Source organism: Paraburkholderia solitsugae, from assembly GCF_013177695.1.
GTDB classification, from domain to species: domain Bacteria; phylum Pseudomonadota; class Gammaproteobacteria; order Burkholderiales; family Burkholderiaceae; genus Paraburkholderia; species Paraburkholderia solitsugae.
Genome location: NZ_WOEY01000023.1, coordinates 1 through 56,222, shown reverse-complemented (window position 1 = coordinate 56,222; position 56,222 = coordinate 1). Strand labels below are relative to the sequence as shown.

Annotated in this window: 48 protein-coding genes; 39 read left to right on the top strand and 9 right to left on the bottom strand. The window is 60.8% G+C overall.

The genetic code is table 11. The annotated features are described in order from the left end of the window. Positions 1–961: secretin N-terminal domain-containing protein (locus GNZ12_RS06050; RefSeq protein ID WP_328805957.1), on the bottom strand; the 961-nt coding region annotated here is incomplete at its 3' end. Between the two features lie 515 nt (positions 962–1,476). On the opposite strand from GNZ12_RS06050, the gene GNZ12_RS06045 reads away from it, so the two are divergent. Then, positions 1,477–1,926 (top strand): lytic transglycosylase domain-containing protein, encoded by a 450-nt coding sequence (locus GNZ12_RS06045; RefSeq protein WP_172309487.1) that lies wholly within the window; start codon positions 1,477–1,479, stop codon positions 1,924–1,926. A gap of 147 nt (positions 1,927–2,073) precedes the next feature. Then, positions 2,074–3,378: a GTP-binding protein gene (locus tag GNZ12_RS06040; RefSeq protein WP_172309486.1), complete on the top strand. Its 1,305-nt coding sequence runs from the start codon at positions 2,074–2,076 to the stop codon at positions 3,376–3,378. Between the two features lie 116 nt (positions 3,379–3,494). On the opposite strand, the gene GNZ12_RS06035 is transcribed toward GNZ12_RS06040, so the two are convergent. Further along, the gene (locus tag GNZ12_RS06035; protein ID WP_006050811.1) at positions 3,495–3,773 is read right to left on the bottom strand and encodes an HU family DNA-binding protein; all 279 of its coding nucleotides are present in this window, start codon (positions 3,771–3,773) and stop codon (positions 3,495–3,497) included. 414 nt (positions 3,774–4,187) lie between these two features. On the opposite strand from GNZ12_RS06035, the gene mnmC reads away from it, so the two are divergent. The 7 genes from mnmC (at position 4,188) to GNZ12_RS06000 (ending at position 13,398) form a co-directional block, all read left to right on the top strand. Then, positions 4,188–6,155, top strand: coding sequence for a bifunctional tRNA (5-methylaminomethyl-2-thiouridine)(34)-methyltransferase MnmD/FAD-dependent 5-carboxymethylaminomethyl-2-thiouridine(34) oxidoreductase MnmC (gene mnmC / locus GNZ12_RS06030; protein WP_172309485.1), 1,968 nt, complete (start codon positions 4,188–4,190; stop codon positions 6,153–6,155). An 843-nt stretch (positions 6,156–6,998) separates the two neighbouring features. Further along, entirely contained in the window at positions 6,999–8,204 is a 1,206-nt protein-coding gene (locus GNZ12_RS06025) for a cation:proton antiporter (RefSeq protein ID WP_172309484.1), read from the top strand. Between the two features lie 128 nt (positions 8,205–8,332). Further along, positions 8,333–9,448, top strand: coding sequence for a YbdK family carboxylate-amine ligase (locus tag GNZ12_RS06020; protein ID WP_172309483.1), 1,116 nt, complete (start codon positions 8,333–8,335; stop codon positions 9,446–9,448). A 538-nt stretch (positions 9,449–9,986) separates the two neighbouring features. Next, positions 9,987–10,625 (top strand): MarR family winged helix-turn-helix transcriptional regulator, encoded by a 639-nt coding sequence (locus GNZ12_RS06015; protein ID WP_172309482.1) that lies wholly within the window; start codon positions 9,987–9,989, stop codon positions 10,623–10,625. A gap of 128 nt (positions 10,626–10,753) precedes the next feature. Then, positions 10,754–11,467, top strand: a complete 714-nt coding sequence (locus tag GNZ12_RS06010) for a glutamine amidotransferase (RefSeq protein ID WP_172309481.1) — start codon at positions 10,754–10,756, stop codon at positions 11,465–11,467. Between the two features lie 73 nt (positions 11,468–11,540). Beyond that, on the top strand, positions 11,541–12,653 hold the full coding sequence (locus tag GNZ12_RS06005) for an NADH:flavin oxidoreductase/NADH oxidase (RefSeq protein WP_172309480.1): 1,113 nt from the start codon (positions 11,541–11,543) through the stop codon (positions 12,651–12,653). Positions 12,654–12,873: 220 nt separating this feature from the next. After that, on the top strand, positions 12,874–13,398 hold the full coding sequence (locus GNZ12_RS06000; protein WP_172309479.1) for an SET domain-containing protein: 525 nt from the start codon (positions 12,874–12,876) through the stop codon (positions 13,396–13,398). Between the two features lie 62 nt (positions 13,399–13,460). Here the strand turns inward: GNZ12_RS06000 and GNZ12_RS05995 are convergent, their stop codons facing one another. Beyond that, positions 13,461–14,963, bottom strand: coding sequence for a sensor histidine kinase (locus GNZ12_RS05995; RefSeq protein ID WP_172309478.1), 1,503 nt, complete (start codon positions 14,961–14,963; stop codon positions 13,461–13,463). A gap of 143 nt (positions 14,964–15,106) precedes the next feature. Then, positions 15,107–15,793: a response regulator transcription factor gene (locus GNZ12_RS05990; protein ID WP_028197606.1), complete on the bottom strand. Its 687-nt coding sequence runs from the start codon at positions 15,791–15,793 to the stop codon at positions 15,107–15,109. A 160-nt stretch (positions 15,794–15,953) separates the two neighbouring features. Between GNZ12_RS05990 and GNZ12_RS05985 the strand changes: the two genes are divergently transcribed. Further along, the gene (locus tag GNZ12_RS05985) at positions 15,954–16,178 is read left to right on the top strand and encodes a DUF3717 domain-containing protein (protein ID WP_172309477.1); all 225 of its coding nucleotides are present in this window, start codon (positions 15,954–15,956) and stop codon (positions 16,176–16,178) included. A gap of 95 nt (positions 16,179–16,273) precedes the next feature. Here GNZ12_RS05985 and GNZ12_RS05980 read toward each other — a convergent pair whose 3' ends face one another. Then, positions 16,274–16,594, bottom strand: a complete 321-nt coding sequence (locus GNZ12_RS05980; protein WP_172309476.1) for a 4a-hydroxytetrahydrobiopterin dehydratase — start codon at positions 16,592–16,594, stop codon at positions 16,274–16,276. A gap of 74 nt (positions 16,595–16,668) precedes the next feature. After that, a complete protein-coding gene (gene phhA / locus GNZ12_RS05975; protein ID WP_216673106.1) occupies positions 16,669–17,559 on the bottom strand; it encodes a phenylalanine 4-monooxygenase in 891 nt (296 codons plus the stop codon). Between the two features lie 148 nt (positions 17,560–17,707). Here phhA and GNZ12_RS05970 point away from each other — a divergent pair, with 148 nt between their 5' ends. Continuing rightward, entirely contained in the window at positions 17,708–18,199 is a 492-nt protein-coding gene (locus tag GNZ12_RS05970) for an Lrp/AsnC family transcriptional regulator (protein ID WP_074281788.1), read from the top strand. 90 nt (positions 18,200–18,289) lie between these two features. Here GNZ12_RS05970 and GNZ12_RS05965 read toward each other — a convergent pair whose 3' ends face one another. Beyond that, positions 18,290–18,826: a class IV adenylate cyclase gene (locus GNZ12_RS05965; RefSeq protein WP_172309475.1), complete on the bottom strand. Its 537-nt coding sequence runs from the start codon at positions 18,824–18,826 to the stop codon at positions 18,290–18,292. Between the two features lie 349 nt (positions 18,827–19,175). Then, a complete protein-coding gene (locus GNZ12_RS05960) occupies positions 19,176–20,075 on the bottom strand; it encodes a LysR family transcriptional regulator (RefSeq protein WP_172309474.1) in 900 nt (299 codons plus the stop codon). Between the two features lie 133 nt (positions 20,076–20,208). Here GNZ12_RS05960 and GNZ12_RS05955 point away from each other — a divergent pair, with 133 nt between their 5' ends. From GNZ12_RS05955 to GNZ12_RS05830, 26 genes are all read left to right on the top strand, one after another. Beyond that, positions 20,209–21,747: a CoA-acylating methylmalonate-semialdehyde dehydrogenase gene (locus GNZ12_RS05955; RefSeq protein WP_172309473.1), complete on the top strand. Its 1,539-nt coding sequence runs from the start codon at positions 20,209–20,211 to the stop codon at positions 21,745–21,747. A 1,103-nt stretch (positions 21,748–22,850) separates the two neighbouring features. Next, positions 22,851–24,566 carry a GMC family oxidoreductase gene (locus GNZ12_RS05950; RefSeq protein ID WP_172309472.1) on the top strand — a complete coding sequence of 572 codons (1,716 nt, stop codon included), beginning with the start codon at positions 22,851–22,853 and terminating at the stop codon, positions 24,564–24,566. Positions 24,567–24,931: 365 nt separating this feature from the next. Next, the gene (locus tag GNZ12_RS05945) at positions 24,932–25,711 is read left to right on the top strand and encodes an ABC transporter ATP-binding protein (protein ID WP_097390772.1); all 780 of its coding nucleotides are present in this window, start codon (positions 24,932–24,934) and stop codon (positions 25,709–25,711) included. Next, positions 25,708–26,466, top strand: a complete 759-nt coding sequence (locus GNZ12_RS05940; protein WP_172309471.1) for an ABC transporter ATP-binding protein — start codon at positions 25,708–25,710, stop codon at positions 26,464–26,466. The genes GNZ12_RS05945 and GNZ12_RS05940 overlap by 4 nt, the downstream gene beginning before the upstream one ends. Positions 26,467–26,517: 51 nt before the next feature. Beyond that, entirely contained in the window at positions 26,518–27,732 is a 1,215-nt protein-coding gene (locus tag GNZ12_RS05935; protein WP_172309470.1) for an ABC transporter substrate-binding protein, read from the top strand. Between the two features lie 191 nt (positions 27,733–27,923). Then, a complete protein-coding gene (locus GNZ12_RS05930; RefSeq protein WP_074281797.1) occupies positions 27,924–28,808 on the top strand; it encodes a branched-chain amino acid ABC transporter permease in 885 nt (294 codons plus the stop codon). Next, positions 28,808–29,779, top strand: a complete 972-nt coding sequence (locus tag GNZ12_RS05925) for a branched-chain amino acid ABC transporter permease (RefSeq protein ID WP_172309469.1) — start codon at positions 28,808–28,810, stop codon at positions 29,777–29,779. The genes GNZ12_RS05930 and GNZ12_RS05925 overlap by 1 nt, the downstream gene beginning before the upstream one ends. Positions 29,780–30,300: 521 nt before the next feature. Beyond that, positions 30,301–31,467, top strand: a complete 1,167-nt coding sequence (locus GNZ12_RS05920) for an ABC transporter substrate-binding protein (RefSeq protein WP_172309468.1) — start codon at positions 30,301–30,303, stop codon at positions 31,465–31,467. Positions 31,468–31,882: 415 nt separating this feature from the next. Beyond that, the gene (locus tag GNZ12_RS05915; protein WP_172309467.1) at positions 31,883–33,043 is read left to right on the top strand and encodes an ABC transporter substrate-binding protein; all 1,161 of its coding nucleotides are present in this window, start codon (positions 31,883–31,885) and stop codon (positions 33,041–33,043) included. A 205-nt stretch (positions 33,044–33,248) separates the two neighbouring features. Further along, complete coding sequence (locus tag GNZ12_RS05910; RefSeq protein WP_172309466.1) at positions 33,249–34,304, top strand: branched-chain amino acid ABC transporter permease; 1,056 nt, start codon at positions 33,249–33,251, stop codon at positions 34,302–34,304. Positions 34,305–34,308: 4 nt separating this feature from the next. Continuing rightward, entirely contained in the window at positions 34,309–36,093 is a 1,785-nt protein-coding gene (locus tag GNZ12_RS05905; protein ID WP_074281802.1) for a branched-chain amino acid ABC transporter ATP-binding protein/permease, read from the top strand. A gap of 11 nt (positions 36,094–36,104) precedes the next feature. Continuing rightward, entirely contained in the window at positions 36,105–36,857 is a 753-nt protein-coding gene (locus GNZ12_RS05900) for an ABC transporter ATP-binding protein (protein WP_172309465.1), read from the top strand. Between the two features lie 175 nt (positions 36,858–37,032). Beyond that, positions 37,033–38,991, top strand: coding sequence for a tRNA uridine-5-carboxymethylaminomethyl(34) synthesis enzyme MnmG (gene mnmG, locus GNZ12_RS05895; protein WP_172309464.1), 1,959 nt, complete (start codon positions 37,033–37,035; stop codon positions 38,989–38,991). Continuing rightward, positions 38,988–39,671 (top strand): 16S rRNA (guanine(527)-N(7))-methyltransferase RsmG, encoded by a 684-nt coding sequence (gene rsmG / locus GNZ12_RS05890; protein WP_172309463.1) that lies wholly within the window; start codon positions 38,988–38,990, stop codon positions 39,669–39,671. The genes mnmG and rsmG overlap by 4 nt, the downstream gene beginning before the upstream one ends. 86 nt (positions 39,672–39,757) lie before the next feature. Further along, entirely contained in the window at positions 39,758–40,549 is a 792-nt protein-coding gene (locus GNZ12_RS05885) for a ParA family protein (RefSeq protein WP_074281806.1), read from the top strand. An 18-nt stretch (positions 40,550–40,567) separates the two neighbouring features. Then, positions 40,568–41,455, top strand: a complete 888-nt coding sequence (locus GNZ12_RS05880) for a ParB/RepB/Spo0J family partition protein (protein WP_172309462.1) — start codon at positions 40,568–40,570, stop codon at positions 41,453–41,455. An 878-nt stretch (positions 41,456–42,333) separates the two neighbouring features. Further along, a complete protein-coding gene (locus tag GNZ12_RS05875) occupies positions 42,334–42,879 on the top strand; it encodes an ATP synthase subunit I (protein WP_153137997.1) in 546 nt (181 codons plus the stop codon). A gap of 175 nt (positions 42,880–43,054) precedes the next feature. Continuing rightward, on the top strand, positions 43,055–43,906 hold the full coding sequence (atpB, locus tag GNZ12_RS05870) for a F0F1 ATP synthase subunit A (RefSeq protein ID WP_172309461.1): 852 nt from the start codon (positions 43,055–43,057) through the stop codon (positions 43,904–43,906). 93 nt (positions 43,907–43,999) lie between these two features. Continuing rightward, positions 44,000–44,269 (top strand): F0F1 ATP synthase subunit C, encoded by a 270-nt coding sequence (gene atpE / locus GNZ12_RS05865; protein WP_007180033.1) that lies wholly within the window; start codon positions 44,000–44,002, stop codon positions 44,267–44,269. Positions 44,270–44,407: 138 nt separating this feature from the next. Next, positions 44,408–44,878, top strand: coding sequence for a F0F1 ATP synthase subunit B (locus tag GNZ12_RS05860; protein WP_074281809.1), 471 nt, complete (start codon positions 44,408–44,410; stop codon positions 44,876–44,878). A gap of 2 nt (positions 44,879–44,880) precedes the next feature. Beyond that, complete coding sequence (locus GNZ12_RS05855; RefSeq protein ID WP_172309460.1) at positions 44,881–45,420, top strand: F0F1 ATP synthase subunit delta; 540 nt, start codon at positions 44,881–44,883, stop codon at positions 45,418–45,420. Positions 45,421–45,478: 58 nt separating this feature from the next. Next, positions 45,479–47,020, top strand: a complete 1,542-nt coding sequence (atpA, locus tag GNZ12_RS05850; protein WP_063497708.1) for a F0F1 ATP synthase subunit alpha — start codon at positions 45,479–45,481, stop codon at positions 47,018–47,020. 91 nt (positions 47,021–47,111) lie between these two features. After that, positions 47,112–47,996: a F0F1 ATP synthase subunit gamma gene (gene atpG / locus GNZ12_RS05845; RefSeq protein WP_172161964.1), complete on the top strand. Its 885-nt coding sequence runs from the start codon at positions 47,112–47,114 to the stop codon at positions 47,994–47,996. 102 nt (positions 47,997–48,098) lie between these two features. Further along, positions 48,099–49,493: a F0F1 ATP synthase subunit beta gene (atpD, locus tag GNZ12_RS05840; protein WP_074281813.1), complete on the top strand. Its 1,395-nt coding sequence runs from the start codon at positions 48,099–48,101 to the stop codon at positions 49,491–49,493. Between the two features lie 202 nt (positions 49,494–49,695). Continuing rightward, positions 49,696–50,121 carry a F0F1 ATP synthase subunit epsilon gene (locus GNZ12_RS05835; protein ID WP_169490579.1) on the top strand — a complete coding sequence of 142 codons (426 nt, stop codon included), beginning with the start codon at positions 49,696–49,698 and terminating at the stop codon, positions 50,119–50,121. Between the two features lie 333 nt (positions 50,122–50,454). Continuing rightward, positions 50,455–52,185 (top strand): AMP-binding protein, encoded by a 1,731-nt coding sequence (locus tag GNZ12_RS05830; protein WP_172309459.1) that lies wholly within the window; start codon positions 50,455–50,457, stop codon positions 52,183–52,185. 732 nt (positions 52,186–52,917) lie between these two features. Here the strand turns inward: GNZ12_RS05830 and GNZ12_RS05825 are convergent. After that, positions 52,918–53,715 carry a transporter substrate-binding domain-containing protein gene (locus tag GNZ12_RS05825; protein ID WP_172309458.1) on the bottom strand — a complete coding sequence of 266 codons (798 nt, stop codon included), beginning with the start codon at positions 53,713–53,715 and terminating at the stop codon, positions 52,918–52,920. A gap of 218 nt (positions 53,716–53,933) precedes the next feature. Here GNZ12_RS05825 and hemE point away from each other — a divergent pair, with 218 nt between their 5' ends. Together hemE and GNZ12_RS05815 are read left to right on the top strand one after the other, a co-directional pair. Continuing rightward, positions 53,934–55,034: a uroporphyrinogen decarboxylase gene (gene hemE, locus GNZ12_RS05820; protein ID WP_172309457.1), complete on the top strand. Its 1,101-nt coding sequence runs from the start codon at positions 53,934–53,936 to the stop codon at positions 55,032–55,034. Between the two features lie 464 nt (positions 55,035–55,498). Beyond that, on the top strand, positions 55,499–56,222 hold a 724-nt coding region (locus GNZ12_RS05815; protein WP_456238558.1), incomplete at its 3' end, for a primosomal protein N' family DNA-binding protein.

Here is a 56,222-nt window from a genome sequence, read left to right as displayed (position 1 = left end):
TACCCGACGTGCCCGTCGAATTGCTGCCCAACCCACCTCCACCGCCGTTCTGGTTGAACGAATTTGCTTCGTTCGAGCCACCCGACGAGCCCGTGTCGCCGCCTTTGCCGAGCATCCCGCGCAAGGTCTTCGCGAGCTTCGTCGCGTCCGCGTTGCGCAGCGCCACGACGTGCATGTTGCCGGGCATGGCGGTCGGCGCGTCGAGTTCCTTTGCCAGTTGTTTCGCCGCCGCAAGCCGCCCGGCGTTCGACGCACGAATTAGCAGCGAGTTGGTGCGCGGATCCGCGGTGATCGACACCTTCAGCGTCGCGTCGGTACTGCCGATTGCGCCCGGGTCGAGCATCTTGCTCAGTTGCGTGGCGATATCGATCGCGTTCGCGTTCCTCAGCGGCACCACCGACACCGCCTGGCCCGCAGCCGTATCGACACCCGCGATGATCTGCGCGATACGCCGCACGTTGTCGGCGTAATCGGTCACGACAATGGTGTTGTTGGCCGGGTAGGCCGCCACGGTATTGTTCGGCGAGATCAGCGGACGCAAGACCGGCAGCAGGTTGTTGGCCGATTCGTTCTTCAGCACGAATACCTGCGTGACCACCTGATCGCCGCGCGCAACAGGCGTATTGCCGACGTAGGTCGGCACGCCTTGCAGCTTGGCATCGGCCTCGGGCACGACCTTCAGCACGCCGTGGTCCTGCACCAGCGCGAAACCCTGCATCCGCAAGGCGGATTGCAAGGTCTTGAGTGCCTGATCTTCAGGCACTGCATTTTCCGACACGAGGTTCAGTTGCCCCTTCACGCGCGGGTCGACGATGATCGTTTTGCCGGTTGCCGCGCCGATCGCCTTAGCCACCTGGTCGATGTCGGCGTTCACGAAGTTGAGTGTCACCTGGGCCTGTGCTGTCTGCGCGGTGATCAATCCAGCCACCAGCAGCGCCGTTGCGACGCGACGCAATGCCATACGATTTCTTCTCATGGAATAGGGTATCGATGCCGGCGGCCTCAGCCGTCGACGGTCACGCAGTGCGAACATTTAAGCAAGCCGCCGCCCTGTCGGCCTGCCAGCCGGCCTCACAGGCGATCAGTGCCCCGGAAGCCGGACGTCCAATGTCCGAAAAAAATGAACAGTAACAGTTTTTCATGTCGGATTTGTCACAAAACAAACGACCCGGTGCGATTACTCTAAAGACCGTCACAAACTGTCAAGCAATTGAAAGCAAACGGCTTCTGTGCGCCGGACCGCAGAAACGCTTCGTTTTCCGCCTGATTATGACGGTTAGCCAACTTGACGCGTGTAGGCCTGCCGGTATGATACGAGCCGTTCGGGGTGCTGGAAGCAGCTTACGGACGCGGGTTTTCCCCGATGCCCGACAAAGGCCCAGCCAGCGAGCCTTACCGGCTTCCAGCGGCTGAAGTATGGCCGATGCATTGCCTTACCAAACATTACTCTTGCGATTTGTTTAGTCGTCTTGACCGATGAAACGAACCCTCGTCACCGTCGCCGCAGGACTTGCCGTGCTGATCGCAGCAGGGTCCGCGCGCGCCGATTGCTTTGACGCGGCGGCGAGCTATCAGAAGGTCAACCCCTTGATTCTGCGCGCAATTGCGTGGCAGGAGTCACACAATCGGCCAGACGCGCTGCATAAGAACGCCAACGGCTCGACCGACTACGGCGTCATGCAGATCAACTCGGTTCATCTGCCGATACTCGCCCAGTACGGCATCTCGCAAGGCACGCTGATGGAGCCTTGCAAGAACGTCTACATAGCGGCATGGCATCTGCGCCGCCAGATGAACAAGTACGGCAACACCTGGCAGGCGGTCGGCGCGTATCACTCCGAGACGCCGGCGCTGCGCGATAAATACGCGCAGCAGATCGCCGCGATCCTGCGCCAGTGGCATCTGATGCCGACGGCTGCCCGCTAAGCGGATCCTGCCCGCCACGCGGCCGTTCCCTGTTTGATGCACAATGCGGCTTCGTGCTGCCGTCGGTGTTCGGCCATCTTCAGGCCCCGGAGTCATGCGACCCCAAGCCCGGCACGCCTTCCAATCCTCTTGTCTTTCCGTACTGCGATGAACCAGCCGCTATTGCCCGTCACCGTGCTCTCCGGTTTTCTGGGCGCTGGCAAGACCACGCTCCTGAACCACATCCTCGCGAATCGCTCCGGTTTACGCGTCGCCGTGATCGTCAACGATCTGGCCGCCGTCAATATCGATGCAACCCTTGTGCGCGATGCCGCCGCGCTCTCGCATGTCGAGGAGCAGCTCGTCGAACTGTCGAATGGCTGCATCTGCTGCACGTTGCGTGATGACTTGCTGGTCGAGATCAAGCGGCTTGCGGGTGAAAAGCGCTTCGATGCGATCCTGATCGAGTCGACCGGGGTGGCCGAGCCGATGCCGATCGCCGAAACCTTCACCTTCGTCGATGACCACGGCGTGTCGCTGTCAGACGTCGCCCAGCTCGATACGATGGTGACGGTGGTCGACGCGTTCAACTTCCTGCGCGACTACGGTTCAGCCGACGCGCTCTCCGAACGGGGCATCGCCGCGACCGAAGAGGACGATCGGACGCTGGTCGAATTGCTGATCGAGCAGATTGAATTCTGCGACGTACTGGTGGTGAACAAGGCCGATCTGGTGAGCGCCGATGAACTCACGCGTTTGCAGCGCATCCTCGCCCGCATCAATCCGCGTGCCGTGCAGGTGGTGAGCCGTTTCGGTGAAGTGCCGCTTGCCGAGGTGCTGAATACCGGGCGTTTCGATTTCGACGAGGCATCGAGCGCACCGGGCTGGCTAGCGTGGCTTAACCACGAAAATGAGCACGGCCATGCCCATCACGGTGAAGCGGACGAATTTGGCATCGGTAATTTCATTTACCGCGCGCGGCGGCCATTTCACCCGGAACGCCTGTGGGCGCTGCTGCATCAGGAGTGGAAGGGCGTCTTGCGTAGCAAGGGTTTCTTCTGGCTCGCCACGCGCAGCGACATCGCCGGTTCGCTGTCGCAGGCGGGTGGCGCTTGCCGCCATGGTCCGGCGGGGATGTGGTGGGCCGCACAGGATCGCAGCGAATGGCCGGACGGCGATGATGAGCTGGCCGCCGAAATTGCCGCCGACTGGTACGGCGATCCGGACGATCTGAGTATCGGCGATCGTCGCCAGGAACTGGTGATGATCGGCGTCGGCATCGACCCGGCTGTCTGGCAAGCGAAGTTCGACGCGTGCCTCGTGACCGAAGAGGAATACGCAGCGGGACCGCAAGCGTGGCAACAATTCGCCGATCCGTTCCCGGCATGGGACTTCGACGAAGACGACCATGATCATGATGGTCACGATCACGACGGCCATGGCCACGGCGAAATCGTGCATCGCCACGACTGATCGACCCTTTCGCATGGTGCGGATGGTTTAGCCGCGACGCCCGTCGCGGCTAAAACAAAATCGCAGACGAAAAAAACCCGCCGTTGGCGGGTGTCAACTGCCATGCAGTAATCTGCTTAGCGCTTGTTGACAGCGTCCTTGAACGCCTTGCCAGCCGTGAACTTGACGGTCTTGGCTGCCGGGATCTTGATAGTTTCGCCGGTCTTGGGGTTACGACCCGTACGTGCTGCGCGCTTGCCCGAACCGAAGCTGCCGAAGCCGATCAATTGGACCGCGTCACCCTTCGACACAGACTTCTTGATCACTTCAAGCAACGTGTCCAGCGTCTCACCGGTTTGAGCCTTGCTGGCGCCCGTCTGTCCTGCGACGGCGTCGATCAGTTCCTGTTTGTTCATTAAGGTTCCTTTCTGAGTTTAGGTTGACACGAACAGCGCGAACGCGCCGATTATACGTGCGCGGGCCGCGCCGTCGAGCAGCTGCGGCGCCGGATCCCCTCCGGACATAGCGCCGGGCAGTTGACTGCCCGTCGGCCGTGCTGCCGCTCCCTTCGCGGCGCTTGCTATGATAGCGCAGCGCAAACCCAATCAGGACAAGGGTTTCGAAGAATTAAGCGGTTCCAAGGGCAGATATAGAGGGAAACCCTTCTTTTTCCTCTTTCCGGACCTCAATCGAAGGCTGAAACCCAGTATGGACGGGGCTTAGCGTTGGTTTTTGCCAACGTTGCAGCACGTCTTTTTCGCCGCCCGGCGAGCTGCGCGCGCTGGCGGTAACGTCTGATCCGCTCTTTCGAGCGTCATTTTCCGCCCCGCATGACCGATCCGCTGATCCCCGCCGTCCTCGCGTTTCGCGACAACGGCACGCCTTTTTCGCCGCACTACGACGACATCTATCACAGTGCCGTCGGCGGTCTCGAACAGGCTGAATACGTCTTCCTTCGGGGTAATGCGCTGCCGGAGCGGTGGCAGGGCCGGCGCGTCTTCACCGTGCTCGAAACCGGCTTCGGCATTGGCATCAACTTCCTGACGACCTGGGCCGCCTGGCGCGCCGATCCGGCGCGCTGCGAGCGCTTGCACTTCGTCTCGACCGAGAAGCATCCCTTTACTCAAGCCGATCTGCAGCGCGCCTATGCCGCGACGATTTCCGATCCGGCAATGGCCGCGCTCGCGCAAACGCTGGCCGGCGCATGGCCGATGCTCGTCCCCGGCACCCATCGGCTGGAATTCGAAGACGGGCGGGTCGTTCTGACGCTCGTCTTCGGCGACGCCGTGGAAACCTTGCCCGCCTTAAGGCTGCGCGCCGATGCGTTCTACCTGGACGGCTTCGCGCCGGCAAAAAACCCCGAGTTCTGGACCCCGGCAATCTTCAAGGCGCTCGCGCGGATGGCTGGCGAGGGCGCCACGTTCGCCACCTACAGCAGCGCCGGCGAGATCAAACGTGCGTTGACGCAATGTGGTTTCGAGTATCGCAAGGTCGACGGCTTCGGTTGGAAACGGGCGATGCTCGTCGGCCACTTCGCACCGCGCTGGCGCGTGCGCCGCTATGAGCCGCCGGCACCGCTCGAGGTCGACGAGCGGCACGCCGTCGTGATCGGCGCCGGTCTTGCCGGCTGCGCAGTCGTAGAGCGCCTCGCTGCACGCGGCTGGCGCGTCACGTCGCTGGAGCGCCATGCGTCGGTGGCGCAGGACGCTTCGGGTAATCCGGCCGGCGTGTTTCATCCCATGATCTCGCGCGACGACAGCGTCGCTTCGCGCGTCACACGTGCGGGCTTTCTTTACACGCTGAGACGCTGGGCAGCGCTCGAACAGCTGGGTCACCATCCAGTGCGCGGCGCGCCAGGGCTGTTGCAGATCGCCGCGGACGACGAAGAAGCCCGCTCGATGAGCGAGGCCATCGCGGCGTTCGGTTACCCCTCGGAATACGTCACGCCCGTATCGCTCGGCGAAGCACAACGGTTTGCCGGTATGCCGCTCGCGCGAAGCGGCTGGCTTTTCCCCCATGGCGGCTGGATCGACCCGGCGTCGCTTTGCGCCGCGCAGTGCGCGGCGGCGGGCGGACTGCTCGAACGCCACTTCGGTGTGGACGTCGCGCGCCTCGAACGCGCCGGCAATCAATGGACCGTCTTCGACGCAGCAGGGCAGGCGATCGCGCGCGCACCGGTGGTCATCGTCGCGAGCGCACACGACGCCGCACGCATTGCCGGTTTGCAGCATGCGCCGACTCGCAGCATCCGCGGCCAGTTGACTGTACTGCCGCCGGGCGCTGTCTCTCCGCTCGGGATGCCGGTGATCGGCGAAGGCTACGCAGTCCCACTCGCCGACGGCGCCACGCTGACCGGCGCGACCTACGAACTCGACGACCCCGACACGTCGCTGCGGCCGGATGGCCATCTGGAGAACCTCGAACGTGTCGCCCAGATGCTGCCGGCCTTCGACGGCATCGTCGACCCGGCAAGGGCGGCGACCCTCGCCGGGCGCGTCGCGTTTCGCTGCGTCACGAGTGACCGGATGCCGATGATCGGCAACTTCGCCGACGAAGCCGCATCGACGCGCGACGCCCAGCGCCTGCGTGGCGCATGGCCGCTCGATCTGCCGCGCGTCGACGGCTTGTACGGCGCATTCGCTTACGGGTCGCGCGGTCTGGTATGGGCGGGGCTAGGTGCCGAGTTGATCGCCTCGCAGATTGAAGGTGAGCCATGGCCGCTCGAACGGGAATTGGCCGAAGACATCGACCCCGCTCGCTTCCTCTTACGCGCGTTGCGCCAAGGCACGGCGCGTTAACCGCACGCGCTGAACATTGGTGACGAAAAAAGTTATCCACTGAAACATGTGGATAACCACGCCGTTTACCGGCGCAACGCATGTGGAACCGTTGTGGACGTAAACGGGGTAACTTTGCCGCCGCCGAAAATCCCGAAAAGTTACCCTTGTATACCCGCCGCTGCCGCACACGCTGTGCATCCTGTTATGCGAGCTGCAACCTCATGAATTGATTCAGTAAACCGGGGTTATCCACAGAAAACGAGGCACCTTGTTAACTGTTACTACGTATACATACAGTAAACCTGTAAACAGAAGAGCCATCCCGAGATCGACCGCTATCGGCGGATTCCAAGCGCCGAAAATCGGTGAAAAACGCGTCCGTTAGTGCCCCAGAAAACACATCTGCCGCGTCGAATCTGTACCCTATGAGAGCCAGACCCGCTTTTAAAACGGTCGCTTTTTCCTCATCTCACGAAGATAACGTACGTTTTTACCGTTTTGCCTGCATGTTCCTGTGCTTTCGGTCAAGTTCGAAAAAGCTATGGCACAATCGCCGTTCTTTTCCGCGTCGTGCTTCGCCCCTGGCGGCACACGCTGCAACGGAACGGTGCCGCTCAATCAGAATCTGATTCAAAGTCGACGGCATTCTTTCACCGTGCCGGGCCGGTTGCTACGGCCGCACCCCAGAATGCGCCGCCCTCCCAGCGGCTGCGGCGTGTTCAGATCATCCGATCGTTGAAAACTCGCAACGCGGGTCACGCGAAGCGATCGCGACAGTGAGCGCCTCAGGCGCCCATCCGCTCGCCGGTGTTTGCGCCGGTTCGTGTTGTCTGCCGTTGCTGCAAAGGAGAACCCATCACGATGAAGTCGGCGTTTTCATTTTTCCCAGCCTGGCCACTCACACCCGACGCCATTTTTTGGGCTGGTCTTGCCTTGCTCGCCGCGGGCCTGTGCGGCGAACTTTGCTATCGCGCATGGCGTTTGCCACGCATTTCCGGGTATGCGGTCATCGGTCTGGTCGCAGGCGCAGCCGGTTTCGGCGTGATTGACGCGGATTCCGCGAGCGCCGCGCGGCCCTTGCTCGATGTCGCGCTCGGTTTGTTGTTATTCGAACTGGGCAGCCGGCTCGATCTACGCTGGATTCGCCGCAATCCCTGGCTGATTCTGTCGAGCATCGCCGAAGCCACGCTGACATTTGCGCTGGTTTTGCCGGTTTTGTTGTTCCTGAAGGTGCCGCTGATCGTCGCAACGGTGCTCGCCGCGATTGCCATGGCGACTTCGCCGGCAATGGTGATCCAGCTCAAAACCGAGTTGCGCGCGGAAGGTCAGGTGACCCAACGGTTGTTGACCCTTACCGCGCTGAACAGCATGTATGCGGTGGTGATCGAAAAGCTTGTCTCGAGCTGGTTGCATCAGGAGGTTTACGGCAACGTATACGCCACGATTCTGCAACCGCTGTATCTGCTGGCCGGCTCGCTCGTGCTGGCCTATCTGCTGGCGCGCACCTGCACGTTTTTTTATCGCCGCCTGAACATGCAGGACGAGCATTCGTTCGTCGCGCTGTTCGGCCTCGTGCTGCTGGCCATTGCGGTGGCGCATGTGTTCAAGCTTTCCACGATTCTTGCCTTGCTGGCCGCAGGCATCATCGTGAAGAATCTTGAAGCGCGTCCGCAGTTGTGGCCGGAACATTTCGGCACGGCCGGCTGGTTGTTGACCGTGATTCTGTTCGTGTTGACGCTGACTTCATTCGAATGGAAAGACATCGCGCTCGGCGGTGTGGCGGCGCTGGGTCTGATTGTTGCGCGTCTGGTGGCGAAACTGGTGGGCGTGATGGCCTTCGCCAAGCCGAGCGGCTTGAACTGGAAGCAGGGGATGGCGCTCGGTTTGTCGCTATCGCCCATGTCGGCGCTCGCGTACCTGCTCGTCGACGATACGTACAACCTTTATCCGAATTTCGATCCGCAATTGCGGGCCATCGTGATGTGTTCGATCTTCGTGCTGCAGATTCTCGGCCCGTGGCTCGTGTACCGCAGCCTGGCGCTGGTGGCCGAACGGCGCGAAGAGTAAGCACGCACCGCTACTCGATTCTTCAGGCGCTTGATTTGCGCGCTTTATCCAGCTTATTCGCTTAAAAAACGGCCGGCGTGTGACACACCCATGTGACACACACCGGCCGACCTGACTCAGGGGACGCCATGTCACTCGAACCCTTCATCGATTCGAAACCGTTCACTTTCGGTGTCGAACTCGAAATGCAGATCGTGAATACGCACGACTATGATCTGACCAAAGCCGGCTCGGATCTGATGCGCCTCATCAAGGACGAAAAAATTCCGGGCAACATCACGCCGGAAATCACCGAAAGCATGATCGAGTTGTCGACCGGTATCTGCACGACGCATGAACAGGCCGTCACCGATTTGCGCAAGATCCGCGACACGCTGGTTTCCGCAGCCGACCACCTGAACGTCGGCTTATGCGGCGGCGGCACGCATGCGTTCCAGCAATGGAGCGAACGGCAGATCGTCGATACGCCGCGCTTTCAGTATCTTTCAGAGTTGTACGGCTACCTGGCCAAGCAATTTACGGTGTTCGGCCAGCACGTGCACATCGGCTGTCCGAATCCGAACAGCGCGCTGTATCTGCTGCATTCCATGTCGCGCTTCATTCCGCATTTCATTGCGTTGTCCGCTTCGTCGCCGTTCGTACAGGGTGTCGACACCGGTTTTCATTCGGCACGCCTGAATTCCGTGTTCGCGTTTCCGCTGTCGGGGCGTGCGCCGTTCGTTTTGACGTGGGACAGCTTCGAGGAATATTTCTCGAAGATGGTTCACACCGGCGTGGTCAACAGCATGAAGGATTTTTACTGGGACATCCGGCCAAAGCCGGGTTTCGGCACGATTGAAGTGCGCGTGATGGATACGCCGTTTTCAGTGGATCGCGCCGCAGCGATCGCCTGCTACATCCAGACGCTGGCACGGCATCTGTTGCTCGACAAGCCGATTACGCCGAAGGAAGACGATTACCTCGTCTATACATTCAACCGTTTTGAGGCATGCCGCTTCGGTCTGGCCGGCAACTGCATCAATCCGCAAACGAGCGAGCGCAAGACGATTTCCGAAGACATCCTCGAAACGCTGGATCTGATTGCGCCGCACGCCGAAGCATTGGGTTCGGGCAAAGCCCTCGCCGAAATCGGTGCGATCGCGCGTGGCCAGGTCAATGACGCGACGTGGCTGCGCGGCGTCTTCGAGCAGGAAAAGTCCTTGCATGAGGCTGTCAGGCAGCAGTGTCTGCAGTGGCGAGCCTAGCCAGATGCAGGATTGCATACGTTAAACCGTAAGGAAGACCCGCTTCGTGCGGGTTTTTTTTCGTAAATAAATTTCCAGCTCGCGGGCCTTTAGGTTTTTCTAAAGTTTACGTATACAAACATAGTAGTAGTTAACAAGCATTGCATCTGCCTGTGGACAACTGAATAATTCCCTGAAAAGTCAAAGCGCTACGTAAACCATAACTGGGCTGATCCGAGGCACATCGGTGCCGGTAAACGAGGACAACTTCGGGAGTGGCAGAGGCGGCAAGTTGCTTATCAAGAATCGGCACACATGCCATCCCCTGTGTTTTCCCATGGTTATCCACAGGTTATGTTGGATAACTTAGCTGTACGATTGGCCGGTCTCGCATAGAATGTCGCTTTAGCTGCCTTTGGCTTCCAAGGCGGTAGATTTTTGAGATAGTAGAAACCGTCTCGCCTGCTGTTGGGCGAGGCTACCCCACACAGGCTACGGGCGTGTTCGGCGGCGGATTGCTGGCATCGCACCAAGGCTTTAAATAAACCAATCGAAGATTATGAGCGAAGGCGTATACGGAGAACAGGCAGCCGGGCGAGTGACCCACAGCCTATTGCGATTGAGCACGGCCATGAGGAGCCAGGCTTGGGAATGGGCGGAAGGCGCAGGCCTCACGCCAACCCAAGGCGAAATCCTGGTCTTGCTGATGCAGCGCAAGGGCCCGATGCGTCTTGGCGAAATCGCCCGTGAAACGGCGCTGACCGCCGCGACCACCAGCGATGCCGTGAGCACGCTCGAGACCAAGGGTCTGGTCGAAAAGCGCCGTGCCCTCGATGACGGCCGCGCCCTCGCGGTCCGTCTGACGGCGCGTGGCCGCACCGCCGCCAAGCGCGCTGCGCAATGGCCGGACTTCCTGGCCAAAGCGGTCGGCACGCTGCGCGAGGAAGAGCAGACGCTGTTCTATCGCACGCTGCTGAAGACCATTCACCAGCTGGAAGCGCAGGGCACGATTCCGCCGCACCGCATGTGCCTGAGCTGCACGCACTTCGAGCCGAGCAAGAATCCGAAGAAGACGCCGCATCACTGCGCGCTGCTCGACATGAATATGTCGGACACGGATCTGCGTCTCGATTGCTCGGTGTACGAAGCGGCCGACGTCGCCACCCAGAAGAAGACCTGGAAGATCTTCGCCCAATAAGGCGGCGTCTTCCGGGACAATCCGCTACACTGCCAAGCCGTGTTCCGGCGGGCGGCGCTTGCCGTCCGTCGGCCGGTTCGCGCCGTGTAGCGGCAAGTCTTTGGTCAACCTGAAGGTGGGGCAGGCTGATGAATCGCGAAGTTCTGGCCATTCGCCATGTGCACTTCGAGGATCTGGGCAGTTTTGAACTGGAGCTCGGCGAGCGTGGTCGGCCGGTGCGTTATCTTGATGTCGGCCTTGGCCGTATCGAAGCGCCGGACCCGGTTGCCGCATCGCTCATGGTGGTCCTCGGCGGTCCGATCAGTGCAACCGACGACGCGCTTTACCCGACGCTCGTCCCGTTGCTCTCCATGGTCGAAAAGCGCATTGCCGCTGGGTTGCCGACGCTCGGCATCTGCCTCGGCGCGCAATTGATCGCCCGTGCGCTCGGTGCGCGGGTCTATCCCGCAGGCCATACCGAAATCGGCTGGACACCGCTTACGCTCACCGATGCGGGCCGTGCTTCGCCGGTGCGTCATCTGGACGGCGCGCACACGTCGATGCTGCATTGGCACGGCGACACCTTCGATTTGCCCGACAACGCCACGCGGCTCGCCTCGACGCCAGCGTGCGAAAACCAGGCTTTCGGCTGGGGTGGTCACGTGCTGGGTCTGCAATGCCATCCGGAGATTCGCGCTGACCGGTTCGAACCCTGGCTGATCGGCAACGCCGGTGAGATTGCCGGCCACGGTATCGATGCGCGTCAGTTGCGGGCTGAGACCGCGCAGTTCGGTCCGGCGCTGGAAGCCGCCGCGCGCCGGATGTTTGGCGAGTGGCTCGATCAGGTTGAGCCGAAACCCTGATCTGAGCGAAGCTGCAGACAATCACCCGCGGTGCTATGCTCGTTCGCTCTTGGGTTTTTTCTGGGCGTAATCCATGAGCGCGCTTTTTTCTCCGCTCACGCTGCGTAGCGTGACGCTTCCCAATCGTATAGTCGTCTCCCCGATGTGCCAGTATTCCGCCGAACGTGGCGAGGCGACGGCGTGGCACATGATCCATCTCGGCAGTCTGGCGTTATCGGGCGCCGGCATGTTGTGCATCGAGGCGACCGCCGTTGAACCGGATGGCCGCATCACGCCGGGCGATCTGGGATTGTGGGACGACGCCACCGAAGCCGCGCTTGAGCCGGTTCTGGCCGCGATCCGCAAACATTCGCCGATTCGCGTCGCGATGCAGTTGGCGCATGCGGGGCGCAAGGCGTCGAGTCAGGTGCCCTGGGAAGGTGGGCAACTGATTCCGGTGTCGCAAGGCGGCTGGCTGCCGCATGCGCCGTCGTCGTTGCCGCACAAAGCGGGTGAAGAGCCGCCGCTCGCCCTCGATACACCTGCACTGAACCGGATTCGTGAAGCGTTCGCGGCTTCCGCGCGCCGCGCCGCGCGCCTCGGCGTCGATGCGTTGGAATTGCACGCGGCGCACGGCTATCTGCTGCATCAGTTCCTGTCGCCGATCGCCAATCAACGCAGCGATGACTACGGCGGTTCGCTCGAAAACCGTATGCGTTTTCCACTCGAAATTTTCGACATCGTGCGCGCGGCGTTTCCGGCCGACAAACCGGTTGGCGTACGTGTCTCGGCAACCGACTGGGTCGACGGCGGCTGGACGCTCGCGGACACGATCGCGTTCGCGCAGGAGTTGAAAAAGCGCGGCTGCGACTGGATCGATGTGTCGTCAGGCGGCGTCTCGCCATTGCAGAAGATTCCGCTCGAGCCGGGCTACCAGATCCCGTTCGCGAGCGCGGTCAAGCATGCAACTGACCTCACGACCATTGGCGTGGGCCTGATTACCGATCCGCTGCATGCCGAACAACTGATCGAAGCGGGCGATGCTGATCTGATCGCGCTGGCCCGCGCGTTGCTGTACAACCCGCGTTGGCCGTGGCACGCGGCGGCGCAACTCGGCGCGACGGTCGTAGCGCCGCCGCAGTACTGGCGTTCGCAACCGCGCGAGCAAAAAGCACTGTTCGGCGACATTTCTTTCGGACAACGGTGAACTTGCCCATGCGCGTTGAACGCGTACGTCTTATTGACGGTTGAACGAAGCCGTCTTGAACGTGTAGGATGCCGGATGTGGCGCATGAGCGTCGCAGGTCGACGCGGCGCTCGCAAGGCGCCGCGTTTGCTATCCGCGTCAGAAAGAGCAGCGCGTTAGACGCGGGCAATTCTGGCGGCTGCCGGATCTTCACCCCCAGTTCTTCACAAGGATTCATTCAATGAGTTCACGCAGGATCGCCGTGCGCCGTTCGGGTGTGCACGGCAAAGGCGTGTTTGCCATCGAGCCAATTGCGGCCGGCGAGCGGCTGATCGAATACAAGGGTGAGCGGATCTCCTGGAAGGAAGCATTGCGCCGTCATCCGCATAATCCGGCCGAACCGAATCACACGTTCTACTTCGCGCTCGATAGCGGCAAGGTGATCGACGGCAAAGTGGACGGTAACAGCGCGCGCTGGATCAACCACTCATGCGCGCCGAACTGCGAAGCCGAAGAGATCGACGGTCACGTGTACGTGACCGCGCTGCGAGATATCGCCGAGGGTGAGGAAGTCTTTTACGACTACGGCCTCGTCATCGACGCGCGTCAGACCAAGAAGCTCAAGAAGGAATACGAATGCCGTTGCGGCGCGCGCAAGTGCCGCGGCACGATGCTGGCGCCGCCGGAGAAAGAGAAGGGCGCGTCCGGGTCCGACAAGACGGTGAAGAAGGCGAAGACGTCGGCGAAAAAAGCGAAGAAGAAATGAAACGCGGGCTGCCTGAGTTGAACGTCAGTTAACTCAATGCAGCCCGTTGATCCACTGCAGAGTCACATATCGATCGGCGCCGAGTGCGCCGATTTTTTTGCTGGGCGCCGTGTCTCGGGATCGACGTCGCGCTGAACGCTGGTGGGCATAAGCGGAATACGCACGATAAAGCGCGCCCCGCCTTCCGGCGCATCTTCGTAATGCACGCTGCCGTGATGCAGCACCATGATGTCGTGGACGATCGCGAGACCGAGACCGGCGCCGCTATCCACGCCAGCCTCACTCTGACCGTCACCACGGAAGAACCGCTTGAACAGATCGGCTTGCTGCGCGAGCGGCACGCCTGGCCCATTGTCCTCCACGATGATCTCGGCCATGCGCACCTCGTCGATCACGGTTTGCGACACCGTCACGGTAATGCGGCCGCCATCGAAGCGCGACGGCGGTACGTACTTGAGCGCGTTATCCAGCAGATTGGCGATCACTTCGTGCAGGAGCACCGGATTGCCGCGCGCCATCAGCGGGTGATCGTTGGCCGGATCGTCGAGGCGCTGGAAGCCGAGGTCGACGTGGAAAGTCAACGCGCGCGGCACCCATTCCGCACCCGTATCGAAAGCGAGTGCGGCCATATCCACGTTGACGAAACGTGCCGCCTGTTCGCCCGGCTCCGCGCGCGCAAGCGAAAGCAACTGATTCGACAGCCGCACGGCGCGATCGGCCGCTGCGCGCAGTTCACGGACCGCGTTGAGCGTCTGCTGCGGGTCGCGTGCGGTTGCAGCCTGTTCCGCATGCAGCTTGACGGCGGTGAGCGGCGTGCGCAGCTGATGCGCGGCGTCGGCGATAAATTTGCGCTGGCCGTCGAGGGCGGTTTTCAGGCGGTCGAGCAGCGCGTTCAACGCGCCGGTGAGCGGCCGGATCTCAACCGGAACATAGGTTTCGTCGACCGGTTCGAGCGACGTATGCGTTTGCCGGTTCAATGAGTCCGCGAGATCGGTCAGTGGATTGAGCTGTTGATTGACAACCCGCCACACGATCACCCAACCCGCCAGCAGCAGCAACAGCAGCGGCATCATGATCGCGACCAGAAACTCGGCGGCGATGCGAAAACGGTGATGCACCGGTTGTCCCACTTCGACGACGATCGGATTGCCGCTCGGCTGATCGACACGCACCTGCGCCACGCGCACGGTCACGCCTTCGTGTTGCGTTTCGAATACGTACGCATAATGCATACGCCGAACGCTGGTGCCCTGCAGCGGCAGATTGTGGTCGCCGGCGATTTCGGTTTCGCCGTTGCTGATCCGATAAACGAGTTGTTCGACCGGATCGGAGAACATGGCCTGCGCGAGCGGCGGCACCGTCACCTTGGCGTCAGGGCCGGCTATCTGGATCTGTTTGGAGATCGCGGTGGCGAGATCGGCGAGCGACCGGTCAACCACGTGTTGGGTGTACTGCCACGCCAGCCAGTATGCGATCAGGCCGCTCATGAGCGCGAGCAGCGAAAGGGGAGCAGCGAGGCGCCGCAGCAGCGTGCGGCGCAGACTATTAGCGGCCGGCTGGGGCATGATCGAACGCGCGGGAAAGAGGCAACGGCGACAAGCACCGTGGCGCCGTGAAAATTCGCCGGATGCCGGCGAATTGCGCACGGAGTGCGCGGCGCCGGCCCGGCGCCGTCAGGCCGCAACACAGGATGCGGCCCTTGTGACGATTATGCGGCCTGGCGGATTTCCTGCAACAGGTAACCGAAGCCGCGCACCGTGACGATTTCGACACGGCAGTTTTCGAGCTTTTTGCGCACCCGGTGCACATAGACTTCGATCGCGGTATCGCCGAGATCACCGCCGAAGTGCGTCAGATGGTCTTGCAGTTGGGCCTTGCTGACCACGCGGCCGTGGCGCAGCAGCAGCATTTCGAGCACTGCGAATTCACGCGGCGACAGTTCGAGCGGCTTGTCGTCGTTGAAAATGCGGCGATCGACGCCCGACAGACGCACACCGCCCAGCGACACTTCCGGACGCGGCATATCGCCGTGCGGACCGCTGCGGCGCATGACCGCGCGGATGCGCGCTTCGAGTTCGGTGGGTTCGAACGGCTTCAGCATGTAGTCGTCCGCGCCGGAATTCAGGCCTTGCACGCGATCGTTCAACTCGTCGCGCGCGGTGAGGATGATCACCGGCGTGTGACGATTGCTCTGACGGAAGCGCGCGAGCAGCGTCATACCGTCGATACCGGGCAGGCCCAGATCGAGGATCACCAGCTCGTGGCGGTTTTGGGTGAGGGCCTGCTCGGCGAAAATGCCGTCATGGACCATGTCGACGGTGAAGCCGGCTTGTTCGAGACTGCTTTGGATGCCGCGTGCGATGGGGCGGTCATCTTCGATCAGAAGGAGTCGCATGGATTTCGCTCAAGTACAATGGGTTTAGGCGTTTGGGCAAGCGGTTCGCCGGGGCGCCTGCTGCACAGGCAGCGTGCGGCATGGTCATGCCGAACTGGCACGAAGGACCACGAAGCAGCTATCGAGCAGCGTTGATGCGGCCAACGAGCGATCAGGAATCATGTCCGAGATAACGATTCACGAACTGGAAGCCGCGATCAACTTCTGGCGCGCCCGCTCACCTTCAAGCGGCGACGAACTCGTTCTGTGCAAGGAGGCAAGCGCGCTCTCCAAGCCGTATGCGCTGATGATTGTACAGCGTCAGCAGACGCTATCGCCGGAACGTTTGGACGGGCTTGCCAAGCAAGCGTGGGATTCTTACGTGCGCCTTAATAATAACCTGTAGAACTGAAGGTTTGGGCGACAGATTGCCTGCAATGTCCTTTCATTTTCGCCAAATCGTCCGATACCGGGGCGCATTAGTGCACCTGAGCGCTTGTATTACGCTGTAATACTGTCAATAAATCGTGCCAATCGGATGTCCCGCTCGGTCAAACCATTGGCCTCGTGCGTCGACAGCGTGATCTCCACGTTGTTGTACACGTTGAACCATTCCGGGTGGTGGTCCATCTCCTGTGCCTTGATCGCCACGCGCGTCATGAAGCCGAATGCTTCGTTGAAGTCGGCAAATTTGAAGTGGCGCTGGATCGCGTCGCGGCCTGCCACGGCTTGCCACCCGCGCAGTTCCGCGACCTGCGTGGCACGTTCTTCGGAAGTCAGTTTGTTAATCATGGTGCTTACCTCGTTGATCTGAACAGGCATACCGGTCGGCGTGCGTATCCGCTATTTTTTCACGGATGCCAACGGCTTGCTGTCGGCCGAATCAGCTTGGGTCGTCAGATATCGCCGTCGGCTTGCCAGCCTTCCTGCGAGCCGCGCGTGATGACGCGATCGTGCTTGAGCACGTCGCCGGCCCCGAACGCCGGCTCCGCGGCCAGCCTGGCCAGCAACGGCGCGAAGTCGGTTTGCGCGACGCCGAACAATTGCGTGAAGTCGTCGATCACGAAGTAGGTTTTCTGGAACGTGTCGATGCGGTAGCGCGTGCGCATCACGCGTTCGAGGTCGAAGCCGAGTCGGTTCGGCGCCGCGCTTTGCTGACTGTAGAGCGTCTCGCCTTTGCTCGAGACGATGCCCGCGCCGTAGATCTTCACACCATTCGGACTCGCCGCGTCGCGGATCAGGCCGAACTCGACTGTGTACCAATAGAGTCGCGCGAGTAGCGGCAGGGCGCCGGCATCATTGGCGGCGAGCGCGGCGCGGCCGTACGCGTGCATGTAGTTCGCAAACACCGGATTGATCAGCAGCGGCACGTGGCCGAACAGATCGTGAAAACAGTCTGGTTCCTGCAGATAATCGAGTTGGTCGGGGCGGCGCATCCACCATGTCACCGGAAAGCGGCGGTTCGCCAGATGTTCGAAGAAAACCTGGTCGGGCACGAGTCCGGGCACGGCGACGATTTGCCAGCCGGTCGCGGGCGTCAGCCTGGCGTTGATTTCGTCGAAGGCGGGCACGCGGTCGGGCGGCATGCCGATACAGTCGACGCCTGCCAGAAACTCATCGCACACACGGCCCTTGAGCAGGGCGGTCTGGCGTGCATAAAGCTGTTGCCAGACAGCGTGGTCGACTGCGCCGTACCGTTCGGTTGGCTGGTCGATGGTGAAATCGGCGCGGGTTTCGAGGCCGGCGTCGAATTGCTCTTTGAGTTTGGCGGTGTTGGCTGTGGACATGTCGCTGCGCGTTCTACGGTGACTGCGGTTTGAAACGGTGATGCAAGTGTAGAGCGGCGGGCGCGCGGAAAGGGCGCAATGATGGCGTTACAACGGATCAATATGCAATAATCGTGCATCGATTACAGGTTTAATGCGGAAATTGATCATGTTAGAACTCGATCACTTCGATCTCGCGCTGCTGGACGTTCTGCAGCGCTTTGGCCGGGCCACGCATCAGCAATTGGCTGAGCAGGTGCCGTTGTCGCCGTCGCAGATTGGGCGGCGCTTGCAGCGGTTGGAGCAGATCGGTGTGGTGGACGGCTATCGCGTCGTACTGCGCCAGGAAAAACTCGGGCTCGGCGTGACGGCTTTCACGAGCCTGAAGTTGAAGCACCACGGCGACTCGATCATCGAGCAATTCCAGCAACAGATCGACGTGCTGCCGGAAGTACTGGAATGCCACGCGGTGGTCGGCGACGCCGATTATCTGCTGCGCATCGTGGCGCCCGATCTGAACTATCTCTCGACGTTCGTGATGAAGAAGTTGATGCGCGTGCCGGGCGTCGACAGCGTGCGCTCCAATATCGTGTTGACCACGTTCAAGCGCAATGGACCGTTGCCGCTCGGCCATCTGTCGCCGGGGGCGGCCGCCGCTTGATGCGGCGGCTTCGCGGCCTTTCGGGTGTTTTAGGTCTGTGGGGGCCGCTGTTCCCGGATTGATATGGCCGCGACCCGCAATGCTTAAGTTTTACGCAGCTTGCTTCGGTTCGCCGTCCGGACTCAGCAAATCGACATAGGCGACCGCCACCAGATCCGATTCCGGCACGCCAAGGGTCGCGAACATCGCGTGCGCTTCGGCGTGGCCGCCTTCTTCGTCGTCGTCCTGAGCCAGCACGACTTCGAGCTCGACGAAGTCGCCGAGACCATCGACACGGTCCAGATGAATCCGCGTACGCCCTGTCAGATAGACGTGACGTTCCTTCGTGACGATGCCACGCGTGGTCAGCGCCGTGGCGAGCAACGCGTGCATCGCTTCAGGGTTGGTCACCGGGCTGCGCGTGTAGTACGACGCCTTTGGGCCGTCGCGGTCGTCGCGCTGATAGAAGATCAGTTCGGCCGGTGTGCCGTCGTCGAATTGGCGCAGCTTCAGGCGGCCACGCGGCACATCGTAGAAAAAGTCCTGCTGGCGAAAGATCAGCGGCGCGTCCGGCGCGAGCTTCGCGGCGCGTTCGCGCAGTTGCTCGAAATGCTGGGCGCGGGCTTTGATTTCAATGTTGCGTGCCATGTCAGGCTCCTGTCGAAGGATGGAGTGGTCGGCGGCTTCCGGTGTTGCCGGGGCGAAGCTGCCGGGAAGGACAAAATCAGACGGAACAAAACGATGCGGAGCCGGCGCGTGAGCGCGAACCCCCAATCTAACAAAAAGCGCGTGACGATGTCGTTTCAGATGCCGGGGCCGACGACGATGACCTGTCGATGTGACTCGCGCCGACGACCGCCGAGGGGCGATTGGCGCGACCGTTCGGCACGGCACGGCACACCCAGCGAGCATGACCTGAGGGCGCACGCTGAGCGACTGTCATGAGCGTGGCTCATATCGCTCCCGTGTTGCCCTCAGGCATGCCTTCAGGCCGCGCTCATGTCGCCCATTGCTGCTCGATCAGCTTCAACGCTGCGGCAATCGCCGGTTCGTCCTTGCGCGCGGCCAGCGTAATAAAGGTGAGCTGGGTCGGCACGGTGACGCCTTCCACGATGGTCAACGCATGCGCATGAGCTTCGGCGATCGCCGTGGCATCGCGCGCGAGCGTCAGACCGACGCCGGATTTGACCAGATCGAGCATTGACGGCTCCTGATCCACTTCCGCCACCTTAACCGGTTTTACGCCGGCTTCGTCGAAGCAGCGCGACAACAATCTATTGTGCGCGGACGCGGGTGGCGTCCAGATCCAGGGTAGCGCGGCGAGCGAACGCCAGTCGCGCGCGCCTTTCACGCGGTCTTTCCAGCCGGCTGGCGCCAGCACGCGGTACTGGAAGTGGGTGAGCGTGACGGTGTGGAAGGCGGCGACATCGCGCGTATCGTCGTCGGACGGCAGGCCGATGTAGTAGCCGACATCCAGTTCGCCCGCGCGCACCTGCGCCAGCACCCAGCCCGACATGCCGTGGCGCAATGCCGTTTCGATGTGCGGCCACGTTTCCACCAGTTGCTTGAGAAAGCCGCCGAGGCGCAGAAAAGCCGGGTCGAGAATCGTGCCGATCCGTAATCGACCGCGCACTTCGTGGCGCAGCGCCGCCGCCGCACGCTGCACGTCACTCGCGGCGCCAAGCGCACGTTCGGCATGAGGCAGCAGGGCCTGACCGTCGCGTGTCAGCGAAAGCCCATGCGAGGTCCGCGTGAACAGCGTCACGCCGAGCGTCTCCTGCAAATGCTTGATTTGCAGGCTGACGGCAGGTTGGGTCAGATGAAGCTGCACCGCGGCGCGCGTGAGGTTGCCCTCGCGTGCGACGGTGACGAATGCCCGTAGCAGAGTCAGGTCCATATCCTGATATTAGCTCGGCTTATAGCGCAGTTGAGCATTACTCATTGGATTTGTCGCCCCGAAGCGCCGTACGCTTGCGTTCATCACGCCGTGTGCGGTAGGCGGAAGACATTCATAGGAAGAGGACACGAAGATGAGCGAGACATATCAGGACGAGGCCGTCCGGAGCGAGACGAGCGCACGCGCGCTGACCCATTTCATTAACGGCAAGACGATCGAAGGCACGAGCGGCCGCTTCGGCGACGTGTTCAATCCTGCGCTTGGCAGCGTGAGCGCACGCGTGCCGCTGGCGAGCGTCGCTGAAGTGGACGCGGCGGTCGCTGCTGCCAGTGCTGCCTTTCCTGCATGGAGCGAAACCGCGCCGATCAAGCGGGCGCGCGTGCTGTTCAAGTTCAAGGAATTGCTTGACCGTCACCATGACGAACTGGCGGAGTTGATCACACGTGAGCACGGCAAGGTGTTTTCGGATGCGAAGGGCGAAGTGATGCGCGGTATCGAGATTGTCGAGTTCGCGTGCGGCATTCCGAATCTGCTGAAGACTGACTTCACCGACCAGATTGGCGGTGGCATTGACAACTGGAATTTGCGTCAGCCGCTGGGCGTGGTGGCCGGCATTACGCCGTTCAATTTCCCGATGATGGTGCCGTGCTGGATGTTCCCGGTGGCGATCGCATGCGGCAACACGTTCGTGCTGAAGCCCTCAGAGCGCGATCCGTCCGTCTCGAATCGATTGGCTGAGTTGCTGAAAGAAGCGGGATTGCCGGATGGCGTGTTCAACGTCGTGCATGGCGACAAGGTGGCGGTCGATGCATTGCTCGTGCATCCGGAGGTGAGCGCGTTGTCGTTTGTCGGTTCGACACCGATTGCCGAGTACATCTATACGGAAGGCACGAAGCACGGCAAGCGCGTGCAGGCTTTGGGCGGTGCGAAGAATCACCTCGTGGTGATGCCGGACGCGGATCTCGATCAGGCTGTCGATGCGTTGATCGGCGCGGCGTATGGTTCGGCGGGCGAGCGCTGCATGGCGATTTCAGTGGCTGTCGCGGTGGGGCATATTGCCGATGAATTGATTGAGCGACTGACGCCGCGCGTGAAGAGCCTGAAGATTCTGAACGGCATGGAATCGGAAGCCGAGATGGGGCCGTTGGTGACGGCGGCGCATCGCGAGAAAGTGACGGGTTACATTGATGCCGGCATTGCGGCGGGTGCGAAGCTGGTTGTCGATGGGCGTGGCCATCAGGTGGCTGGGCATGAGAAGGGGTTCTTTCTCGGTGGTACGTTGTTCGACGATGTTTCGACCGATATGAAGATTTATCGCGAAGAGATTTTTGGTCCGGTGCTGTGTGTTGTGCGGGTGCCGGATTTTGCTTCTGCTGTTGAGCTGATTAACGCTAACGAGTTTGCTAATGGGGTGGCGTTGTTCACCTCCGATGGAGGGGTGGCTCGGGCTTTTTCGCGGCAGATCCAGATTGGGATGGTGGGGATTAATGTGCCGATTCCTGTGCCGATGGCTTGGCATTCTTTTGGTGGGTGGAAGAGGTCTCTCTTCGGGGATCACCATGCCTACGGGGAAGAGGGGGTTCGGTTTTATACGCGGTATAAGAGCATCATGCAGAGGTGGCCCGATAGCATCGGGAAGGGGGCTGAGTTCACTATGCCAGTGGCGAAATAGTTTTTGTTGTTTTGCCTGCGCGGCGCTTAGTGTCTGTGCTTTTTGGGTTTTGGCGTTTTCTTGAGGTGTTTGGATGGTCAGCGCTCGTTCGTCTGTTTGCCTACGGCGTTGGCCTTTCCTTGATTTCTTATTGGTCTATTAGTGTTGCCCCTGTGCGGGGCGGCACTTACTTTCTTTGCCGCCGCAAAGAAAGATAAGCAAAGAAAGCGGCTCACACCGCTAGCTCATAAGCGGGTCCCCTGGCTTGGAGGGGGTAGTGGTGCATCTGGAATCCGTGCCCTCGCACCTTCGGCGTGAGTGACAAAGAAGTCATCAGCTCCCACTCCGCACTACGTGCGTCGCGGATGGGGCTGCCAGGGAAACCTGGGGCTTCGTTCGTGGACGGTGGGGGCCATCGGCTGCGCCGCGGCGAGGCGCCTTATTGCTTGATGGAAAGTTGCACGGGCGGAGGTAGTCGAGAGTGAGCAAGCGTGACCCACGCTGCCGAGTGCAGTGATCAGCAGCCGGCAAATGTGAGTAGGAGAGGATGCCGAGTTAAGCAATCGACTGATGGCAAAAGTGAGTAGGTGGGGGCTGGGAATCAAGCGATCGGCACCGGGAGATGTGAACGAGAGAGTGCGGAGCGAAGTGGCCGACAGCCAGCGTATGTGAACGGAGTGGGCGCAAGTGAACCAACGTTTTTATGAGGTACGTTTCGGCGCGCGCAGCGCCGCCGGAAGTATGACTGCCTTGTCACTCGCGCGGAATGTGCGGGAACACAGATTCCAGATGCACCACAGCCCCCTCCAAGCCAGGGACCCGCTTAAGAATTAGCGGTTTGAGCTGCTTTCTTTTGCCTACTTTTCTTTGCAGCAGGCAAAGAAAAGTAGGTGCCTGCCCCGCACAGGGGCGACGCTAATAAACCACTAAGAAAACAAGGAAAGGCCAACGCCGTAGGCAGACAGACAAACAAGCGCCCGCACGCAGACAGATCAAGGAAAGGCCAACACCGTAGGCACACAGAAACGAGCGCCGCGAAGGCAAAAAACCAGGCAAAGCCCAACGCCTCAGGCATACAGACGGCCCAAGCGCCGCGCAGGCAAAAAAGCTTAGGAGACGAAACCATGAGCAACACCGAAAAAACACCACTGATGCCCCGCCGCCTGGAAGGCGAATTTGATTACATCATAGTAGGCGCCGGCACGGCAGGTTGCGTCCTGGCCAACCGCCTATCGGAAGATCCAGAAATACAAGTCCTGCTACTAGAAGCCGGCGGCAAAGACGACTACCACTGGATCCACGTACCGGTAGGCTACCTCTACTGCATTGGCAATCCCCGCACGGATTGGCTCTACAAAACGCAATCAGAACCCGGCCTGAACGGCCGCTCCCTCTCCTATCCCCGCGGACGCGTATTAGGCGGTAGCTCATCCATCAACGGCATGATCTACATGCGCGGCCAGCGCGAAGACTACGATGAATGGGCCCGCGTCACCAACGACGCCTCCTGGTCCTGGAACGCCGTCCTCCCCATCTTCAAACGTAGCGAAGACCACCACGCCGGCGCGTCCGAATCGCATGGAGCAGGCGGCCCATGGCGCGTTGAAAAGCAACGCCTGAAATGGAAGATCCTCGAAGAGTTTTCACACGCCGCGCAACAAGCCGGCATACCCGCCACCGACGACTTCAATCGCGGCGATAACACCGGCGTCGGCTACTTCGACGTCAATCAGAAACGCGGTATCCGTTGGAATGCGTCGAAAGCCTTCTTGCGTCCAGCGCTCAAGCGCCCGAATCTCACCGTCATCACCGGTGCGCACACCCAGCGCGTCGTGTTCGAAGGACGCCGCTGCACCGGCGTGGAATATCGCGGCGACAACACCGACTATCTCGCCAAAGCCCGTTGCGAAGTGATCCTCAGTTCGGGTGCGGTCAACTCGCCGCAATTGCTCGAACTCTCGGGTATCGGCAATGGCGCGCGTCTGCAGAATCTCGGCATCAAGGTCATAAAGGATCTGAGCGGCGTCGGCGAAAATCTGCAGGACCATCTGCAATTGCGCATGGCCTATAAGGTCGACGGCGTGCGCACACTCAATACAGCCTCCGCCCATTGGTGGGGCAAACTGATGATCGGCATGCAGTACGCGCTATTTCAAAGCGGTCCGATGTCGATGTCGCCGTCGCAACTCGGCGCGTTCGCGAAATCCGATCCGGATGATCGCTCGCTCACTCGCCCCGATCTCGAGTATCACGTGCAGCCGCTCTCGCTCGATCGCTTCGGTGAACCGCTGCATCGCTTCAACGCGTTCACCGCGTCGGTGTGTCAGTTGCGGCCGACTTCGCGCGGCAGTATTCACATCGAATCGGCCGACGCTTCGGCGCCACCGTTGATCGCACCGAACTATCTGTCCACCGATTACGACCGGCACGTCGCTGCCAACGCTTTGCGCCTCACGCGCCGTATTGCCGCGGCACCCGCGCTCGCGCCTTATCGGCCGCAAGAGATTCTGCCGGGGATTCAGTACCAGACCGAAGAAGAACTTCAGCAGGCCGCGGGCGCGGTCGGCACCACCATCTTTCATCCGGTCGGCACCTGCCGTATGGGTACCGCCGACGACCCCGGCGCGGTAGTCGACAACCGGCTACGAGTTATCGGTGTTGACGGCTTGCGTGTGGTCGATGCATCAATCATGCCGTCCATCACCTCTGGCAACACCAACTCACCGACGCTGATGATCGCAGAACGCGCCAGCGACATGATCCGTGAAGACCGCCGCGCACGCGTCGCCGGCAGCGTGCTGGTCCAGACGAGCGCTGCGCCGTCCGTGTCCGCCGTGTGACACACCGTGTGACAGTGGGAGCCGAGGCCGCGGCGCGTGCCTCGGCCTTCCCCCGGTGTGCCTCGAGCAGGATTGAAGCACCGTTCGAGTATTCCTCAGGCACGCTCCGAGCAAGGTTCGAGTGCGTCTCGAGCCCGCCTCAGGCCGGTTTCATGCAGTCGTCACTTACTAAGTGCAAATCCCAATGAATGCGCTGCATCATTGGCGCGACAATGGCACCCATGCTGCGTGCCGCCCCATGGATTACCGTCCGGATTGGTGCAGCACGCCAACGAGCGACACGGGGGTGTCGCCGTCATCAAACGTCGCGCAGCCGTTCGCGCGGAAGATCGTAGTGCTTCGCCTTACTCCGTATGGAAGGGAACATGATTCTCGGCGATACGATTCTCGAAACGCGCGGCCTCACCCGCGAGTTCAAAGGCTTCATCGCCGTGAACGGGGTGAACCTGCGTGTGCGCCGTGGCTCGATCCATGCGCTGATCGGCCCGAATGGGGCAGGCAAGACCACCTGCTTCAATCTGCTCACCAAATTCCTTGAACCGACGGCGGGCCAGATCGTCTTCAATGGGATCGACATCACCAATGAACGCCCGGCGCAAATCGCCCGGCGCGGCATCATCCGTTCGTTCCAGATCTCTGCTGTATTTCCGCATCTGACAGCATTGCAGAACGTGCGTATCGGTTTGCAGCGCGTGCTCGGCACGGCATTTCATTTCTGGAAGAGCGAACGCACGCTGCGCCAGCTCGACGATCGGGCGATGGACTTGCTCACCCAGGTGGGCTTGACCGATTTCGCCGATGTATTGACCGTCGAGCTCTCATACGGCCGCAAACGCGCGCTGGAAATCGCCACCACGCTCGCGATGGAGCCCGAGTTGATGCTGCTCGACGAACCGACGCAAGGCATGGGCCATGAAGATGTCGATCGCGTGACCGCGTTGATCAAAAAAGTATCGAGCGGCCGCACGATTCTGATGGTCGAGCACAACATGAACGTGATCGCCGGCATCTCCGACACCATCACCGTGCTGCAACGGGGCGAAGTGCTCGCCGAAGGCAGCTACGCCGAGGTGTCCAAGAACCCGCTCGTGATGCAAGCCTATATGGGCAGCGCCGATGCGGCGCTCGCCGGAGCCCACGCATGAATACGATTGCCGAGCGGGAAAACCTCGAGGTGAGCGGTACGGCTGGCGGTGCCCCCGCGCTGGAGATCGCGGGTTTGCAGGCATGGTACGGGGAGTCCCATATCCTGCATGGCGTCGATTTGACGGTGAACCGCGGCGAAGTTGTCACGCTGCTGGGCCGTAACGGCGCGGGGCGCACCACCACACTGCGCGCGATCATGGGGTTGACCGGCCGGCGCACCGGTTCGATCCGCATCGGCGGACGCGAAACCATCAACCTGCCCACGCATCGCATCGCCCATTGCGGCATCGGTTATTGCCCGGAAGAGCGCGGGATTTTTTCGAGCCTCTCATGTGAGGAAAACCTGCTGTTGCCGCCACCAGTCGGCGACAAGGCGCACATGATGTCGCTCGAAGAAATCTATTCGATGTTTCCGAATCTGCAGGAACGCCGCATGAGCCAGGGTACGCGGCTTTCGGGCGGCGAGCAGCAGATGCTGGCCGTCGCGCGTATTCTGCGTACTGGCGCGAGTTTGCTGCTGCTTGACGAAATTTCGGAAGGCCTGGCGCCAGTGATCGTGCAAGCGCTCGCTCGCATGATCATGACGCTCAAGGCGCGCGGCTACACGGTCGTGATGGTCGAACAGAATTTCCGCTTTGCCGCGCCACTCGCCGATCGGTTCTACGTGATGGAACACGGCGGCATCGTCGAACACTTCGAGGCCAGTGAACTCGAAAGCAAGATGCCGGTACTGCACGATCTGCTGGGCGTATAAAAAACGTCCGATTGCCTCTGATAACCACAAGTGAAGAAACAGGAGACAGGAATGAAAAAGAACCCACTCGCGCGGCTTGCCACACTGTGTTTCGCGGTTGCCGCCGGCGCCGCGTTGACGATGGGCGCCGCGCAAGCGGCTGACGATGCGGTAAAGATCGGCTTCATCACCGATATGTCAGGTCTGTACGCGGATATCGACGGCCAGGGCGGCCTTGAGGCGATTCGCATGGCCGTGGCGGACTTTGGTGGCAAGGTCAATGGCAAGCCGATCACGGTGGTCTACGCCGATCACCAGAACAAGGCCGACATCGCTGCGTCGCGGGCGCGCGAATGGTTCGATCGCGATGGCGTCGATCTGCTGATCGGCGGCACGAATTCGGCAACCGGGCTGTCGATGAACACCGTGGCCGGTGAAAAGCACAAGGTTTATATCAGCATCGGCGCGGGCGCCGACACCCTGACCAACGAGCAGTGCACACCGTACACGATCCACTATGCGTACGACACGACGGCGCTCGCCAAGGGCACGGGCTCGGCGGTGACGAAGCAGGGTGGCAAGACGTGGTACTTCCTGACCGCTGACTACGCGTTCGGCAAGGCGCTCGAAAAGAATACGTCGGACGTGGTGAAAGCGAACGGCGGCCAGGTGCTGGGCGCCGTTCGCCATCCGCTGTCGGCGTCGGACTTCTCGTCGTTCCTGTTGCAGGCGCAGGCATCGAAGGCGCAGATCCTGGGCCTCGCTAACGCAGGCGGTGACACGATCAACGCGATCAAGGCGGCCAAGGAATTCGGCATCACGAAGACGATGAAGCTGGCCGCGTTGTTGATGTTTATCGACGATGTCCACAGTCTGGGTCTGGAAACGACTCAGGGCCTGGTGCTGACGGACAGCTGGTACTGGAACAAGGACGCCAATACGCGCAAGTGGGCAGAGCGTTACTTCGACAAGATGAAGAAGATGCCGTCGAGCCTGCAAGCGGCCGATTACTCGGCGACCATGACCTATCTGAATGCGGTGAAAGCGGTCGGTTCGACCGACTCCGACAAGGTGATGGCGCAACTGAAGAAGGCCAAGATCGACGACTTTTACGCGAAGGGCTACATCCGTCAGGACGGCAGCATGATCCACGACATGTACCTGATGCAGGTGAAGACGCCGGCCGAATCCAAAGAGCCGTGGGACTACTACAAGATCACCGCGACAATTCCGGGCGAACAGGCGTTCACGACCAAGGCGGAAACGCGCTGCGCGTTGTGGAAGTGAGCGTGGCTTGATAACCAGATGACTGTCTGTGGGCCTCTCCTGGCGGGCGACACATAGCGCCGCGTTGGTACACAGACAGGCGAGAAAGCGCTTCACATGCCGCGTGCGATCGGCCAGGTACCGATCGCACGCCGGCTGGATCGTGCGTAACCGATCTCACCTTGGCGATGGCTTAAGGGATTAAGGCTTCAATGGAAATCTTTGGCGTTCCGCTACCGGCAATGCTGAGCCAGTTGCTGCTCGGGCTCGTGAACGGCTCGTTCTATGCGATTCTGAGCTTGGGTCTTGCGGTGATCTTCGGCTTGCTCAACGTGATCAACTTCGCGCATGGCGCGTTGTTCATGCTCGGCGCGATGCTCGCGTGGATGGGCCTGTCGTATTTCGGTCTGCCGTACTGGGTGATGCTGGTGCTCGCACCGCTGATCGTCGGCGTATTCGGCATCGTGATCGAACGCTCGATGCTGCGCTGGCTGTACAAGCTCGATCACCTGTATGGGCTGCTGCTCACCTTTGGACTCACGCTGGTTGTCGAAGGCGTGTTCCGTTCGATCTACGGTTCTTCCGGTCAGCCGTACGATGTGCCGTCGGCACTCTCCGGCGCGACCGATCTCGGCTTCATGTTCCTGCCGAACTATCGCGCGTGGGTGGTGGTGGCGTCGCTCGTGGTCTGCTTCGCGACGTGGTTCGTGATCGAAAAGACGCGCCTCGGCGCCTATCTGCGCGCGGGCACCGAAAATCCGAAGCTGGTCGAGGCGTTCGGTGTCAACGTGCCGCTGATGATCACGCTCACGTATGGCTTCGGCGTGGCACTGGCGGCGTTCGCCGGCGTACTCGCCGCGCCGGTGATTCAAGTCTCGCCGCTGATGGGCCAGCCGATGATCATCACCGTGTTCGCGGTGGTCGTGATCGGCGGCATGGGTTCGATCATGGGCTCGATTCTGACCGGCCTGATGCTTGGCGTGATCGAAGGGCTAACGCGCGTGTTTTACCCGGAAGCGTCGGCGACCGTCGTCTTCGTGATCATGGCGCTCGTGCTGCTGGTGCGCCCGGCGGGTCTCTTCGGCAAGGAAAAATGATGCAGAGAAAAGTGCTCTACGGTCTGCTGTTCATTGCGCTTCTCGCGGTGCCCGTGCTCGGCATCTATCCGCTCTTCGTGATGAAGGTGCTGTGCTTTGCGTTGTTCGCGGCGGCCTTCAATCTGCTGATCGGCTACACGGGTTTGCTCTCGTTCGGTCACGCAATGTTTCTCGCCTCGGCCGGTTACGTCACCGGCTATGCGATGCAGACGCTCGGCTTCTCTCCGGAGCTGGGCGTGCTGGCCGGCACCGCTGCGGCAACGCTACTGGGGCTGGTGGTCGGCCTGTTTGCGATCCGCCGGCAGGGCATCTACTTCGCGATGGTGACGCTGGCGCTCGCGCAGATGGTCTACTTCGTGTTCCTGCAGGCGCCGTTCACGCACGGCGAGGACGGCCTGCAAGGCGTGCCACGCGGCAAGCTGTTCGGCTTGCTGGATCTGTCGTCGGACGTGACGTTGTACTTTGTTGTGCTGGCCGTGATGGTGCTGGCATTTCTGCTGATCGTGCGGATCGTGCATTCGCCGTTCGGGCAGGTGCTGGTGGCGATCAAGGAGAACGAGCCGCGCGCCGTGTCGCTGGGTTACGACACCGATCGTTTCAAGCTGCTGGCGTTCATTCTGTCTGCAGGGCTTGCCGGTCTCGCGGGTTCGCTCAAGGTTCTGGTGCAGGGCTTCGAGACGCTGAGCGACGCGTACTGGACCATGTCGGGCCTCGTGATCCTGATGACGCTCGTCGGCGGCATGGGTACGCTGTTCGGGCCACTGCTTGGCGCAGCGCTGATCGTTGCGCTCGAAGACCGGCTCGGCGATATCGGCACGGCGCTGGCAACGACCACCGGGGTTGACTGGTTCCGCTCGTTGGGCGAATCCGTGACCATCGTGACTGGCGTGATTTTTATTGCCTGCGTGCTGGCGTTCCGGCGTGGCATTGTCGGTGAGATCGTCGCGCGAGTGCGGCCGTTGCGGGCGTGAAAAGGCGTGGGATTTTAAATTGCTTCGGCATCCGATGTAATTCGGCGGCTTTAAAGTCGGCTAAACCGCATCTTGCGTTGTGCGGAGGGCAGGCTCCCGCACCGAGCGCTGCACGAAACGTGCCCCAAATTTGTGCCGCAGTGCACCACTAGGGTAATTGCTAGTTGTAAGCAGATAGGTGCTCGTTTAACCTTCATGCAGTTCTGATGCACCACGAATTTTGCAGGTGGAGAACGAGGAGACAATGAGGCACTCAGTGCCCAGACGAAAGCGCTGTTGGATTGATATCCAACAGCGCTTTTTATTTGTACTTTTCATAACGCATCATTCAAATCTTCCGCTAATTCGGTGCCCCTTTTTTATTCACCGAACCACGTCCAATTTCGCCTGTCGCTACCCTGCAAAATGCTTGCAGCGCGGAGCTTTCGTCCGCTAAACTCGCTATTCACCGACCGCTGGGTCGGTGATTTAAATCCGCGGATTTAAATTCAAATGAATAACGGGGTAGATAGAGGAGCGGGATGAAGTCGGCATTGCGTTGGATCAGCGCGGCATTGGTCGCCACCGGAGTATCCGCGGCATGGAGCGGCCATGCATTCGCGGACGTGAAAATCGGCGTTACGGTGTCGGCAACGGGGCCGGCCGCATCGCTCGGTATTCCGGAAAAGAACACCATCGCGCTACTGCCTAAAGAAGTGGCAGGGCAGAAAATCGACTACATCGTGCTGGACGACGCCACCGATTCGACCCAGGCCGTCAAGAACGCACGCAAGCTCACCAGCGAAGATCACGTTGACGCGCTGATCGGCTCGACCGTCGTGCCGAACTCGCTGGCCATGATCGACGTCGCTGCTGAAAGCGCCACGCCGATGATTTCCATGGCGGCCGCGGCGAGCATCGTCGAACCGATGGATGCGAAGCGCGCATGGGTCTTCAAGACACCGCAAAACGACATTCTGATGGCCACTGCGATCGCGCAGCATATGGCGAATCACGGCGTGAAAACGGTCGGCTTCATCGGCTTTGCCGATGCGTACGGCGAGAGCTGGTTCAAGGAGTTCGGCAAGGCGGCCGATCTTGCGAAGATCAAGATCGTCGCGAACGAACGCTTCGCGCGCAACGACGCATCGGTGACCGGCCAGGTGCTGAAGATCATGTCGCAGAACCCGGATGCGGTGCTGATTGCCGGCGCGGGCACACCGGCCGCGTTGCCGCAAAAGACCCTCAAGGAGCGTGGCTATAAGGGTAAGGTCTATCAGACGCACGGCGTCGCCAATAACGACTTCCTGCGTGTGTGCGGCAAGGATTGCGAAGGCACCTATCTGCCGGCCGGTCCACTGCTGGTTGCTGACCAACTGCCGGATTCGAACCCGGTGAAGAAGACCGCGCTCGCCTACAAGCATGCCTATGAAGCCGGGTACGGCGCCGGTTCGGTGTCGACATTCGGCGGTCACGCGTGGGATGCAGGCTTGCTGCTGCAACGCGCGATTCCGTTGGCGCTGAAGAAAGGTCAGCCGGGTACGCCTGCGTTCCGTGAAGCGCTGCGTGCGGCACTCGAAAACACAAAGGACATGCCCGCTTCCCACGGCATCTTCAACATGAGCGCGAACGACCACGCTGGCCTCGACCAGCGGGCGCGTTTGATGGTGGAGATCGTCGGTGGCAAGTGGAAGCTGTCCGGCGACTGAGCGAAGGCGAAGCGATACGGAACCCATCAAAAAGACGCGTGCAGTTGACGCGTCTTTTTTATTGCCCGCGCTTGGTGAATGGCGGTGCATGAGGTGCGTTGGACAAGCGAGGGATCAGTGATGAAAGCGCGGTCAAAACCAGGCTAAAGCGGCCGGTTTCAGGACAAACCCGTATCCGGGCGACAGTCTATTGACCGTGGACGATGCAGAACGCAATACTACTAATATGTTAGTGTTTTGTGCATAAGAAATCGCAGTAGTGGTTCGCAGCAGGGGAGTGGCACCAGAACGGCGAAGGCTTTGACGCTGAGCAGGGAAAACCATGCTTGGCATGCCTGAACCCTATAACTAGATTCAGACACCCGGCCCGTGCGCCGGATTACAGATACGCGCTTCAAAGCGTTTGGAGACTTGCATGAAAAAGACAAAGCAATGGGTACGCACTGGTATCGCGATGGCGTTGATGTGCGGCGCGGGCGCTGCCTTCGCGCAGGTGAAAATCGGTGTCACGTTGTCCACCACGGGGCCGGCCGCATCGCTCGGGATTCCTGAAAAGAACACGATCGCGCTGCTGCCGAAAGAGATCGGCGGCAAGACCGTGCAATACATCATCCTCGACGATGCATCGGACACCGGCAAGGCTGTGCAGAACACGCGCAAGCTGATCGACGAAGACCACGTCGACGCCATCATCGGTTCGACCATCACGCCGAATTCGCTGGCGATGCTCGACCCTGCAGCGGAAGGCAAGACGCCGGTGATCTCGCTGGCGGCATCGGCCGCGATCATTTCGCCGATGGACGCCAAGCGCGCATGGGCCTTCAAACCGCCGCAAAACGACAGCCTGATGGCTGATGCCATCGCCGACTACATGGAGCGCCACGGCGTGAAGACGGTCGGCTTCATCGGCTTTGCGGATGCGTATGGTGACGGCTGGAACAACGTCTTCACCGCCGCGGCCGCGGCACACCATCTGAAGATCGTCTCCAACGAACGCTTTAACCGCACCGACGCATCGGTGACCGGCCAGGTGTTGAAGACGATGAGCGCGAACCCGGACGCGGTGCTGATCGCGGGTGCGGGTACGCCGTCGGCGCTGCCGGCCAAGACGCTCAAGGAGCGCGGCTATAAGGGCAAGGTCTATCAGACGCACGGCGTCGCCAACAACGACTTCCTGCGCGTGTGCGGCAAGGATTGCGAAGGCGAATTCCTGCCGGCCGGCCCGATCCTCGTGGCGGACCAACTGCCGGAATCGAATCCGGTGAAGAAGTCGTCGGAAGCCTACAAGGCGGCGTATGAGAAAGCGTATGGCGAGGGCTCGGTGGCGACCTTCGGCGGGCACGCATGGGATGCCGGCCAGATGCTGCAAGCGGCGATTCCCGTCGCGCTGAAGACCGCTCAACCGGGCACCGAAGCGTTCCGCGTGGCACTGCGTGGTGCCCTCGAAAACATCAAGGAACTGCCGGTCTCGCACGGCATCATGAACACCACGACGACCGACCACAACGGCCTCGACAAGCGCGCACGCGTGATCGTTGAGATCGTCGACGGCAAGTGGAAGCTGCAGAACGACTAACAACAAAAGCGGTACGCGCCTCTCGCGCAGCATGCGGCGCATGACGCCGCATTGCCATTCTGTTCGATGACAATGGCAACGACCGCCGCGCCGTATTCCGGCGCGGCGGTCGACTTTTCTGGCATTGCAGGTCGCTGGCCGGCCGCGGGTTCTGCCGCCACGACTGTTTCCCGATTTCGATTTCGACGCTTCAGGACGAGGAAGTATGGATCTATCAATTGCGGCGATCCTCGCGCAGGACGGCATCACCACCGGTGCGATTTACGCGCTGCTCGCGCTCGCGCTGGTGCTGGTGTTCTCCGTGACACGGGTGATCTTTATCCCGCAGGGGGAGTTTGTGTCGTACGGCGCGCTGACACTCGCCGCGCTGCAGACGCAAAAATTTCCTGCAACGTGCTGGTTGCTGATGGCGATGGGCGCGGCATGCTTTGTCGTCGAGATAGCGGGGCTGGTGCGGCATCCCGAACGACGCCGGCATGCGGCTCGCACGCTGGTGATGCTGGTGGGCAAATACCTGCTGTTTCCGATCGCGGTCTACGCGCTCACGCAAGGCGTTTTCCTGCATACGCTGCCGATGATCGCGCAGATTGCGCTGACGCTGCTGATCGTGATTCCGATGGGGCCGTTCGTTTACCGGCTTGCGTATGAGCCGATCGCGGAGGCGACCACGCTGCTGCTGTTGATCGTGGCGGTGGCGGTGCACTTTGCGATGGTCGGCCTCGGGCTCGTGATGTTCGGTGCGGAGGGTTCACGTACCACGGCGTTCTCCGACGCGACGTTCAACCTTGGCACGTTGTCGATTTCCGGACAAAGCCTGTGGGTGGTCGGCACGGCGGTGGTGCTGATCGGCGGGCTGTATCTGTACTTCGACCGCTCGATCTCCGGCAAGGCGTTGCGTGCGACTTCGGTGAACCGGCTCGGCGCGCGGCTCGTCGGTATCGGCACGACGCAAGCAGGGCGCCTCGCGTTCACGCTCGCTGCGGGCCTCGGCGCGCTGTGCGGCATCCTTGTCGCACCCTTGACCACCATCTACTACGATTCGGGCTTCCTGATCGGTTTGAAGGGCTTCGTGGGGGCGATTATCGGCGGTCTGGTCAGCTATCCACTGGCCGCCGCGGGTTCGATCCTCGTCGGTCTGCTGGAGTCGTATTCGTCGTTCTGGGCGAGCGCTTATAAGGAAGTGATCGTGTTCACGCTGATCATCCCGGTGCTGCTGTGGCGGAGTCTGGCCAGCCCGCACTCGGAAGAGGAAGAGGAGTGACACGATGAAACGGATCATGCAAAACAAGTTCTTCTGGTTGTTCCTCGTGGTGCTGTTCGCGCTGCCGGTGTTGCCGCACCCGATTCACGTGCCCGAGTACTGGGTGACGCTGCTCAACTACATCGGCCTGTATTCGATCGTCGCGATTGGTCTTGTGCTGCTGACGGGGATCGGCGGGATGACGAGCTTCGGGCAGGCGGCGTTCGTCGGCATCGGCGCGTATGCGACCGCGTATCTGACGACGACGTATGGCGTGTCGCCGTGGCTCGCGTTGATCGCGGGCGTGGTGGTGACGGCGTTGATCGCGCTGATGCTGGGGCTCGTGACGATGCGGCTATCGGGTCACTTTCTGCCGCTCGGCACGATCGCGTGGGGGCTCGCGCTGTTCTATCTGTTCGGTAACCTGGAGATGCTCGGCAAGTACGACGGCATCAACGGGATTCCGGTGCTGAATGTTTTCGGCATCAACATGGAGTCCGGCCGCCATATCTATTACCTGATCTGGGTGGTGGTGCTCGGCGCGGTGATCTCTGTTCAAAATCTGCTTAATAGCCGGCCGGGGCGGGCGATCCGCGCATTGCGCGGCGGCGGCATGATGGCCGAAGCGATGGGCGTCAACACAGCGTGGATGCGCGTGGTGATCTTTGTCTATGCCGCAGTGTTGGCGTCGATTTCAGGGTTCCTTTACGCGCACCTGCAACGCGCGGTGAATCCGACGCCGTTTGGTCTGAACCACGGCATCGAGTTTCTGTTCATGGCGGTGGTGGGTGGCGTGTCGCACGTCTGGGGCGCCGTGCTCGGTGCCGCGATCCTGACCATCTTGCAGGACTATCTGCAAACGCTGCTGCCGAAGCTGCTTGGAGAAAACGGTAACTTCGAAGTGATCGTGTTCGGCATCCTGATGGTGCTGTTGCTGCAATATGCCCGCCAAGGTGTCTGGCCGTTTGTCGCACGGTTTTTCCCGAAGGGGCCGCGGGCCCATGTGTCGGATCACGCGGAGCCGTTGCCGCAACGCAGCAAGCCCACTGCGGGCGAGAACCTGTTGACGGTGAATAAGGCACGCAAGCAGTTCGGCGGACTGGTCGCGGTGAACGATGTCAGCTTTGAGGTGAAAGCAGGGCAGATCATCGGCTTGATCGGCCCGAACGGCGCCGGCAAGTCGACTACCTTCAATCTGGTCACGGGCGTGTTGCAAGCGACGAGTGGCGAAATCACGTTTCGCGGCGAGCGTATCGATTCGCTGAGTTCGCGTGAAATCGTCAAGCGCGGCATTGGCCGGACCTTCCAGCACGTCAAACTGCTACCGGGGATGACGGTGCTGGAGAACGTTGCGATCGGCGCGCATCTGCGTGGCCAGGCCGGCGTGTGGCGCAGTGTTGCGCGCCTGAACGGTGCGGAAGAAGCGCGCTTGATGGCCGAAGCGGCTCGCCAGATTCGTCGCGTCGGGCTTGAGCAGCATATGTACGACGAGGCGGGTAGCCTGGCGCTGGGGCAGCAGCGAATTCTCGAAATCGCCCGCGCGCTGTGCTGCGACCCGACCCTGCTGCTACTGGACGAACCTGCCGCCGGCCTGCGGTATCAGGAAAAATTGCAGTTGGCGGACTTGCTGCGCCGCCTCAAAGCCGAAGGCATGAGCGTGCTGCTGGTCGAGCACGATATGGATTTCGTGATGAATCTCACCGATCGTCTGGTGGTGATGGAATTCGGCACGCGGATCGCGGAAGGCTTGCCGCAGGATGTCCAGCAAGATCCGGCTGTGCTCGAAGCGTATCTGGGCGGGGTGGAGTGATGGAGAACACGATGAATGCGGCAGGTTCAATTCTCGACGTGAACGGTTTGTCGGTCCGCTATGGCAAGGTCGAAGCGCTCCACGGCGCGGCAATCAAAGTGCGGCCCGGACAGATCGTCTCGGTGATTGGTCCGAATGGCGCGGGCAAGTCGACGTTGCTGAACGCGATCATGGGCGCGTTGCCGACTACTGGCCATGCGAAAGGCGAGGTCCTGTATCAAGGTGAAGACGTCAGCGCGGTGCCGGTTGAAAAGCGCGTCGCGCGCGGTATGTGCCTGGTGCCGGAGAAGCGCGAATTGTTCGCGTCGATGACCGTTGAGGACAATCTGGTCCTCGGCGCTTATCGGCGCAAGCGGGCAGGGGAGCGCAACTTTCTCGATCAACTCGAGCCGGTCTTTACGCTCTTTCCTCGCTTGAAGGAGCGCCGGAAACAGGCGGCCGGGACGCTATCCGGTGGCGAACGGCAGATGCTCGCGGTCGGGCGTGCCTTGATGGGCAAACCCGATCTGCTCATGCTCGACGAACCGAGCCTCGGTCTCGCGCCGCTGATCGTGAAGGAAATTTTTCATATCATTAGCGCGCTGCGGCAGACCGGCGTCGCGACGCTGCTGATCGAGCAGAACGCACGCGCTGCGCTGCAGATCTCCGACTACGGCTACGTGCTTGAAACCGGTGAACTGGCGCTGGAAGGACCCGCGGCTGATCTGGCGCAGAATCCGCGCGTGATTGAAACGTATCTGGGGCTGGCCAAAAAAGTGGCTTAGTTCTCCAGTTTCGTTCAGGTCACTGCCGTTCAAAGCGGTGTGTTTCACGTGAAACACACCGCTTTTTTGTTGCCTGGCCATTCGGCCGAAATTCGGGCCTAAACCGAACCCGTTATAATTCGCCCATACATTTTCCTTAGAAAGGCTCACGCGACGATCTGGCGTGAGATCCGCGATGCTTTTTCCCACAGAATTTGACGTAATCGTCGTTGGCGGCGGTCATGCCGGCACCGAAGCCGCTTTGGCTTCGGCACGCATGGGCAATACCACGCTCCTGCTGACGCATAACATCGAAACCCTCGGTCAGATGAGCTGCAATCCGTCCATCGGCGGTATTGGCAAGGGCCATCTGGTGAAGGAAGTCGATGCGCTTGGCGGTGCGATGGCGGCTGCGACGGACGAGGGCGGGATTCAGTTCCGCATCCTCAATTCGTCGAAGGGGCCTGCCGTTCGTGCGACGCGCGCGCAGGCGGACCGTCTGCTATATAAGCAGGCGATCCGGCATCGGCTGGAGAATCAGCCGAACCTGTGGCTATTCCAGCAGGCGGTCGACGATCTGATCGTGGAAGGCGACCGCGTCGTCGGCGCGGTGACGCAGGTGGGGATTCGTTTCCGCTCGCGCGCTGTGGTGCTGACGGCCGGGACGTTCCTCGACGGCAAGATTCACGTGGGTTTGAACAACTACACCGGTGGCCGTGCAGGCGATCCGGCAGCGGTGTCGCTGTCTGCCCGCCTCAAGGAATTGAAGCTGCCGCAGGGCCGCCTCAAGACTGGGACGCCGCCGCGCATCGACGGTCGGACGATCGACTTTTCGAAGCTTGAAGAGCAGCCGGGCGATCTGGACCCGGTGCCGGTTTTCTCGTTTCTCGGCCGGGTGGAGCAGCATCCGCGGCAAGTGCCGTGCTGGGTCACGCATACGAATGAGCGCACGCACGACATTATCCGCGGTGGTCTCGACCGTTCGCCGATGTACACGGGCGTGATCGAAGGGGTGGGGCCGCGGTATTGCCCGTCGATCGAAGACAAGATTCACCGCTTCGCGTCGAAGGAATCGCATCAGATCTTCCTCGAACCGGAAGGGTTGACGACCAATGAGTTCTATCCCAATGGGATTTCAACCAGCCTGCCGTTCGATGTGCAGCTCGAACTCGTGCGTTCGATGCGTGGTTTGGAGCATGCGCACATTCTGCGACCGGGCTACGCGATCGAATACGACTACTTCGATCCGCGTGGACTGAAGGCATCGCTGGAAACCAAGGTGATCAACGGGCTGTTCTTTGCGGGCCAGATCAACGGTACCACCGGCTACGAAGAAGCGGCTGCGCAAGGCTTGCTGGCGGGGATTAACGCCGGCTTGCACGTACAGGGCAAGGACGCATGGTGCCCGCGCCGCGATCAGGCGTACCTGGGTGTTCTGGTCGACGATCTGGTCACGCGTGGAGTGTCCGAGCCGTATCGTATGTTCACGAGCCGTGCCGAATACCGCCTGAGCCTGCGCGAAGATAACGCCGATATGCGGCTGACGGAGATCGGCCGCGAACTCGGCGTGGTTGACGACGTCCGGTGGGACGCGTTCAGCCGCAAGCGCGAGGCTGTTTCACGTGAAACAGAGCGCCTTCGTACGACATGGGTCAATCCTAAGACGTTACCGGCAGAAGAAGCGACTGCATTGCTCGGCAAGCCGATTGACCACGAATACAGTTTGGCCGATCTGCTTCGCCGTCCTGGCGTGACATACGACGGCGTCTGCGGTTTGCGCGCGGGTGCCTGTGCTGCACCCGAAACGTTGGCCGAAGACGATGTTCTGCTCGCCCAGATCAAGGAGCAGATCGAGATCGGCATCAAGTACCAGGGTTATATCGACCGCCAGGCCGATGAGATTGAGCGGAATGAATCGCACGAAAGTACGCGTCTGCCGGAAGGTTTGGATTACGCAGAGGTAAGAGGGCTGTCGTTCGAGGCGCGTCAGAAACTGACGCAATTCCGCCCCGAGACCATCGGCCAGGCGTCGCGTATCTCCGGCATCACCCCGGCGGCGATCTCGTTGCTGATGGTCCACCTGAAGCGTGGCTTGGGGCGCCGTTCGACGAAAACCGCCGAACCCGGCACCGACAGCACGCCGGTGGCGCAATGACGGTGAGTCAGAAGGGAAGGGATAGCGAGGCATTGGCGCCGTTGTTGGCGGACGGCGTCCACGAACTCGGCCTCGATTTAAGCGATGCACAACTCGGCAAACTGCTCGACTACGTGGCGTTGCTGTCCAAATGGAATGCCGTCTATAACCTGACGGCGATCCGCGATCCCCGGCAGATGCTTATCCAGCACATCCTGGATTCACTTTCGATCGTGCCGCATCTCGCTACGCGCGGCGCGTCCTCTGTGCTGGACGTGGGTTCAGGCGGCGGCTTGCCCGGTATCGTGCTGGCTATCGTGCTGCCCGACTGGACCGTCACCGTGAACGACATCGTTCACAAGAAAACGGCTTTTCAGGCTCAGGCCAAAGCCGAGCTCGGCCTTGCTAATCTCTCAGTCGTCACGGGCCGCGTCGAGACGTTGCAGCCGGGCGCCGAAGTACCGGCAAAGTTCGACGTAATCGTGTCGCGCGCATTCGCAGAGCTCGCAGATTTCGTTACACTGGCCCGTCATCTGGTTGCGGAGCAGGGTGCGATCTGGGCAATGAAAGGTGTGCGTCCGGATGGCGAGATTGAGCGCCTGCCAGCGGGCGCCCACGTGGAACAGATCATTCGGCTGAACGTGCCGTCGCTCGATGCGGAGCGGCATTTGATCAAGGTTCTGGTGGACGCCGAAAACTGACGGCCACCACCGGCAGGTCCTAGGCAAGCACCGCATACCAGAATCGCTTTCTACTTTATTCAAGCAGCAAAAGGGACACACCAACGATGGCAAAAATCTTCTGCGTTGCGAACCAGAAGGGCGGCGTCGGCAAGACGACGACGGCGGTCAATCTGGCCGCGAGCTTGGCAGCGCAGGGACAGCGAGTCCTTCTCATCGATCTGGACCCGCAGGGCAACGCCACGATGGGCAGCGGTGTCGACAAGGCCGCATGCACGAACACCGTCTACGAAGTGCTCGTCGATGGCGTGTCGGTGGCGGATGCGCGGGTGCGTCCGGAAGCCGTCGGTTACGACGTGTTGCCCGCGAACCGTGAACTCGCGGGTGCGGAGGTCGAACTGGTCAGCGTACAGAACCGTGAGCGCCAAATGAAGATCGCGTTGGCGGCGGTCGAAAGCGAATACGAATTCGTACTGATCGACTGCCCGCCGGCGTTGTCACTGCTGACGCTCAACGGCTTGTGCGCCGCGCATGGCGTGGTGATTCCGATGCAGTGCGAGTACTTCGCGCTCGAGGGGCTGTCCGACCTGGTCAACACGATCAAGCAGGTGCACGCGAACCTGAATCGCGACCTGAAGGTGATCGGCCTGCTGCGCGTGATGTTCGATCCGCGCATCACCTTGCAACAGCAAGTTTCAGATCAGCTCAAAGAGCATTTTGGGGACAAGGTGTTCGACGTGGTGATCCCGCGCAACGTGCGTCTTGCCGAGGCGCCTAGCTATGGGTTGCCGGGCGTTGTGTTCGATAAGGCATCGCGCGGTGCGCAGGCGTATGTGCAGTTCGGTGCAGAGATGATTGAGCGGGTGCGCGCGTTGAATGACGCGCCCCAGGCGTCCTAAGCGGATCGAGGAAGCACGATGAACGCAGTAGCAAGAAAAAAAGGGTTGGGCCGCGGCCTGGAAGCACTACTTGGTGGCAGTGCGGACATAACCGATGCGGCGGTGATCGAGGGTGCGCCGCACGTGCTGCCGCTCAGCAAGCTGCAGGCCGGCAAGTACCAGCCGCGCACGCGCATGGACGAAGGTGCGTTGCAGGAATTGGCGGCCAGCATCCGTGCCCAGGGGCTGATGCAACCGATCCTCGTGCGGCCGGTTTCGGCGGATAAGTACGAGATCATTGCCGGCGAGCGGCGCTTCCGAGCGGCACGCATTGCCGGTCTCGACGAGGTGCCCGTGCTGGTGAGGGACGTGCCGGACCAGGCCGCCGCCGCGATGGCGTTGATCGAGAATATCCAGCGCGAAGATCTGAATCCGCTGGAAGAAGCGCAGGGCATTCAGCGCTTGCTCGACGAGTTCAATTTCACGCACGAGCAGGCAGCTGAATCGGTAGGCCGCTCGCGCAGCGCCGTATCGAATCTGCTGCGTTTGCTCAACCTGGCGACGCCGGTGCAGACGATGTTGCTGGCTGGCGACCTCGACATGGGGCATGCTCGCGCGCTACTGGCGGTCGACGCTGCGACGCAGATCACGCTGGCCAACCAGGTCGTCAACAAGCGCATGTCGGTACGCGAGACCGAAAAGCTGGTGACGGCGACCACCAAGGCTGTGCCCACAGTAAAGGCGCGGGCGAGTCAGGACGGTGGCCGCGACACGCGACGGCTCGAGGAGGAGTTGTCCGATCTGCTCTCCGCAACCGTAAAGATCAAGCTTGGCCGACGCGGCCGTGGCCAGGTGCTGGTGGACTTCGGCGATCTGGATGCGCTGGAAGGCATTCTTGTCCGGTTACGTGGTAACGCCACCGTCTGATCATGGCGGGTTGAACATGCTTGCGGCCTGGCGGGGTCTCGCTCCCGCCCGCAAGCTGTTTGGTGTGTTTTCGGCAGCGGTGGTGGCGCAGCGGTTGTATCTGCTGCAAGCCTGGTTCGTTTGACGATCTCCCTGATTGATCGATAGCCCACGTGGACGTCAGTTGGATTCCTAATTATTTTACGCGTTTAATAATCAGGATTCCGATGTATCAGCCGGCGCTGATATTTTTACGGTGCCGCGGATATAGCCGGGTTGGTCGGCGATTTGAGTTGGCCGCGCAGGCGAGGTCGCTTGCAGGTGGGTCTTGCCGCTGCGCCCAGTGCCCCATACCCCGTCCTTTCGCGTGTTTGGATCTGGCAACGAGTGTTGTGCACCGACGCGTGGATGGGCCGGGTTTGGTGCAGGGCGGCCATCGACATGAAGTAGCAGGCGCATGACTGCTCGCGGCGTCGATCATCCGATGCAAAGGGCTGCGTCCTGCGTTGCTGGGCCGCCATGGGATGGTGCGGCCGACAGTCGCCGTCTCGCGAATACCCGGTGCCGTCCTGCATGTCCACCAAAGCTGGCAAAAAATGTCGTCTGTTGCATTTTTGACACGTCCGTCTCAGCGTCGAAACGATGTATCCGCGCACTTCAACCCCTTCGATTCATTGCGCATGTTTTGCCATCCCCCGACCGCCTTACATTTGCCGTGTATGGGGCGGCCGAGATCGCGTTCCCGCATGGTGGAGACCGTTTTCACGCTGGTTATTGAACGGCCTAAAGTCTTGAATTGCCTGCAACTATCGCTTACAATCGCCCGGATTTAATTGCACGGCAACCCCGTAAGCGCAGCGTAAGCACGCGGGCTGGAACAAGACTTTCGGAATACTGCGATGGCGGTCAAAACGTCGAATCAAGCGCCGAAAAATGGGCGTGACGACCACCGCGCTGAACGCACCGTTTCCGATGCGTCCACCGGTCAGCACGTTACAACTGACGATGCGTGGGATGTCGAGCAACAAGATAACAATATCGTTCCGCTCACCCGGGTCGAGGCTGAAAAGCTGTTTGGCCCGAATGTGAGTCGTCCATCGCGCGTCACGCCTTTCAAGGTCGTGGCGGCGCAAATGGTTTTGTCCCTGGGTGCGACGCTGGTGTGGTGGCTGTTCTACAAGCCGCCGGGCGCTGCTGCGCTGTCCGCGTTCCTGGGGGGAGCGATCTGCTGGGTGCCGAGCGCGCTGTTCGCGGCACGTCTTAGAACGCTGAGCGGCGCCAAAACAGCGATGAGCTGGATGATCGGCGAAGCGCTCAAGATGGGGACAACGATCGCGATGTTTGTAGTCATCGCCTTCTGGTATCACGACGTATGCTGGGTGCCGCTGCTCGTGACCTACCTCATCGCGCTCAAGACATACTGGATCGCCTTGGCGTGGCGCTAAGGTTGTAGCGGAAAGTGGTGGCACAAGAGTAGCAACACAAAATTCAGGCTGGCGCGCAGCGCCGGCATCAGGAGTGCGGATTTGACATGATCCGCACCCGGCGTGTTCCCGCAATACAGTATTGCGGCGGGAACGGCCCGAGACGATTTTCGACAATTTGGGTGGCATTAACGATATGGCAGCTAGCGAAGGCACGCGCGCTCTGGATCCGTCCGAGTACATCGCGCACCACTTGCAGAACTTTTCCACCGCGCACCAGACGTCGATTTTCGACATTCACGTGTGGAATCTGGACACCCTTTTCTGGTCGATCGTTTGTGGTCTGGCCACGATCGCCATCCTGCATCTGGCGGCCCGCAAGGCGACGTCCGGCGTACCGGGTCGTTTCCAGTGCGCCATCGAAATGCTGGTCGAGATGGTCGAAGATCAATCGAAGTCGATGATCCACGGCTCGCGCACCTTCATCGCCCCGCTGGCACTGACAGTGTTCGTCTGGGTCGCCTTGATGAACTCGCTCGACTTTATCCCCGTCGACCTGCCGGGCCGCGTGATCGGCTGGCTGGGTCTGTCGCAAGTTATCCCCCATCATCGCATCGTGCCAACGGCCGACCTGAACGGTACGCTCGGTATCGCACTCGGCGTGTTCGCGCTGATGATTTACTACAACTTCAAGATCAAGGGCGTAGGCGGCTTCGTGCATGAACTGCTGTCGGCCCCGTTCGGCGCGCATCCGCTGCTGTGGATCCCGAACCTTGCATTGAACATCATCGAGTTCGTCGCAAAGACGGTTTCGCTCGGCATGCGGCTGTTCGGCAACATGTACGCGGGCGAGCTGTTGTTCCTGCTGATTGCCCTGCTCGGCAGCATGTGGGGTTTCGGCGCGGACGCGTCGGTGCTCGGCTTTATCGGCCACGTCATCGCAGGCACGGTCTGGGCGATCTTCCACATCCTGATCGTTCTGCTGCAGGCATTCATTTTCATGATGCTGACGCTGGTGTACATCGGACAGGCACACGACAGCCACTAATCATGGCGTGTCGAACGACGAATTGTTTTTAGCTTTGTTTTATTAAATCCCAGTTCCAACCAGTTCTAAAAGACTTTTCACAAAGGAGTGATCATGCAAGCTTTCATCGCCAACATCCAGGGTCTGACCGCCATCGGTATCGGCATCATCATCGGCCTGGGTGCAATCGGCGCCTGTATCGGTATCGGCCTGATGGGTGGCAAGTACATCGAAGCATGTGCTCGTCAGCCGGAACTGATGAACCCGCTGCAAACCAAGATGTTCCTGCTGGCTGGTCTGATCGATGCGGCGTTTCTGATTGGCGTTGGTGTGGCAATGCTGTTCGCGTTCGCGAACCCGCTGCTGTCGAAGCTGGCAGGCTGAGGTTCCTCGGAAGTTTGCGCCTGAGCTATAACTGGTAAAGGCGCAGGGCGGAACGGGCACTTGGGCGCTGATCGAATACAGAATCGATGAGCGCCTTGCCGTTTCACTTTCCGAACTAGCAACGTTTAAGGAAACACCGTGAATCTCAACGCAACCCTGTTTGCGCAAATGGTCGTGTTCCTGATCCTCGCGTGGTTCACGATGAAGTTCGTGTGGCCGCCGTTGATCAACGCCCTCGACGAGCGCTCGAAGAAGATCGCTGACGGTTTGTCGGCTGCTGAAAAGGGCAAGGCGGAACTCGAAGCCGCCCACAAGCGCGTCGACCAGGAACTCGCTCAGGCACGCAATGACGGCCAGCAACGTATTGCTGACGCCGAAAAGCGCGCTGTGACAGTCGCTGACGAAATCAAGGCTCAAGCACAAGCTGAAGCCGCTCGCATCATCGCGCAAGCGAAGGCCGACGCGGACCAGCAAGTCGTGAAGGCGCGCGAAACGCTGCGCGGCGAAGTTGCTGCACTCGCCGTGAAGGGCGCTGAACAGATCCTGAAGCGCGAAGTCGACCAGGCAGCTCACGCTGACCTGCTGAATCAACTGAAAGCCGAGCTCTGATCATGGCCGAACTTGCAACCATCGCCCGTCCGTACGCAGAAGCGCTGTTTGGCGTGGCCGAAGCTGGTGACATCGCCGCCTGGTCCACGCTCGTGCAGGAGCTGGCACAGGTTGCGCGTCTGCCCGAAGTGCTGTCGATCGCCTCGAGCCCGAAAGTGAGCCGCGCACAGGTCAGCGATCTGCTGCTGTCCGCGGTCAAGTCGCCGCTCAAGGACGACGCGCAAGCGAAGAATCTGGTGCAAATGCTGGTCGATAACCATCGCCTGCAATTGCTGCCGGAAATCGCTGTGCAGTTCGAAGAGTTGAAGAACGCCCGCGAAGGGGCGGCAGATGTGCTGATCGTCAGCGCATTCCCGCTCGAAGGCGCGCAGTTGAACGACCTCGTCGCAAGTCTCGAACGCAAATTCAAGCGCAAGCTGAAGCCGACGGTCGAAGTCGACTCGTCGCTGATCGGCGGCGTGCGCGTGACGGTCGGCGACGAAGTGCTCGATACCTCGGTCCGCGCGCGGCTTGCCAGCATGCAGACGGCTCTGACGGCCTGAAGCGCCGAAAGCGCTGAAGCGGCTGGCACGCAACAGAATTGACTATCAGGAGCGAATAATGCAACTCAATCCCTCTGAGATCAGCGAGCTGATCAAGAGCCGGATCCAGGGCCTTGAAGCGAGCGCAGACGTTCGCAACCAGGGCACCGTGATCTCCGTGACCGACGGTATCGTGCGTATCCACGGCCTGTCGGAAGTGATGCAGGGCGAAATGCTCGAATTCCCGGGCAACACCTTCGGTCTCGCACTGAACCTCGAGCGCGACTCGGTCGGCGCCGTGATTTTGGGTGAGTACGAACACATTTCGGAAGGCGACATCGTCAAGACGACGGGCCGCATTCTCGAAGTGCCGGTGGGTCCGGAATTGCTCGGCCGCGTGGTCGATGCACTCGGCAACCCGATCGACGGCAAGGGCCCGATCAACGCAAAGAAAACCGACGCAATCGAAAAGATTGCTCCGGGCGTGATCTGGCGTAAGTCGGTTTCGGAACCGGTCCAAACCGGTCTGAAGTCGATCGACGCGATGGTGCCGGTTGGCCGTGGCCAGCGTGAGCTGATCATTGGCGACCGCCAGTGCGGCAAGACCGCCGTCGCAGTCGACACGATCATCAACCAGAAGGGCAAGAACCTCTTCTGTATCTACGTCGCGATCGGCCAGAAGGCTTCGTCGATCATGAACGTGGTGCGCAAGCTGGAAGAAACGGGCGCCCTGGAATACACGATCGTCGTGGCCGCTTCGGCTTCGGAATCGGCCGCGATGCAATACCTCGCACCGTACGCCGGCTGCACGATGGGCGAATACTTCCGCGACCGCGGTCAAGACGCGCTGATCGTGTATGACGATTTGACCAAGCAAGCTTGGGCATACCGTCAGATCTCGCTGCTGCTGCGCCGCCCGCCGGGCCGCGAAGCTTACCCGGGTGACGTGTTCTATCTGCACTCGCGTTTGCTGGAACGTGCTGCTCGCGTCTCGGAAGAGTACGTCGAGAAGTTCACGAACGGCGAAGTGAAGGGCAAGAGCGGTTCGCTGACGGCACTGCCGGTCATTGAAACGCAAGCAGGCGACGTGACCGCATTCGTTCCGACGAACGTGATCTCGATTACCGACGGCCAGATCTTCCTGGAAACCGACCTCTTCAACGCAGGTATCCGCCCGGCAATTAACGCCGGCGTGTCGGTGTCGCGCGTCGGTGGTGCGGCTCAAACCAAGGTTGTGAAGAAGCTGTCGGGCGGTATCCGTACCGACCTGGCACAGTACCGTGAGCTCGCAGCGTTCGCGCAGTTCGCATCGGACCTCGACGAAGCCACCCGCAAGCAACTGGAGCGCGGCCGCCGCGTGACGGAACTGCTGAAGCAGCCGCAGTATCAGCCGCTGCAAGTGTGGGAACTGGCGGTTGCGCTGTTCGCTGCGAACAATGGCTACCTCGACGATCTGGAAGTCGCGCAAGTGCTGCCGTTCGAAAAGGGCCTGCGTGATTACCTGAAGTCGAAGCACGCTGACCTGGTCAAGCGCATCGAAGATACCAAGGAACTCTCGAAGGACGACGAAGCCCTGCTGCATACGGCTCTCAAAGACTTCAAGAAGTCCGGCGCTTATTGATCCGCGAGTGATCCGCAAGGCATAAACGGACCTTGAAGCGGCGCGGGCCGCAGGCAACTGAACCCGCGCTGCTTCGATCAAGGAGCAAGCAATGGCTGGAATGAAGGAAATTCGCGGCAAGATCAAGAGCGTGCAAAACACGCGCAAGATCACGAAAGCGATGGAGATGGTGGCCGCATCGAAGATGCGCCGCGCTCAGGAGCGCATGCGCGCTGCTCGCCCGTATGCCGACAAGGTCCGCGATATCGCTGCGCACATGAGCCGTGCGAACCCGGAGTATCGTCACCCGTTCATGGTGTCGAACGAAGGCGCGAAAACGGCCGGCATCATCCTCGTCACGACCGATAAAGGTTTGTGCGGTGGTATGAACACCAACGTGCTGCGTGCGTCGGTGCAGAAGTTCAAGGAACTGGAAGCTCAGGGCAAAACGATCGAAGCAACTGCGATCGGCACCAAGGGTCTGGGTTTCCTGAACCGTCTGCGCGCCAAGGTGGTGTCGAATGTCGTGCATCTGGGCGACACGCCGCATCTGGAAAAGCTGATCGGCGCGGTGAAGGTGCAGCTCGACCTGTACTCGGAAGGCAAGGTTTCGGCGGTGTACCTCGCGTACACGCGCTTCGTCAACACGATGAAGCAGGAGCCGGTGATCGAGCAACTGCTGCCGCTGTCGGCAGACCAGTTCGAGCGCAAGGACGCAGACGGCACGACGCCGAGCACGCAGTGGGACTACATCTACGAGCCGGACGCACAGGCAGTGGTGGACGAACTGCTGGTGCGTTATGTCGAAGCGCTGGTCTATCAGGCCGTCGCGGAAAACATGGCATCGGAGCAGTCGGCACGAATGGTCGCAATGAAGGCCGCTTCGGACAACGCGAAGACGGTCATCAACGAACTGCAGCTCGTGTACAACAAGAGCCGTCAGGCCGCGATCACGAAAGAACTGTCGGAAATCGTCGGTGGCGCAGCGGCAGTCTGACCCTAACGGTCAGGCACGCCGCTTCGTGTGCGCCTTCGTGGCGCACCCCATCGAAACTGCGCCTTTGCGCGAGTGAAGAATTGAGTATCTAAAGGAAAAGCGATGAGTACTACTGCTTTGGTAGAAGGCAAGATCGTACAGTGCATCGGCGCGGTGATCGACGTGGAATTCCCGCGTTCGGACATGCCGAAGATTTACGACGCGCTCATTCTCGAAGGTTCGGAACTGACCCTCGAAGTCCAGCAGCAGCTGGGCGACGGCGTTGTCCGTACCATCTGTCTGGGTGCCTCGGACGGTCTGCGCCGCGGTACGACGGTGAAGAACACCGGTAAGCCGATCAGCGTGCCGGTTGGCAAGCCGACCCTCGGCCGGATCATGGATGTGCTGGGTCGCCCGATCGACGAAGCCGGCCCGATCAACTCGGACGTGGTTCGCGGTATTCACCAGAAGGCTCCGGCGTTCGACGAACTGTCGCCGTCGACGGAACTGCTCGAAACCGGCATCAAGGTTATCGACCTGATCTGCCCGTTCGCCAAGGGCGGTAAGGTTGGCCTGTTCGGTGGCGCCGGTGTGGGCAAGACCGTGAACATGATGGAACTGATCAACAACATCGCGAAGGAACACGGTGGGTACTCCGTGTTCGCCGGTGTTGGCGAGCGTACCCGCGAAGGGAACGACTTCTATCACGAAATGAAGGACTCGAACGTTCTCGACAAGGTCGCGCTGGTGTACGGCCAGATGAACGAGCCGCCGGGCAACCGTCTGCGCGTCGCGCTGACCGGTCTGACGATGGCTGAGCACTTCCGTGACGAAGGGCTCGACGTGCTGTTCTTCGTCGACAACATCTACCGTTTCACGCTGGCAGGTACGGAAGTGTCGGCACTGCTCGGCCGTATGCCGTCGGCAGTGGGCTATCAGCCGACGCTGGCTGAAGAAATGGGTAAGCTGCAAGAGCGTATTACGTCGACCAAGACCGGCTCGATCACGTCGGTTCAGGCCGTGTACGTCCCTGCGGATGACTTGACCGACCCGTCGCCGGCTACGACTTTCGGCCACCTGGACGCAACCGTCGTGTTGTCGCGTGACATCGCTTCGCTGGGTATCTACCCGGCAGTGGACCCGCTCGATTCGACCTCGCGTCAGATCGACCCGAACGTGATCGGCGAAGAGCACTACGCAATCACGCGTGGCGTGCAGCAAACGCTGCAGCGCTACAAGGAACTGCGCGACATTATCGCGATTCTGGGTATGGACGAACTGGCGCCGGAAGACAAGCTCGCCGTGGCGCGCGCTCGTAAGATCCAGCGTTTCCTGTCGCAGCCGTTCCACGTCGCTGAAGTGTTCACGGGCTCGCCGGGCAAGTACGTGCCGCTGAAGGAAACGATTCGTGGCTTCAAGATGATCGTTGAAGGCGAGTGCGACCACCTGCCGGAACAAGCGTTCTACATGGTCGGCACGATCGACGAAGCCTTCGAAAAGGCCAAGAAGATCCAGTAAAGGTCGGGTGTAACGAAGCGGGCGCCGGCCTCGCGCGTATCGATACCTAACGGTGTCGGAACGCAAAGCCGGCGCCTCTTACTACGCTCAACCCAGCCTTGCATGGGACGAGAGTAAGCGCTAAAGCGCCAACTCTCGTCGCGCTTTGCATGGGACCAGAGTAAGCGCTAAAGCGCTAACTCTGGTCGACACAGGAGTCGATATGGCAACCATTAAAGTAGACGTCGTCAGCGCGGAAGAGCAGATCTTCTCGGGCCAGGCGAAGTTCGTCGCGCTGCCGGGCGAAGCAGGTGAACTCGGCATTCTGCCGGGCCACACGCCGCTCATCACGCGGATTCGTCCGGGTGCGGTGCGCATCGAAATTGAAAACGGCGAAGAAGAGTTTGTGTTCGTCGCCGGCGGCATTCTCGAAGTCCAACCGGGTGCAGTGACGGTTCTGGCCGACACCGCTATCCGCGGCAAGGACCTCGACGAAGCCAAGGCCGAAGACGCACGCAAGCGTGCGGAAGAAGCGCTGCAAAACACGGGTTCGAACCTCGAATACGCCACCGCGCAAGCGGAATTGGCGTATGCGACGGCTCAGCTCGCTGCGATCCAGCGTCTGCGCAAGCTGCGCGGTCAGAAATAAGCAACACGTATCAGAAAGAAAGCAGCCTTCGCGGCTGCTTTTTTTTGACCTCTACTTGACGTTTACGGAAAGGTAAGCGAAATTCGGTTTTCGCTCGTAGCGGGTTGTACGGAGCTGTTCGGAGCTCGCAGGTTGCAGGCGGGGTTCGAGGTGGCAGGAGCAGACGCAACCGCGACGACCGGCGGGTGCCATGCAGCTTGCCGCGGCCGCTGCGACGCTCTGTCAATGCGCTGCGGGTAAGACTTGATGCACTCCCGACATCTGCTGGTGGCACAATCGATTTCAAATTCATTTCAATAGACTGGGCGAGCTTCCGCTCACGGAGACAACACCATGGCAACGCACATGTCAGGCGAAGGCGCACTCATCGAACCCAAAGACAACCTGTCGTATGTTCGCGGATCGACCGAGATTCCGTTGAGCGAAGCGCCGCTCGGGCAATTTTTGCGGGACACCGCAGCGCGCTTCCCCGACCGCCCGGCCGTGGTGTTTCGTGAGCAACGAATCCGCTGGACATGGAAGGAGTTCGCCGAAGAAGTCGACGTGCTGGCGTCCGGGCTCCTTGCACTCGGCATCGGAAAGGGCGACCGCGTCGGCATCTGGTCGCCGAACCGGGTGGAATGGCTGCTCACGCAGTTCGCGACCGCGCGCATCGGCGCCGTGCTCGTCAACATCAACCCGGCCTATCGGCTCGCGGAACTCGAATACGCGCTGAACAAGGTCGGCTGCAAGGCGATCATCGCGGCGGAGCGGTTCAAGACGTCGATGTACCTCGAGATGCTGCAGGAGCTCGCGCCGGAATTGGCGACGCAAACGCCGGGCGATCTGCACGCCGCTCGCCTGCCGGATCTGCGCTACGTGATCCGTATGTGCGACACCGAAACGCCCGGCATGCTGACCTTCTCCGACGTGATCGAGCAGGGCCGCGCAACGCTCGACGTCGCGAAGCTCGATGCGATCGGTGCGACGCTGTCTTGCCACGAACCGATCAACATCCAGTTCACTAGCGGCACGACGGGCAATCCAAAGGGCGCCACGCTGACCCACAGCAACGTCGTCAACAACGCGCGCTATATCGCGATGGCGATGCGTCTAACGGAGCAGGACGGCCTGTGCATTCCTGTCCCGCTCTATCACTGCTTCGGCATGGTGCTGGCGGTGCTGGCGTGCGTATCCGTCGGCGCGAATATGGTCTTTCCGGGCGAGGGCTTTGACCCGGCTGCGACGCTCGCGGCCGTCGCTGAAGAGCAGTGCACCGCGCTGCACGGGGTGCCGACCATGTTCATCGCCGAACTCGATCACCCGACCTTCGCCACCTATGACTTCTCGCGTCTGCGCACCGGCATCATGGCCGGCTCGCCGTGCCCGATCGAGACGATGAAGAAGGTCGTCGCGAAGATGCATCTGAACGAGATCACCATCGCCTACGGCATGACGGAAACGAGCCCGGTGTCCTTCCAGAGTTCGACCACCGACCCACTCGACAAGCGCACCACGACGGTCGGCCGTATCCAGCCGCATCTGGAAGTGAAGATCGTCGATCCGCTCGGCGCGATCGTGCCGGTGGGCGAGACGGGCGAACTGTGCACCAAGGGTTATTCGGTGATGCAAGGCTACTGGGGTGACGAAGCGAAGACGCGGGAAAGCATCGTCGACGGCTGGATGCATACCGGCGATCTGGCGACGCTCGACGCCGAAGGCTACTGCAATATCGTCGGCCGCCTGAAGGACATGCTGATTCGGGGTGGCGAAAACATCTACCCGCGGGAGATCGAAGAGTTTCTGTTCCGCCATCCGAAGATCCAGAGCGTACAGGTGTTTGGCGTGCCCGACGCGAAGTACGGCGAAGAAGTGTGTGCGTGGATCGTATTGCGCTCAGGCGAGCAGGCCACAGCCGAGGAAATCCAGCAGTTCTGCCAGGGCCAGATCGCGCATTACAAGGTGCCGAAGTACATCCGCTTCGTCGACGAACTGCCTATGACGGTGACCGGCAAAGTGCAGAAATTCGTCATGCGCGAACGGATGATCAGCGAGTTGAAGGTGAAGGAAGACAAGACGGCCTGACGGCGATGCGGGATTGGCGCCGCACGTGAATTCGCGCGACGCCGGCCGGCATGTTGGGGAAAACCGTTTGCGTTGGAATGAGCCCTTTAGGCGGCGAGCCTGGCGGTTAGATCTGCCGCAAAATCAGCCCGTCAGGAAGCTCGCAAACGTTTGACCAGACGAAAAAAAAGCGGGCCTGGAGCCCGCTAAAAACCACACGCTACGGGGTTAGCGCGAGGAGACCAAAGATGGAACCAACTGAGACGACGACCCTGCGTCGACTACGGCCCCAGCAGGGATGCCCCTTCACAGGGCTTCGGCATACGCCGACCGGCAAGTGCATCGTATCCGCTCACACCACGCACCCAGCCACATCCGTGTTGAAACCGTTGAGGGCATTGTGGGCGAATTAACCTACGAGCGCGGTAACAAAGTGTTTCAGGTTGTAACGCCCGTCAGACAAGGCGCGCCGGGACTTATTTCCAATTTTTAACGTTTCAAACGTAATTTTTACCGATGACTGATAGGCAATTTCATACGCCTGATTGATGCTATTCGCGACGCATAGTGCAGCGCAATCCGTTCAGTCGATTCCGCATGAAATGGTTGCATGTTCATCTTTTTTGGAAAGAATGGCCCCTGTTACAGGCGCCTCCCAGCGTCAGTGGGCAGCATGGTTCGCTGTTGAGTGCCCGTGCTGCGGCGCAATATTTCGCGCGTGCGGGAAGCGCGCGGCCGCCCCCCACAACCCTTCTACTTCAGCCACTTGTCCGAGATCGCCTGATACTCGCCGGTCGCTCGCGCAAGGTGCAACCACTGGTCGACGTATTGCTGGAATGTCACATCGCCGCGTGGCAGCAGCCAGGCCTTCTCCCCGTACTGGAACGGCTTGTCCGGATGCAGCGAGCAAAGACCCGGATTCAGTTTTTGCTGCAACAAGGTCTCCGACGCATCCGTCACCATCACGTCGGCCTTGCCGGCGAGGATCTGTTTGAAGATCGTCACGTTGTCCGGATAGACGGTCAGGTTCGCATGCGGGAAATACTGTTTGGCGAAACGCTCGTTGGTGCCGCCCGGATTGACGATCACGCGGGTCGCCGGCTGATCGATCTGCGCCACCGTCTGATACTTGTTGACGTCGTCACACCGAACGATCGGCGTCTTGCCGTCGATCATGTACGCCTGCGTGAAAAACGCGTGCTTCTGGCGCTCGAGCGTCGGCGAAACACCGCCCACGCCGATATCGCACTTCGCGACGAAGTCGTTCATCAGGTTCGGCCACGACGTCTTGACGAATTCCGCCTTCACGCCGAGCGATTTGGCGAGCGACTCGGCCATGTCGATATCGATGCCTTCGAACTGGCCGTCTGCCTTGTAAAACGAGTACGGCTTGTAGTCGCCGGTCGTACAGGCGCGCAGCGTGCCGCGCGCGAGGATCTCATCGAGCCGCGAGGGCGCCGCGGCGGTAGCGCTGGCCTGCGCCTGGGCCACGCCCGTGTGCATCAAAACACCGGCTAGAACGCCGAGCAGTGCAAGTGCTGCCTTGTTCATCGAGTCTCCTTGGTGGTGCGTTATTGTTTGGTAAGGCCGTCGGATGATAGCCCGGCAATTCACGCTTGAACATTGGCCGTTCAGCTGAGTCATGGCGCCGCACGGGGCAGCAAGGAGGCCGGCCGCAAGCAACGTTCGCGACAGTTATTGCCCGCATCAAGCGCGATGCGGCGAGCCGGGTCCGGTAAAATGCCTCTTTGCCCTCAGTCGTACGCAACGTGGCCCATAAACTCCTGAACGACACTTTCCTGCGCGCGCTGCTGCGCCAGCCGACCGACTACACGCCGATCTGGCTGATGCGGCAGGCTGGCCGCTACCTGCCGGAATACAACGCCACGCGGACTCGCGCGGGCAGTTTCCTCGGTCTGGCGAAGAACCCCGCGTATGCAACGGAAGTCACGCTACAGCCGCTCGAGCGCTATCCGCTCGACGCCGCGATCCTGTTCTCCGACATTCTGACGGTGCCGGACGCAATGGGCCTGGGTCTCGAATTCGTTGCCGGCGAGGGTCCGAAATTCGCCCGGCCGGTACGCACGGAAGATGATGTGGCACGCCTCGCGGTGCCGGATATCGACGCCACGCTGCGTTACGTGACCGACGCAGTGCGCGAAATCCGCACCGCACTCACCGACGCGCAAGGCCGCCAGCGTGTGCCGCTGATCGGGTTTTCGGGCAGCCCATGGACGCTGGCGTGTTACATGGTGGAAGGGGGTGGTTCTGCGGACTTCCGCACGGTCAAATCGATGTTGTACGCCCGTCCGGACCTGATGCACCGTATTCTCGACGTCAACGCGAAGTCGGTTGCGGCGTACCTGAATGCGCAGATCGAAGCCGGCGCGCAAGCCGTGATGATTTTCGACACGTGGGGCGGGGCGCTCGCGGACGGCGTCTACCAACGCTTCTCGTTGCAGTACATCCAGCAGGTTGTGAGCCAGTTGAAACGCGATCACGACGGCGAAAAGGTGCCGGTGATCACCTTCACGAAGGGCGGTGGGTTGTGGCTCGACGAGATCGCTGACATCGGCGTGGATGCGGTCGGTCTGGACTGGACTGTGAACCTGAGCAAGGCACGCGAGCGCGTGGGTAGCAAGGTGGCGCTGCAAGGCAATATCGATCCTTCGGTGCTGTTTGCGCCGCCGGCTTCGATCCGCATGGAAGCGCGCGCCGTGCTCGACAGCTTCGGCAATCATCCTGGTCACGTTTTCAATCTCGGCCACGGCATTTCGCAGTTCACGCCGCCGGAGAATGTTGCCGAACTCGTGGACGAAGTACATCGCCATAGCCGCGCGATTCGCAGCGGTGCGCATGCACCAAGCTGACGCCGTAAACGTTGTCATTTTTGCTGCGGTGCAGCGAACTGGGCTCTCGCCCTAAGGGAATATTTGCAGTCAACGGGCCGTCAGATGGCGGTCCCGCGAAAGTCAAGACTTGACTTATGCACATTGATCACGCTGCGGCGCGGTAGAAGCTTTCGTCGTGCCCTGGCCCTTGCACATTGCGGGCGCATTTGATCTAAGCCTTGTCTGGCAAGGGTTTCACGGCTTCACGACAAAATGGGCGGAATCCCACAGAAGGCCGCTGCGGCGCGGTTCCCGGGCCTTCCGAACGAAGTTCTCAACAAAGTTATCCACAGGCACGCGGACCGATTGCAATTGTTCAGCCGAATCCAAAACTTAGCGCGGAAATTGAAGTTTTACTTTAACTTCGATGGGTTCGCCGTTTGCGCAATGTGCACTGTGACGTTGCGTCGCACCGCATCCCTTTACCTGATCCGCACCGCCGCGTGAGTGACGTGTTCGTTCGCGTCGCGTTGGATCATCCGCTGCCGACTTTGTTCGACTACCGCTGCGACACGCCCGAGCGTGTCGCGCCGGGCATGCTGGTGAGCGTGCCGTTCGGCAAGCGTCATGTGGTGGGCCTCGTCTGCGAAGTGACCACTCACAGTGACGTGCCCGCTGACCGTCTGCGGGCGGTCAGCCATGTTTGCACCGCCTGCCCGCCCGTGTCGGCCGAATGGCTGACGCTGACGGCCTTCGCCGCCGACTACTATCAACGCGGCCTCGGTGAAGTGGCGCTGCCCGCTTTGCCGCAAGCCCTGCGTGATGCCTCGCGCTGGTCGCGTCTGTTCGCACCGGAAGAGCGTTATAGCCTGACGGCGGCGGGTCGCGCCGCGTTGCCGGAAACGTTGCCTGCGCGCGCGAGCGCGTTGCGCAAGCTTGCCCAGGCTTTGGCCGAGGCCGAATTTCTGATCGCTGCAGACGCTCGCGCGCTCCACCCCAAAGCCATCGCAACCCTGGAGGCATGGCAAGCCGAAGGGTGGGTTGCGCTGGAGGTGATCGAAGCCGCCGAGGTGCTCGCCGCCCCCGCATCACCGGATACGCCCGCACCCACCCTGCCCACCCTCACCGACGAACAGGCGAGCGCAGTCGAAGCGATCCGCGATGCGAACGGTTTCGCGCCGTTCCTGCTGCACGGCGTGACGGGCAGCGGCAAGACCGAGGTATATC

What these genes read in the sequence shown, in the direction of transcription:
- GNZ12_RS05905 (WP_074281802.1), top strand. Translation starts at nt 34,309, where the DNA reads ATGAAACGGATCATGCAAAACAAGTTCTTCTGGTTGTTCCTCGTGGTG.
- GNZ12_RS06025 (WP_172309484.1), top strand. Translation starts at nt 6,999, where the DNA reads ATGAAGTCGGCGTTTTCATTTTTCCCAGCCTGGCCACTCACACCCGAC.
- GNZ12_RS05880 (WP_172309462.1), top strand. Translation starts at nt 40,568, where the DNA reads ATGAACGCAGTAGCAAGAAAAAAAGGGTTGGGCCGCGGCCTGGAAGCA.
- atpD (WP_074281813.1), top strand. Translation starts at nt 48,099, where the DNA reads ATGAGTACTACTGCTTTGGTAGAAGGCAAGATCGTACAGTGCATCGGC.
- GNZ12_RS06020 (WP_172309483.1), top strand. Translation starts at nt 8,333, where the DNA reads ATGTCACTCGAACCCTTCATCGATTCGAAACCGTTCACTTTCGGTGTC.
- GNZ12_RS06015 (WP_172309482.1), top strand. Translation starts at nt 9,987, where the DNA reads ATGAGCGAAGGCGTATACGGAGAACAGGCAGCCGGGCGAGTGACCCAC.
- GNZ12_RS05950 (WP_172309472.1), top strand. Translation starts at nt 22,851, where the DNA reads ATGAGCAACACCGAAAAAACACCACTGATGCCCCGCCGCCTGGAAGGC.
- atpB (WP_172309461.1), top strand. Translation starts at nt 43,055, where the DNA reads ATGGCAGCTAGCGAAGGCACGCGCGCTCTGGATCCGTCCGAGTACATC.
- atpA (WP_063497708.1), top strand. Translation starts at nt 45,479, where the DNA reads ATGCAACTCAATCCCTCTGAGATCAGCGAGCTGATCAAGAGCCGGATC.
- mnmC (WP_172309485.1), top strand. Translation starts at nt 4,188, where the DNA reads ATGACCGATCCGCTGATCCCCGCCGTCCTCGCGTTTCGCGACAACGGC.
- GNZ12_RS05825 (WP_172309458.1), bottom strand. Translation starts at nt 53,715, where the DNA reads ATGAACAAGGCAGCACTTGCACTGCTCGGCGTTCTAGCCGGTGTTTTG.
- GNZ12_RS05940 (WP_172309471.1), top strand. Translation starts at nt 25,708, where the DNA reads ATGAATACGATTGCCGAGCGGGAAAACCTCGAGGTGAGCGGTACGGCT.
- phhA (WP_216673106.1), bottom strand. Translation starts at nt 17,559, where the DNA reads ATGTCCACAGCCAACACCGCCAAACTCAAAGAGCAATTCGACGCCGGC.
- rsmG (WP_172309463.1), top strand. Translation starts at nt 38,988, where the DNA reads ATGACGGTGAGTCAGAAGGGAAGGGATAGCGAGGCATTGGCGCCGTTG.
- GNZ12_RS05985 (WP_172309477.1), top strand. Translation starts at nt 15,954, where the DNA reads ATGTCCGAGATAACGATTCACGAACTGGAAGCCGCGATCAACTTCTGG.
- GNZ12_RS05830 (WP_172309459.1), top strand. Translation starts at nt 50,455, where the DNA reads ATGGCAACGCACATGTCAGGCGAAGGCGCACTCATCGAACCCAAAGAC.
- GNZ12_RS06035 (WP_006050811.1), bottom strand. Translation starts at nt 3,773, where the DNA reads ATGAACAAACAGGAACTGATCGACGCCGTCGCAGGACAGACGGGCGCC.
- mnmG (WP_172309464.1), top strand. Translation starts at nt 37,033, where the DNA reads ATGCTTTTTCCCACAGAATTTGACGTAATCGTCGTTGGCGGCGGTCAT.
- GNZ12_RS05910 (WP_172309466.1), top strand. Translation starts at nt 33,249, where the DNA reads ATGGATCTATCAATTGCGGCGATCCTCGCGCAGGACGGCATCACCACC.
- GNZ12_RS05965 (WP_172309475.1), bottom strand. Translation starts at nt 18,826, where the DNA reads ATGGCACGCAACATTGAAATCAAAGCCCGCGCCCAGCATTTCGAGCAA.
- GNZ12_RS05990 (WP_028197606.1), bottom strand. Translation starts at nt 15,793, where the DNA reads ATGCGACTCCTTCTGATCGAAGATGACCGCCCCATCGCACGCGGCATC.
- GNZ12_RS06010 (WP_172309481.1), top strand. Translation starts at nt 10,754, where the DNA reads ATGAATCGCGAAGTTCTGGCCATTCGCCATGTGCACTTCGAGGATCTG.
- GNZ12_RS05900 (WP_172309465.1), top strand. Translation starts at nt 36,105, where the DNA reads ATGAATGCGGCAGGTTCAATTCTCGACGTGAACGGTTTGTCGGTCCGC.
- GNZ12_RS05960 (WP_172309474.1), bottom strand. Translation starts at nt 20,075, where the DNA reads ATGGACCTGACTCTGCTACGGGCATTCGTCACCGTCGCACGCGAGGGC.
- GNZ12_RS06045 (WP_172309487.1), top strand. Translation starts at nt 1,477, where the DNA reads ATGAAACGAACCCTCGTCACCGTCGCCGCAGGACTTGCCGTGCTGATC.
- GNZ12_RS05955 (WP_172309473.1), top strand. Translation starts at nt 20,209, where the DNA reads ATGAGCGAGACATATCAGGACGAGGCCGTCCGGAGCGAGACGAGCGCA.
- GNZ12_RS06000 (WP_172309479.1), top strand. Translation starts at nt 12,874, where the DNA reads ATGAGTTCACGCAGGATCGCCGTGCGCCGTTCGGGTGTGCACGGCAAA.
- GNZ12_RS05935 (WP_172309470.1), top strand. Translation starts at nt 26,518, where the DNA reads ATGAAAAAGAACCCACTCGCGCGGCTTGCCACACTGTGTTTCGCGGTT.
- GNZ12_RS05995 (WP_172309478.1), bottom strand. Translation starts at nt 14,963, where the DNA reads ATGCCCCAGCCGGCCGCTAATAGTCTGCGCCGCACGCTGCTGCGGCGC.
- GNZ12_RS05930 (WP_074281797.1), top strand. Translation starts at nt 27,924, where the DNA reads ATGGAAATCTTTGGCGTTCCGCTACCGGCAATGCTGAGCCAGTTGCTG.
- GNZ12_RS05835 (WP_169490579.1), top strand. Translation starts at nt 49,696, where the DNA reads ATGGCAACCATTAAAGTAGACGTCGTCAGCGCGGAAGAGCAGATCTTC.
- GNZ12_RS05970 (WP_074281788.1), top strand. Translation starts at nt 17,708, where the DNA reads ATGTTAGAACTCGATCACTTCGATCTCGCGCTGCTGGACGTTCTGCAG.
- GNZ12_RS05980 (WP_172309476.1), bottom strand. Translation starts at nt 16,594, where the DNA reads ATGCCTGTTCAGATCAACGAGGTAAGCACCATGATTAACAAACTGACT.
- GNZ12_RS05885 (WP_074281806.1), top strand. Translation starts at nt 39,758, where the DNA reads ATGGCAAAAATCTTCTGCGTTGCGAACCAGAAGGGCGGCGTCGGCAAG.
- atpE (WP_007180033.1), top strand. Translation starts at nt 44,000, where the DNA reads ATGCAAGCTTTCATCGCCAACATCCAGGGTCTGACCGCCATCGGTATC.
- GNZ12_RS06040 (WP_172309486.1), top strand. Translation starts at nt 2,074, where the DNA reads ATGAACCAGCCGCTATTGCCCGTCACCGTGCTCTCCGGTTTTCTGGGC.
- GNZ12_RS05945 (WP_097390772.1), top strand. Translation starts at nt 24,932, where the DNA reads ATGATTCTCGGCGATACGATTCTCGAAACGCGCGGCCTCACCCGCGAG.
- atpG (WP_172161964.1), top strand. Translation starts at nt 47,112, where the DNA reads ATGGCTGGAATGAAGGAAATTCGCGGCAAGATCAAGAGCGTGCAAAAC.
- GNZ12_RS05875 (WP_153137997.1), top strand. Translation starts at nt 42,334, where the DNA reads ATGGCGGTCAAAACGTCGAATCAAGCGCCGAAAAATGGGCGTGACGAC.
- GNZ12_RS05915 (WP_172309467.1), top strand. Translation starts at nt 31,883, where the DNA reads ATGAAAAAGACAAAGCAATGGGTACGCACTGGTATCGCGATGGCGTTG.
- GNZ12_RS05855 (WP_172309460.1), top strand. Translation starts at nt 44,881, where the DNA reads ATGGCCGAACTTGCAACCATCGCCCGTCCGTACGCAGAAGCGCTGTTT.
- GNZ12_RS05920 (WP_172309468.1), top strand. Translation starts at nt 30,301, where the DNA reads ATGAAGTCGGCATTGCGTTGGATCAGCGCGGCATTGGTCGCCACCGGA.
- GNZ12_RS05925 (WP_172309469.1), top strand. Translation starts at nt 28,808, where the DNA reads ATGCAGAGAAAAGTGCTCTACGGTCTGCTGTTCATTGCGCTTCTCGCG.
- GNZ12_RS06005 (WP_172309480.1), top strand. Translation starts at nt 11,541, where the DNA reads ATGAGCGCGCTTTTTTCTCCGCTCACGCTGCGTAGCGTGACGCTTCCC.